This is a genomic window from Brevundimonas sp. (assembly GCF_030656255.1).
Classification (GTDB): Bacteria; Pseudomonadota; Alphaproteobacteria; order Caulobacterales; family Caulobacteraceae; genus Brevundimonas.
The window spans coordinates 1-40,732 of record NZ_JAUSOE010000048.1; the positions used below are offsets into that span (position 1 = coordinate 1).

Annotated in this window: 34 protein-coding genes; 19 read left to right on the top strand and 15 right to left on the bottom strand. The window is 66.5% G+C overall.

Going from position 1 to position 40,732, the window contains the following annotated elements:
- The 5 genes from Q7J26_RS05160 to lepB all read left to right on the top strand — a co-directional run.
- Nucleotides 1-309: biotin/lipoyl-containing protein (locus Q7J26_RS05160; RefSeq protein ID WP_304935429.1), on the top strand; the 309-nt coding region annotated here is incomplete at its 5' end.
- Nucleotides 310-312: 3 nt separating this feature from the next.
- A complete protein-coding gene (accC, locus tag Q7J26_RS05165) occupies nt 313-1,665 on the top strand; it encodes an acetyl-CoA carboxylase biotin carboxylase subunit (RefSeq protein ID WP_304935430.1) in 1,353 nt (450 codons plus the stop codon).
- 27 nt (nt 1,666-1,692) lie between these two features.
- Complete coding sequence (locus Q7J26_RS05170) at nt 1,693-2,709, top strand: 2-hydroxyacid dehydrogenase (protein ID WP_304935431.1); 1,017 nt, start codon at nt 1,693-1,695, stop codon at nt 2,707-2,709.
- Nucleotides 2,706-3,392, top strand: a complete 687-nt coding sequence (gene aat / locus Q7J26_RS05175; protein ID WP_304935432.1) for a leucyl/phenylalanyl-tRNA--protein transferase — start codon at nt 2,706-2,708, stop codon at nt 3,390-3,392. Before Q7J26_RS05170 ends, aat begins: the two co-directional genes overlap by 4 nt.
- Before the next feature lie 80 nt (nt 3,393-3,472).
- The gene (gene lepB / locus Q7J26_RS05180) at nt 3,473-4,240 is read left to right on the top strand and encodes a signal peptidase I (protein ID WP_304935433.1); all 768 of its coding nucleotides are present in this window, start codon (nt 3,473-3,475) and stop codon (nt 4,238-4,240) included.
- On the opposite strand, the gene Q7J26_RS05185 is transcribed toward lepB, so the two are convergent.
- The 7 genes from Q7J26_RS05185 to Q7J26_RS05215 form a co-directional block, all read right to left on the bottom strand.
- Nucleotides 4,237-4,578, bottom strand: coding sequence for an EF-hand domain-containing protein (locus tag Q7J26_RS05185; RefSeq protein ID WP_304935434.1), 342 nt, complete (start codon nt 4,576-4,578; stop codon nt 4,237-4,239). The two genes, lepB and Q7J26_RS05185, sit on opposite strands and share 4 nt — an antisense overlap.
- Nucleotides 4,579-4,594: 16 nt before the next feature.
- A complete protein-coding gene (locus tag Q7J26_RS05190) occupies nt 4,595-5,260 on the bottom strand; it encodes a DUF2155 domain-containing protein (RefSeq protein ID WP_304935435.1) in 666 nt (221 codons plus the stop codon).
- Complete coding sequence (locus Q7J26_RS05195; RefSeq protein ID WP_304935462.1) at nt 5,257-5,649, bottom strand: NADH:ubiquinone oxidoreductase subunit NDUFA12; 393 nt, start codon at nt 5,647-5,649, stop codon at nt 5,257-5,259. Before Q7J26_RS05195 ends, Q7J26_RS05190 begins: the two co-directional genes overlap by 4 nt.
- Before the next feature lie 153 nt (nt 5,650-5,802).
- On the bottom strand, nt 5,803-7,329 hold the full coding sequence (locus Q7J26_RS05200; RefSeq protein WP_304935436.1) for a peptidase S10: 1,527 nt from the start codon (nt 7,327-7,329) through the stop codon (nt 5,803-5,805).
- Between the two features lie 20 nt (nt 7,330-7,349).
- Nucleotides 7,350-8,885 carry a S10 family peptidase gene (locus tag Q7J26_RS05205; RefSeq protein WP_304935437.1) on the bottom strand — a complete coding sequence of 512 codons (1,536 nt, stop codon included), beginning with the start codon at nt 8,883-8,885 and terminating at the stop codon, nt 7,350-7,352.
- Nucleotides 8,875-10,983, bottom strand: a complete 2,109-nt coding sequence (locus tag Q7J26_RS05210) for an amidohydrolase family protein (protein ID WP_304935438.1) — start codon at nt 10,981-10,983, stop codon at nt 8,875-8,877. Before Q7J26_RS05210 ends, Q7J26_RS05205 begins: the two co-directional genes overlap by 11 nt.
- Before the next feature lie 8 nt (nt 10,984-10,991).
- Nucleotides 10,992-12,185 (bottom strand): aminotransferase class I/II-fold pyridoxal phosphate-dependent enzyme, encoded by a 1,194-nt coding sequence (locus tag Q7J26_RS05215; RefSeq protein ID WP_304935439.1) that lies wholly within the window; start codon nt 12,183-12,185, stop codon nt 10,992-10,994.
- 202 nt (nt 12,186-12,387) lie between these two features.
- Between Q7J26_RS05215 and Q7J26_RS05220 the strand changes: the two genes are divergently transcribed.
- Complete coding sequence (locus Q7J26_RS05220) at nt 12,388-12,864, top strand: Lrp/AsnC family transcriptional regulator (RefSeq protein ID WP_304935440.1); 477 nt, start codon at nt 12,388-12,390, stop codon at nt 12,862-12,864.
- Nucleotides 12,865-12,868: 4 nt separating this feature from the next.
- Here Q7J26_RS05220 and Q7J26_RS05225 read toward each other — a convergent pair whose 3' ends face one another.
- Nucleotides 12,869-14,188 (bottom strand): APC family permease, encoded by a 1,320-nt coding sequence (locus tag Q7J26_RS05225; RefSeq protein ID WP_304935441.1) that lies wholly within the window; start codon nt 14,186-14,188, stop codon nt 12,869-12,871.
- A 354-nt stretch (nt 14,189-14,542) separates the two neighbouring features.
- Here Q7J26_RS05225 and Q7J26_RS05230 point away from each other — a divergent pair, with 354 nt between their 5' ends.
- The gene (locus Q7J26_RS05230) at nt 14,543-16,036 is read left to right on the top strand and encodes a S10 family peptidase (RefSeq protein ID WP_304935442.1); all 1,494 of its coding nucleotides are present in this window, start codon (nt 14,543-14,545) and stop codon (nt 16,034-16,036) included.
- A gap of 24 nt (nt 16,037-16,060) precedes the next feature.
- The gene (locus Q7J26_RS05235) at nt 16,061-17,035 is read left to right on the top strand and encodes an ornithine cyclodeaminase family protein (RefSeq protein WP_304935443.1); all 975 of its coding nucleotides are present in this window, start codon (nt 16,061-16,063) and stop codon (nt 17,033-17,035) included.
- Nucleotides 17,036-17,044: 9 nt separating this feature from the next.
- Here Q7J26_RS05235 and Q7J26_RS05240 read toward each other — a convergent pair whose 3' ends face one another.
- On the bottom strand, nt 17,045-18,304 hold the full coding sequence (locus Q7J26_RS05240) for an aminotransferase class V-fold PLP-dependent enzyme (RefSeq protein ID WP_304935444.1): 1,260 nt from the start codon (nt 18,302-18,304) through the stop codon (nt 17,045-17,047).
- Nucleotides 18,305-18,533: 229 nt separating this feature from the next.
- Here Q7J26_RS05240 and Q7J26_RS05245 point away from each other — a divergent pair, with 229 nt between their 5' ends.
- Nucleotides 18,534-19,499 (top strand): ornithine cyclodeaminase family protein, encoded by a 966-nt coding sequence (locus Q7J26_RS05245; protein WP_304935445.1) that lies wholly within the window; start codon nt 18,534-18,536, stop codon nt 19,497-19,499.
- Nucleotide 19,500: 1 nt separating this feature from the next.
- Here the strand turns inward: Q7J26_RS05245 and Q7J26_RS05250 are convergent, their stop codons facing one another.
- Entirely contained in the window at nt 19,501-21,213 is a 1,713-nt protein-coding gene (locus Q7J26_RS05250; protein WP_304935446.1) for a hypothetical protein, read from the bottom strand.
- Between the two features lie 63 nt (nt 21,214-21,276).
- A complete protein-coding gene (locus Q7J26_RS05255) occupies nt 21,277-24,261 on the bottom strand; it encodes a TonB-dependent receptor domain-containing protein (protein ID WP_304935447.1) in 2,985 nt (994 codons plus the stop codon).
- 640 nt (nt 24,262-24,901) lie between these two features.
- Here Q7J26_RS05255 and Q7J26_RS05260 point away from each other — a divergent pair.
- From Q7J26_RS05260 to pcaC, 10 genes are all read left to right on the top strand, one after another.
- A complete protein-coding gene (locus Q7J26_RS05260) occupies nt 24,902-26,317 on the top strand; it encodes a peptidase S10 (RefSeq protein WP_304935448.1) in 1,416 nt (471 codons plus the stop codon).
- Nucleotides 26,318-26,827: 510 nt separating this feature from the next.
- Complete coding sequence (gene pobA / locus Q7J26_RS05265) at nt 26,828-28,006, top strand: 4-hydroxybenzoate 3-monooxygenase (RefSeq protein WP_304935449.1); 1,179 nt, start codon at nt 26,828-26,830, stop codon at nt 28,004-28,006.
- A complete protein-coding gene (locus tag Q7J26_RS05270; RefSeq protein WP_304935450.1) occupies nt 28,006-28,722 on the top strand; it encodes a CoA transferase subunit A in 717 nt (238 codons plus the stop codon). Before pobA ends, Q7J26_RS05270 begins: the two co-directional genes overlap by 1 nt.
- Complete coding sequence (locus tag Q7J26_RS05275; protein WP_304935451.1) at nt 28,722-29,369, top strand: CoA transferase subunit B; 648 nt, start codon at nt 28,722-28,724, stop codon at nt 29,367-29,369. Before Q7J26_RS05270 ends, Q7J26_RS05275 begins: the two co-directional genes overlap by 1 nt.
- The gene (gene pcaF / locus Q7J26_RS05280) at nt 29,366-30,559 is read left to right on the top strand and encodes a 3-oxoadipyl-CoA thiolase (RefSeq protein WP_304935452.1); all 1,194 of its coding nucleotides are present in this window, start codon (nt 29,366-29,368) and stop codon (nt 30,557-30,559) included. Before Q7J26_RS05275 ends, pcaF begins: the two co-directional genes overlap by 4 nt.
- Before the next feature lie 2 nt (nt 30,560-30,561).
- Complete coding sequence (gene pcaH / locus Q7J26_RS05285) at nt 30,562-31,266, top strand: protocatechuate 3,4-dioxygenase subunit beta (RefSeq protein WP_304935453.1); 705 nt, start codon at nt 30,562-30,564, stop codon at nt 31,264-31,266.
- Nucleotides 31,267-31,268: 2 nt separating this feature from the next.
- On the top strand, nt 31,269-31,907 hold the full coding sequence (gene pcaG, locus Q7J26_RS05290) for a protocatechuate 3,4-dioxygenase subunit alpha (RefSeq protein ID WP_304935454.1): 639 nt from the start codon (nt 31,269-31,271) through the stop codon (nt 31,905-31,907).
- 16 nt (nt 31,908-31,923) lie between these two features.
- Nucleotides 31,924-33,258, top strand: a complete 1,335-nt coding sequence (gene pcaB / locus Q7J26_RS05295) for a 3-carboxy-cis,cis-muconate cycloisomerase (protein WP_304935455.1) — start codon at nt 31,924-31,926, stop codon at nt 33,256-33,258.
- A gap of 1 nt (nt 33,259) precedes the next feature.
- Complete coding sequence (gene pcaD / locus Q7J26_RS05300) at nt 33,260-34,042, top strand: 3-oxoadipate enol-lactonase (RefSeq protein ID WP_304935456.1); 783 nt, start codon at nt 33,260-33,262, stop codon at nt 34,040-34,042.
- A 2-nt stretch (nt 34,043-34,044) separates the two neighbouring features.
- Entirely contained in the window at nt 34,045-34,431 is a 387-nt protein-coding gene (pcaC, locus tag Q7J26_RS05305) for a 4-carboxymuconolactone decarboxylase (protein ID WP_304935457.1), read from the top strand.
- 138 nt (nt 34,432-34,569) lie between these two features.
- On the opposite strand, the gene Q7J26_RS05310 is transcribed toward pcaC, so the two are convergent.
- The 4 genes from Q7J26_RS05310 to Q7J26_RS05325 all read right to left on the bottom strand — a co-directional run.
- Nucleotides 34,570-36,465, bottom strand: a complete 1,896-nt coding sequence (locus Q7J26_RS05310) for an ABC transporter ATP-binding protein (RefSeq protein ID WP_304935458.1) — start codon at nt 36,463-36,465, stop codon at nt 34,570-34,572.
- Nucleotides 36,462-38,207 carry an ABC transporter ATP-binding protein gene (locus Q7J26_RS05315; protein WP_304935459.1) on the bottom strand — a complete coding sequence of 582 codons (1,746 nt, stop codon included), beginning with the start codon at nt 38,205-38,207 and terminating at the stop codon, nt 36,462-36,464. Before Q7J26_RS05315 ends, Q7J26_RS05310 begins: the two co-directional genes overlap by 4 nt.
- Nucleotides 38,208-38,423: 216 nt before the next feature.
- Nucleotides 38,424-38,747 (bottom strand): hypothetical protein, encoded by a 324-nt coding sequence (locus Q7J26_RS05320; RefSeq protein ID WP_304935460.1) that lies wholly within the window; start codon nt 38,745-38,747, stop codon nt 38,424-38,426.
- A partial coding sequence (locus tag Q7J26_RS05325) for a cbb3-type cytochrome c oxidase subunit I (RefSeq protein WP_304935461.1) occupies nt 38,744-40,732 on the bottom strand: 1,989 nt, incomplete at its 5' end. The genes Q7J26_RS05325 and Q7J26_RS05320, both read right to left, overlap by 4 nt.

Sequence of the window (40,732 nt, forward strand, 5' to 3'; positions counted from 1 at the left end):
CACGCGCCGGCTGCGGCCGCGCCGGCCCCCGCCTCCATGCCGTCCGACCCGGCCACCATCGTCGCCAGGTCCGGCGAAGAGGTGAAGTCGCCGATGGTCGGCACCGCCTATCTGCAGGCCTCCCCGGAGGCGCCGCCGTTCGTCCAGCCGGGCGACAATGTCAAGAAGGGCCAGACCCTGCTGATCGTCGAGGCCATGAAGACGATGAACCCGATCCAGTCCCCCCGCGACGGCGTCGTGGTCGAGGTTCTGGTCGGCGACGCCCAGCCGGTCGAGTTCGGCGAGCCCCTCGTCCTGCTCGAGGGCTAAGCCATGTTCACCAAGGTCCTGATCGCCAACCGCGGCGAGATCGCGCTGCGCATTCATCGGGCGTGCAAGGAGATGGGCATCTCCACCGTCGCCGTTCACTCGGAAGCCGACCGCGGCGCCATGTGGGTGCGACTGGCTGACGAAAGCGTCTGCATCGGCCCGGCCTCGGCGGCAAAGTCGTATTTGAACATCCCCTCGATCATTTCGGCGGCCGAAATCACCGGCGCCCAGGCGATCCACCCCGGCTATGGCTTCCTGTCCGAAAACGCCCGCTTCGCCGAGATCGTCGAAGCCCACGGCATGACCTTCATCGGCCCCAAGCCCGAACATATCAGGGTCATGGGCGACAAGATCAGCGCCAAGAAGACGGTGATGGAAGCGGGCATCCCCTGCGTTCCCGGCTCCGATGGCGAGGTCGAGACCGTCGAGGCCGCCATCGAGGCCTCCAAGTCCATCGGCTTCCCCCTGATCGTCAAGGCGGCGGCGGGCGGCGGCGGACGCGGCATGAAGGTCGCCCTGACGGCTGACGACCTCGTCGAAGCCGTGCAGACCGCCCAGTCCGAGGCCAAGGCCGCCTTCGGCAACGGCGCCGTCTATATGGAGCGCTATCTCCAGAAGCCGCGCCATATCGAGATCCAGGTCATCGCCGACAGCCACGGCAATGTCGTGCACCTGGGCGAACGCGACTGCTCGCTGCAGCGCCGTCACCAGAAGGTGCTGGAAGAGGCCCCCTCGCCCGCCCTGTCGGCCGAGGGTCGCAAGCAGATCGGCGAGACCGTCAACAAGGCCATCGCCGCCATCGGCTATCTGGGCGTCGGCACCATCGAGTTCCTGTGGGAGGACGGCGAGTTCTTCTTCATCGAGATGAACACCCGCCTGCAGGTCGAACACCCGGTCACCGAAATGATCACCGGCGTCGACCTGGTCCGCGAACAGGTCCGGATCGCCGCCGGCCTGCCGCTGTCCTTCACCCAGGAGGACATCGAGTTCAAAGGCCACGCCATCGAAGTGCGGATCAACGCCGAAAACCCGGAGACCTTCACCCCGTCGCCGGGCAAGATCACCGACTTCCACGCCCCCGGCGGCCTGGGCGTGCGACTGGATAGCGCCATCTACGCCGGCTATTCGATCCCGCCCTATTACGACAGCCTGATCGGCAAGCTGATCGTCCACGGCCGCGACCGCGAAGAGGCCATCGCCCGCCTGAAGCGCTCGCTGAACGAGATCGTCATCGGCGGCGTCGACACCACCATCCCCCTGTTCCAGAAGCTGTTGCAGGAGCCGGACATCCTGTCCGGAGATTACGACATCCACTGGCTGGAGAAGTGGGCCGCCCGTCAGAAGGGCGACGCCTGACGTCCGCTTGATCAGAGGAACCGGCCCATGCGTATCGCGGTCTTTGCGACCAAGGCCTACGACCGCCGGTTCCTCGATCTGGCCAATGCTGACTTCGGCCACGACCTGACCTGGTTCGAGGCGCGGCTGGACGAGACCACCGCGCCGCTGGCCGACGGCTTCGACGCCGTGTGCGTCTTCGTCAACGACCGACTGGACGCCCCCGCCCTGACCCGACTGGCCCACGGCGGGGTGCGCGCCGTGGCCCTGCGCTGCGCCGGCTACAACAACGTCGATCTGCGCGCCGCCGAGGCCCTGGGCCTGACCGTCATCCGCGTGCCGGCCTATTCGCCCGAGGCGGTCGCCGAGTTCACCCTGGGCCTGCTGCTGGCGATGAACCGCAACATCCCCCGCGCCTCGGCCCGCGTGCGCGAGAACAACTTCGCCCTGGACGGCCTGATTGGCCGCAACCTGTCCGGGCGGACGGCCGGGGTCGTGGGCACGGGTCGGATCGGCGCCCTGGTCGCGCGGGCGCTGAAACTGGGCTTTGGCTGCGAGGTGCTGGCTCATGATGTGGTCGAGGACGCGGCCCTGACCCAGATCGGCGTCCGCTACGTGGATCGCGAAACCCTGCTGCGCCAGTCCGACATCATCAGCCTGCACTGCCCGCTGACGCCGGACACGCGCCACCTGATCGACGGCCCCACCCTGGCTGCGGCGCGGCCGCGCGTGATGATCGTCAACACCAGCCGGGGCGCCCTGATCGACACCCAGGCCCTGATCGACGCGCTGAAGAGCCACCGCGTCGGCGGGGTCGCCCTGGACGTCTATGAGCAGGAAGGCGATCTGTTCTTCGAGGATCTGTCGAACGAGATTATTCAGGACGACGTGTTCCAGCGGCTGCTGACCTTCCCCAATGTTCTGGTCACGGGCCACCAGGCCTTCCTGACCGAAGAGGCGCTGACGGCCATCGCCGTGACCACCCTGTCGGGCCTGGCCGAGATCGAGGCCGGCCGCGTCCCCGCCAATCGCGTCACCGCCGATCAGGTCCGCCCCGCCCCATGAACGAGCCTGACTTCAGCGCCGCCGGGCCTTCCGACGGCTTCGGCCCCGAGGCGCTGCTGGCCTGTTACGCCCGAGGCGTATTTCCCATGGCCGAGGCGCGCGACGATCCGCGCGTCTTCATCATCGAGCCGGAACAGCGAGGCGTCATACCGCTGGACGCCTTCCACATCCCCACCCGACTGCGCCGCACCGTGCGCGGCGAACCGTTCGAGGTGCGGATCGACACCGCCTTCGAGGCCGTGCTCGACGGCTGCGCGGCGGCTCAAGGCCCAGAGCGCGAGGACACCTGGATCAACGCCCCGATCCGCCGCCTCTACGCCGCCCTGTTCGCCAAGGGCTTCGTCCATTCCGTCGAGTGCTGGAAGGACGAGCGATTGGTCGGCGGCCTGTACGGCGTTTCCCTGGGCGGGGCCTTCTTCGGCGAGAGCATGTTCAGCCGTGAACGCGACGCCTCGAAGGTAGCCCTGGTCCATCTGGTCGCGCGCCTGCGCAAGGGCGGCTGGACCCTGCTGGACGCCCAGTTCCTGACCGACCACCTCAGCCAGTTCGGTGCGGTGGAGACGCCCCAGGCCGCCTATCTGCGGCGGCTGAAGCCCGCTCTGAAGGTGGCGGTAAACGAGACGGCCCTGATCGCGCCGATGACCGGAGCCGAAGCGGTGGACTGGGCGCTTCATCCCGCCTGATCCCTGTCCGGACACGATTGCTGTCCTGTCCGGACAAGCCTGAGCTGGCGTCGCCCCGCAGGCTCGCGGCCTAACAGGGCATGACCCAAGCCACCACCGCACCCGCCCCGTCCTCTGCCCCCGTCTGGCGCGAAGTCAGAGAGATCGGCGTCACCCTCGCCGCCGCCCTGATCCTGGCGATGGTGATCCGAATCCTGCTGTTCCAGCCCTTCACCATTCCATCCTCGTCGATGGAGCCGGGGCTCGTGACCGGCGACTATATCGTCGTGTCCAAATACGCCTACGGCTGGAGCCGGGCGTCCTTGCCGTTCAATCCGCCGCTGCCCGACGGCCGGGTGCTGGGACGCCAGCCGAAGCGGGGCGACGTCGTGGTCTTCCGGCGTCCCCACGACCCGAAAGAGGTCTGGATCAAGCGCGTCATCGGCCTGCCCGGCGACACCGTTCAGGTCCGCAAGGGTCAGGTCTTCGTCAACGGGCGCCTGATCGGCCAGACGCCGCTCCAGATGGTCAGCGACCACGACGCCCCCCAGCGGCGTGTACTCGAGGTGCGCGAGGCGCTGGCGAGCGGCAAGACCTATGTCACCTACGACGGCGGGCCGGATCAGCCCGGCGACGACACGCCGATCTATCGCGTGCCGGCCGGTCAGTATTTCATGATGGGCGACAATCGCGACAACTCGCTGGACAGCCGCTGGTCTGCCGATCTGGGCGTCGGCCTGCTGCCGGCCGAGAACATCGTCGGACGGGCCGAGATCGTTGCGGCCTCATGGAAACCCGGCGCCGGACTGTTCAAGCCGTGGACCTGGCTGAACCTCCAATGGGGCCGCTTCCTGAAGCCTATCCGCTAGCGGGCGCGGAATTCCTCAAAGCTGACCATCCCGTCATGGTCCCGGTCCAGACGCTCGAACGCCGCCCGATCCGGGGTCACGGACTGGGCCAGGGACGGCGCGGCGACGGCGCCCAGGGCCAATCCGGCGAAAGCGGCCGCCAGCAACTGACGCCAGCCCATGCGGATCGAAGACCGGGCGGTCGTCGACCGGTCCAGTTCGCTGTCGATGAAGCGGCGAATGGCCTCGCTGGCCGTGCGGCCCTCAGTGCGGCACTTGTCCATAAAGGCGGTCTTCGTCGCGTGCGGCAGCCGGATCTCGACCGTCTCGCTCTTCTTGAGGGGTCTTGGGCGGTTCATTCCGGCCTCCTCGCGCTCAGTTCTTACAGCCCACCACCCAGGCGTCGTAGTTGGGGCTTTGCAAGCCGCTGACGGCCGGGGACGAGGCGAACATCCAGCCGCGGTAGATCTGGCGAGGCTCGGCCGGTTGGTTGGCGCCGCGCGACTGCAGCGAGACGTCGACATAGGCGATGGCGTCTTCGGTCAGTTCGTCCGGCGTCGAGACCTCGCAGGCGCGGACGCTGAAGATCAGGTTGCGGTTGAAACGGACCGGACGGCCGCCGACCTCGACCTCGAACTTCATGGTCTCGGCGGTGGTCTTGTCGATGGCCTGGATCACGGCGAACTTGCGCCGCTGGCGGCGAGCGGGCGTGGCCGGCTGTTCGATGGCCTTTTCGACGACCGGCTTTTCGGAGGCGGCTTCTTCCTCGGCCTTTTCGGCGACGGCCTCATCCTCGGCGAGAACGACGGAGGGCGGCGGCGTCACCGCCACCGGCGTCCGGGGCGCGGGTGCGGCGGCGGGCGCGGTCTCGGTCGGCGCATTGGCGGGTTGGGCCGGCGTCGTGCGCAGGATGTCGCCGATGGGATCCTGAACCGGACGGGCGTCGCGCGGCGAATCCTGAAGGACGCTGGCGGTCACCGCCCCGGCGCTGAGCGCCGCGACGACGGCGGCCCCGCCCAGCAGGAGCCGATTCGGTCTCACTCGGGCGTCCAGGCCTGATAGTCGCCGGTCGCGGCGGGGCGTTTGGCCTCGGCGGCCAGCGAGCCTTGCGGGCGCCAGGCCATCGGTGTGCCGGTGAAGTTCGGCAGATGGTCCTTCTCCCACGCACGGCGCGGCAGGGGCGCCTCGGTGGGCGGAAGGTCGAAGGTGTAGCGCAGCCAGCCGTGCCAGTCGGCCGGCACCTTGGACGCGTCGGCATAGCCTTCGTACACGACCCAGCGGCGCTTGCGGCCGTCGTAGCTCGAATTGTCCTTGGCCTCGTAATATTTGTTGCCGATCTCGTCGGTCCCGACGTAGCGGCCGCGCTTGGCGATCGTGAAGAGGGTGCCGATCGTGGCCCCGTTCCACCAGGCGAAAATCTTGTTCAGCACGTCGTCAAAACCCACGCGAAAATTCCCGCAGAAAAAGAACCTGCGGCGGGGGTGATCATAGGAACACTCGCCCCCTTCGTCCAGCGCGCATGCCGAGCGCCTGCATCAAAGCGGCGCACGCGTGGGCCTTCATCCGTAGCTCGGGGCCGACGCCTAGCGGGACGTCGTCGGAACAACGGCGAAGGCCCGTACGGCATCGCCGAACCGGGCCAGATTGTCGTCGCCGTCATAGACCCCGTGGGGTCCTGCAAAATACGCTGCGGTCAACTGGTCCGCGGGCACGCCGACCTGATCCAGCACATACCGACCGGCATAGGCCGGCGTGGTCAGGTCATAGTAGCCGGCCGCCCAGAACAGCCGCATGTCCGGGCGCGCCTGAAGGGCCTGGGCCAACCCCTCCATGGCTTGCGGCGAATCCCCGTGGCTCCAGGCGGCGTTCACGAGGAAGTTCAGGGTGTAATAGGGTTCGTCGGTGGCGAAGCCGAGCGTGTGGACGACATAGTCGCCCAGGGTCTGATTGACGATTGGACCGATACTGGCCGGCGTCGGCGGCGGACCGCCCGCCCGGCCCTTGGGGACGACGCCCAGGGACGGATCATCCAGCGCGCCCAGCGCGCCGGCCTCCATCGGCGAGGTCACCCGGACGTCCAGCAGGCCGGTGCGCTGGCCCTGATCCTTCAGCAGGTTGAACATCCAGGTGTTGCTGGAGATGCGCAGGTTCTCCGCCAGGATCAGATCCGTCGGCAGACCGATCAGGGCCGACATCCGCTCCGCAACCTGTCGCCGGTCGGCGACAGGAAGGCTGGAGCCCTGGATCAGGGCCTCGACATAGTCGGTGCGCGCGAACTGCAGCGCCTCTTCAAAGACCTGATCGACCGTGCGGCCGTTCCGTTCGATTCGTCGATGATGCCAGGCCCCGGCGGCCATGGTCGGCAGGCTCGTTACAAAGGGCATCTCACGCCCGGTAACCGGGGCGGCGAGCGCGATCAGCATGACGCCGTCGAACGTCAGCGTCTCGGTGTCGGCGGCGATCAAGGCCGCCCGAGTGGTGCCGTAACTCTCGCCCGCGAGATAGCGCGGCGAGGTTTCGCGGCCATTCAGTTTCAGCCAATTGAGAATGGCCGTCTGCACCGCCGCCGCATCGGTGGCGCCGGTGTACCAGTATTTGTCATCGACGCCGGGCAAGGCGCGGCTGAAGCCGGTGCCGACCGGATCGATGAAGACGACATCCGCCGCATCCAGGGGACTGAACGGATTGTCGATCAGGCCGGCCTGTCCATCCGGGGCCTTGCGCATCGGCCCCAGCGCCGAGATGTGCAGCGGCGACGACGAAGCGCCCGGCCCGCCGTTGAAGGCGAAGATCACCGGCCGGGTTGCGGGATCGGCCACGTCGTCGCGCGTGTAGGCTATGGTGATGACCGACGCGCCGGGACGTCCATCGGGGCCGGGAACGATATTGTCGGCTACGGTCGCGGTATAGGCGACAGTCTCGTCGTTGAATCGACCAGAGTGATGCGTGACCGAGCGCCGGGGCTCGATCATTGCGGACGACGCCGACGCCGGAGCCGGATCGGCGGGGACCTGGGCCATGGTCGGCGCCACGCCCGCGCCGGCCGCGACCATCAGGGCCAGGATGGAGCCGACGACGCCCCGCGCACGCCGGGCCGGTTTCGACGACACCGGTCCCCTCCCCGTCTGCATCACCGGCGTCCGTCCCGGATCAACGCCCGGACGTCGTCGGAAAAGGCCGCCGCCGTATCGCCGAGATAGAGCATGTGGCCGGACTCATAGTTGCGGATCGTCAGCCGGTCGGCGGGAACCCCCGCCTTCACGAGGGCGTCCTGGGCCGCCGCAGGCGTCGTGACCATGTCGAAATAGCCGCTGGCCACCAGCACCTTCAGGTCGCCATTGCGTCGCATGGCCGTGGCCAGATCCCCCGCGAACGACTGACCCTCCGGCACGCCTGTTCGTTTCCAGTTCCAGGCGGAGAGAAGGTTTCGCCAGACGATGGCGCCATAGGGCCGATCCTCCTGGACCTTCAGATCCTCGGTCAGCATCGCGTGAAAGGCGGCGACGAAGCCGGGCACATAGCGGCCCATAGCGGGGTCGTCGGCCACCGGTTCGCCGCCATCGTGCGCCGACGGCAGGGTGTAGCGGCTGTCGTAGAGGCCGACCGTCAGGCCCTCATCCGCCAAAACCTGCTGAGAATAGGCCTTTGGCGACATCGTCAGACTGGGCAGCCAGGCCGAGGCCGGCAGGCCCGTGTAGGCGGACAGGCGTGCGGCGATGGCGGTCCGTTGGGCGTCGTCCAGCGTACCGGCCGCCGCCTGATCCAGCGCCGCCAGATAGTCGGTCGTGGCGAAACCATGCACCTCGGCGTCAAAGGCCTCGATCGTCCGTCCGCGGCGATCGATCTTCTGGTGGACCCAGGCCGTGGCGGCCATGGCGGGCAGGTTCAGCGCCGCGCCCAAGGACGGCGACAGTCCGGCTGTTCCCGCGCCATTGAGGCTGGAGCCCAACAGGACGATGCCGTTGACGGTGATGCCCCGCATCACGCCGCTATAGGTTGGACCGCCCATCAGGGCGCGCGGCAGAAGCGCCGCCCGCGCGCTGCCATAGCTCTCGCCCATCAGATATTTGGGCGCATTCCAGCGGCCATTGCGGGTCAGCCACAGCTCGATGAACTGGGCCACGCTCTCGGCGTCCTCGTCGATGCCGTAAAAGTCTTCGGGCTTGCCGACCCCGACGATCCGGCTGAATCCGGTCCCGACCGGATCGATAAAGACCAGGTCCGCCACGTCCAGCAGACTGTCCGGATTGTCGGTCGGTCCGAACGGCGGAACATTGCTGGGGTTCACCTCGTGGTCGAGTTGCACCCGGCGCGGACCAACCACCCCCATGTGCAGCCAGATCGAGGACGAACCCGGCCCGCCGTTGAAGACGAACATGACCGGACGTCCCGGCTCAGCGCCTGCCTTGACGTAGGCAAAGCTGTAGATCGTGGCGATCGGCTCATCACGGTCGTTGCGCAGCAGGGTCTCGCCCGCCGTGGCCGTATATGCGATGCGCTGCCCCCGGATGGTGGTCTCGTGGCGGGTCACCACCGGGGCGGCGACCTGGACCGTTTCGCCGGCCAGAGCCTGCCCGGCGCAGAGGACGGAGCCCAGCAATGCGAGGGCCGCAAAGACCCCGCCGAACCAAACCGTCGGCGTCCGAAGAGCCCTGTCAGTGACCATGATCATCGTCCATCCCCTCGCCAAACAGGAAACTATCTCCCGCCGTGCCCGTCGAGACGTCTTCCGGCGCCGTCGGCGGCCGGATGACGACGGGATCGGCAAAGGGCCGAATGCCAAGCGCCTGGTGAATCTCGCTGGGGAAGTAGATCACCCCGCCCTTCATCACCATGCGGATCTCGCGGATGGCGCCGATGTCCTGCGTCGGGTCGCCCGGCACGAGGAAGAAGTCCGCCAGCTTGCCACGCTCTATGCTGCCCAGCGACTGGTCACGTCCCAGATACTGCTCAGCCCTCAGCGTACCCAGGCTCAGCGCCTCGGCGGGCGTCAGCCCCGCCTTGACGTAGAGCTCCAGCTCGCGATGCACGGTGAAGCCTGTGCCGGCGTCGGTGCCCGGCAGCAGTTGCACGCCGCTGTCGTGAAGCAGTTTCAGGGTGTCGAGCAGCTTCTGGAAGGCCGCCTTGTAGGTCTGATCGACCGCCGGGCTCTCGATATCGACGAAGGACCGGCGCCGATAGCGCTGATATCCGATCGGCATATGATCGACATAGCCGACGGCGGAGGGCGGAACTTCGCCCGCGCGGCTGAGCATCAGCACCTCCAGCGCCACGGCCGTCGTATCCAGGGCGACGCCCTTTTCCTGCATCAGGGCGATGGTTCGCCGAACCGGCAGGCTGGACAGATCCAGGTCCGCCGCCCGGGCCATGCCCGTCAGGCGCAGGGTGGTGCGGGAATCCTCGCCGGGCTGCAGCAGCCAGCCCAGCATCAACTGGTTGATATGGGCGATCTCGCCATAGCCCGCCTCGATGGCCTGGTCCGGCGTGACGAAGGCGGGGACGTGGCCCGTCACCCCCATGCCGAGGCGGTGGGCCTCCTGAGCGACAGGCGCGACCCAGTCCGGATGAAGCGAGTTGTAGATCTTGATCTGGCGATAGCCGCGCTGGCCGTACCAACGCACGTCCTCCAGGGCTTCGTCCAGCGTGTCGGCCAGCAGACCGGTTCGCACCGAATAGGGGCTGCGTCCCTCCAGCATGCCGTCGCGCACGATGCGCGGTCCCGGCGCGACGCCCTGGTCGATGTCGCGCGTGAGGTTCAGCAGGAAGCTGTTGCCGTTCCCCATGTCCCGGATCGAGGTCACGCCTGCGCCCAGATAGAACAGGCCCGTCTGAAGGGTGCTGTGCGAATGCATGTCGTGCAGGCCGGGCGACAACGTCCCGCCCTGGCCGTCGATTTCATAGTCGCCGCCCGCCGTCGGCGTGTCGGGCTCGGGCACGATGGCGGTGATCCTGTCGCCGAAGACGGTCACCGACGACAGAGGCGACAGTCGTCCCGTCTGGGGCTGGAATATCCGGACATTGCGGATGCGCACCGGGGCGTCGAACGTGTGCGCGAGTTGCGCCTGCAGCGCATGGATCCGCTCGCCTTCCAGCGCCGCCGTCATCTGCAACAGTTCGGGAGCCGCGGCCTCCAGTCCTTCACGGACCGTCACCTGTCCGCCCGAGAATTCCGCAACCAACTGACCGGCCTGATCCAGCATGACGTACCCTGGCTGCAGTTCCAGACCGGTGAGCCGATAGATGGTCACCGGCAGGGCGTCCGGCCCGAAGGTCTGGCTGCGCACCGTGGTCAGGGTCAGGCGCCCGCCGGGCGTCACCTCCAGGCTCTGCTCCGGCGCCGCCTTCAGGACGTTGGCGTAGAGCGCCAGACTCCAGGGGCTGTCGTCATTGGCGACATAGAGCGACGGCGTCGCCGCCGGCCGCTCGCCGCTGTCCGCCTGACTACGCCAGCGCAGCACGCCGTCGCCCTGTTCGAACCGTTCGTCCACGCGCGCGCCGAACAGCGACACGCCCTCGATGGTCCAAAGCTTTGGAACGCCGCCGAGGCCGAGAACGACATGTTCCTTGTGCTTGGGTCCGCGCCCGTTGTTATCGACGTGATAGTCGATATCGACTGTGGACCCGACCTGATCGACCACCAGATGGCCGACGCGCTCGCCGTTGGCGATGACGGCGTAACGTATCGAGTCCGCCCGGACGGGCGATACGCCGAGGCAGGAGATCATAAGTGCGGCGAGGACGAAGGGCGTCAGCCAAGGGCGCATAGGCATCCTCATTGAACCGAAGCGGTTTGGGAGACGGACGGCGAACCCGCGCGACGCAGGGCGAACAGGGCCTCGTGAAGCCTGGCCAGTCCCCTGTCGATCAGGGCCGCCGGTACGCCGAAGCCCAGTCGCATATGCCCCGCCTGGCCAAAGAACTCGCCCGGCGCCGTGACGATCTCGTAGTCCCGCCACAGGGTCTCCGCCAACCGGCGCGTATCGGCATGGCCGATCACCTGCGGGAAGGCGATACAGCCAAAGGGCGGCAGTTCGCCCGCAAGCAGGTCATCGGCGCGCATGGCGGCCATATGGCGCTCGACCACGGGCCGGCTGGCGTCCAGGATTTGGCGCCAGTGCGCCTCGAACGGCTGCGGATTTTCCAGCACCAGCGCCCCGATGGCGTGGGTCAGCTTCGACACGCCGAACTCCCGTCCGGCGCTGGCGTTGGCGATCCGGCGCGCCGTCGCCCGCGTCGTGACGATCCAACCGCAGCGCAGGGAGAACAGGCCGAACACCTTGGTCAGGCTGTTGACGCTGATGACATTGGGCGCGAGCCGCACGGCCGGCAGGTCGCCGCTTTCCATCGCGAAATCAGCGTACACCTCGTCCACCAGCAGATGGGCGCCGACGGTCGCCGCAGCGGCGGCCAGGTCCCCCAGAGCCTTTTCTCCCAGATGATGACCGGAAGGATTATGCAGGTTGGTGACGATCACCAGCCGCGTATTGGCTCTCAGCTTCGCGCTGAGTTCTTCCAGGTCGAAGGCGAAGGATTCGCCCCGCCTCGACAGCAGCTCGACCTCTGCGCCCGACAATCGCGCTAGGTCCGAGAGGACGTCGAAACCGGGCGTTTCGATCAGCACATGATCCCCCGGCGCCACCAGGCCGGCCAGCACCTGGGCGACGCCGTTGCACACCCCTGTCGTGGGCAGGATGCACTGCTCATCGACGCCATAGCGTGACGCCAGGGCCGCCAGCAGGTGGGGATTGCCCCGACCGAACACGCTTTCGAACCGGTCCGTCACCTCCCCTGTGAAGGCGTCGCTAATGAGCCGAGCCAGCAGGGGTTCCGGCTCCGCGACCGTGCTTTCGAACAAGATCGACGCCCCCGGCGGCAGGGGCATGTGACGATAGAGGGATCGTCCGAAGGCGGCGAAATCCCGGATGTCATAGATCGCCGCCCTCGCCGGGCCTTCGCCTTGGCTCACGGGCGACGCTCCATGGGCGACCGAGATACGGATCGGGTGTTCATGTGTCGCAAAGCCTGTGCCCGTCGCGAGCCTGGTCGCGCCGCTCTTCCAAGCCTGCATTGTTACCGTCGCGGTGGCGGAGGTTCTTTGCGTTTCACCGCTTGCGGTTTCGAATGATTGAATAGCTAATGCGAGATATCAGCAAATCGGAGACTAGACGATGTCCACCGGCCTGGACGCCATCGACGTCCGAATCCTGCAGCAGCTGCAGATCGACTGCTCCATCTCCACCTCGGAGCTGGCGGACCGTGTCGGCCTGTCCCAATCGCCCTGCTGGCGGCGGATCCAGCGCCTGCGCGAGGAGGGCTATATCAAGGCCCAGGTGGCCATTCTCGATCCCGAACGCATGGGCTTCCAGATGCACATCTTCGCCCAGCTGAAGATGAACAATCTCGCCGACAGCGACCGCGAGAAATTCATCCGCGAGATCGCCGCCATCCCCGAGATCGTCGAATGCTATTCGGTGCTGGGCGAGCGCGACGCCATGATCAAGGTCATCGCGCCCGACATCAAATGGTACCAGGACTTCATCTTCCGCAAGATCCTGAAACTGCCCGGCGTCATCGACATCAGCTCGACCGTCGCCCTGTCGGAAATGAAGCGGACCACCGCCCTGCCCGTCCGCCAGGGCGTCTGACCTCTCAGCCAGCCGACATGTTCCGACGGCGGGACCAGCCGTAGTAGGCCAGACCGATCGCCAGCCAGACGCCCAGCAACACATAGGGCCGCCAGTCGGTGCTGAAGCCCAAGGCGGCGATGACGGTGGCGGCGATAACGCCCAGAACCGCCAGGATCTTGACTGTCGTCCGACTGAACTTGATGCGAGCCTGATCATGCACCTCCGGGTGGGCGCGGGCGACGTTATAGGCCGCCAGACAGGTCCCGAGATATTTCATCATCGTCGGCACGTTCACCGCCAGCAGCAGGAACAACAGGCTCGACGGCAGGAACAGCGCCGCCGAGGAAGCGGCGAAGGCCACCAGCGTGGCCACATGCGGGGTGCCGAAACGAGGATGAATTCGCGCCAGGGCGGAGGGCAGGACGCCGGACCGGCCCATGGCGAACAGGAAGCGGGAATACACCAGAAAGACGGCGTTCATCGACTTGGTCAGGGCGACCACGGCGGCGGTGACGATCAGCGGCGCCGCCCACGGGCCCAGCGCCGCCTCGGCGGCCGTCAGAAGCGGCGCATCGCTGGACGCCAGGGCCGCCGGCCCCACTAGGCTCAGCGCGGTGAAGGTGATCACCAGATAGACGACGACCGTCAGCGCCAGTCCAAGCGCGATGCCCAGCGGCACGACGACCTTGGCGTTGCGGACCTCGTCCCCGACCTCGGTCGCGGTCTCGATGCCCAGAAACAGCTGAATCATCAGAGGCAGGGCGGCGAGAATCGGCAGCCATCCGCCCGCCGTAGCCTCAACCAGCAGTCCCGGCTTGAGGTCAGGCGCGCCAGCGACGACGAAGACGGTGAAGATCGCCAGCAACAGCAGCATCAGCACGGTCTGGGCCCGCGCAGCCACGGCGACGCCGACATAGTTCAGGGCGAAGATCAATGCGAACAGGCCGAACATGACCGGCTTGGCCGGCAGAGGGATCACCATGGACAGATAGTTCACCAGCACCCGCGCCAGCACGATCATGACCACCGCATTGCTCAGCACCCGCAGCCAGACGATGGCGAAGGCGACCGTCGGATGGGTGAAGCGGCGCTGCCATTCGTAGGAGGCCGCCGTACTGGGCGCCGCCGAGGCCATATAGGCATAAACCAGGGCGAACAGGACCATGGGGAGCGCCGCCAGGGCGACGGTGATCAGTATGCCGGTCCCGCCCACGGCGGCCGCCGGACCGAGCACCGTGAAGATCGCCGCTCCGATCGCCGTCCCCGCGCCCAGCATCACCAGATCCAGAAGGCCCACGCCATGTCTGAGTTCGGCTGACGGGGTGGGAGAGGACGAGATCACAGGCATATTCCAACGAACGACCCGCACCATCAGGCGCGCGCTTCGATCCTAGCGCGCAGACCTGAGCAGGACTATTCAAACCCGTTCGCCTCGCCGCGGAAAGGCGACTGCTTTAGTCGCACTCCGACATGATCGTGGATCGTCCATGTTCGGGCCAGAGAGTCTCATAACGACTGGTATCGTTACAAAAACGCCCGACATCGGCGTAGTGAAGCCTGGCCTACCTACGCAAGATTTATTCGCGCGCCCTCGCCCCTGCGCCCCACTCGCCTCGCCAATTTCCGCCTCGTCGATAACAACGCAAAGATCGTCGGTCCGACACCCACTAGACTGGCGGCGCAGGCGGAGATGAACATGAGCGACCTCACCAAACGACACCTGATCGGCGCGGCGACGGCCGCCGTGGCGATGGCCGCATCCGGCGTTTCGCCCGCCTTCGCCCATTCGACCGCACATCCGAGACAAAGACGCAGCGGCGTCTTTAATGGCCAGACCGTCAACTATACGGCCGGTCTGGAAGAAACCGTGGTGACCGACGCCCAGGGAGCGCCCTTCGTCCGTTTCGTCTGCACGAGCTATGTCCGCGAAGGCGAAAACCGCGACCGGCCGGTGATCTTCGCCTTCAACGGCGGCCCCAGCGCGGCCTCGGCCACCCTGCACATGCTGGCGCTGGGCCCGAAGCGGATCGAGCTGGAGCAGGATCCGGCCGCCCCGGCCTTCTCGCCGCCACGGCTCGTCGATAATCCCGAGACGGTTCTGGACGTGGCCGACATCGTGCTGATCGATCCTCCCGAGACCGGCTTCACCCGCCTGTTCTCGGAAGCCGCCCGCACCGAGGTCTATTCAGTCGAGGGCGACGCTCGCGTCGTCACCGACTTCATTCAGGCCTGGATCAAAAAGAACGGCCGCGAAGCCTCGCCGAAATATGTGCTCGGCGAAAGCTACGGCACGATCCGCGCGGCGATCATGGCCGGTCAGTTGGCCGAGGCCATGCCGCTGGACGGCGTCTTCCTGTTCGGCCAGGCGATCAACATGATCGAGACGTCCCAGCGCGTCGACAACATGACCGCCTATGCGACCAACCTGCCCGCGCTCGCCGCCATCGCCGTCTATCACGGCAAGGCCGACAAGGGCCGGCGATCGATGAACCGCTTCATCGACGACGTCTATGCGTGGGGGATGACCGACTATCTGGCCGCCCTGGTCCAGGGCCAAGCCCTGCCCCAGGCGCGCCGCCGCGTCATCGCCGAAAAGCTGGAGCGCCTGACGGGTATCCGCGCCGACTATTACCTTGCCGGCGACCTGACCATTTCGAAAGTCGCCTTCGCGACGGAGCTTCTGGCGGACCGGGGCCAACGGCTGGGCATCTACGACGCACGCTATGTCGGCCCTGCTGCCGGGCCAGGAGAACGCCCCCAGGACCCCTTCGGCGCCAAGGTTTCCGACAGCATCCTGCCGATGATGCAGACTTATTTGCGCCAGGACCTGCCCTCCGCCCAAGATCCCGCAGACTATCGGCCGATGGCGCCGGGCGTCTCGACCTGGGACTGGAACACCACCGGCGGCATCGGCGGGCCTTTCAACGAATACGACTATCCGGCACGGATCGTCGCCGCCTTCAAAGTCAATCCGCAGTTCCGCCTGATGATCGGCACCGGCATCTACGACCTGACCACGACGGTCGGCCCGGCCCAGTATCTGGTGGCGCAGAGCGACTATCCGGCCGAACGCGTCATCCAGCGTCGCTACGAAGGCGGGCATATGGCCTACACCAACCGGCCGGCGCTGACGGCCTTCACCCGCGACATCCGCAGTTTCGTCACCGGAACCGCCTTCGTCGATCTCTGAGACAAGACCGCCTGGAGCGCCGCCATGCTCGTGCTGGATCGCGAATTCGTCCGCACTCATCTGACCTACGCCGCCTGTATCCCGCTGATGCGTGACGCCATGTGCGCGCTTTCACGCGGCGACACACGCCAGCCGCTGCGGTCGATCATCCCCCTGGCCCAAGGTCGAGCCTTCGGCGTCATGCCTGGAGCCCTATCGGCGGACGGCGTGTTCGGCGCCAAGCTGGTCAGCGTCTATCCGGAGAACCACGCGGCGGGTCTGCAATCCCACCAGGGCGGCGTCGCCCTGTTCGATCCGGAGACCGGCGCCCTGTCCGCCCTGGTCCACGCAGGCGAGGTCACGGGCATACGCACCGCGGCCGCCAGCGCGGCGGCGACCCAGGCCCTGGCCCGCGCGGACGCTTCGCGGCTGGCGATCCTCGGCACAGGCGAACAGGCCGCCGCCCATGTCCGCGCGCTTCATGCCGCCGTGCCGCTTTCGTCGGTGACGATCTGGGGACGCTCCATGGAGCGGGCCGTCGCCCTGGCCGCCCGTCTGAGCGACGAAACGGGCCTGACCGTCGCGGCCGTCGCTACAGTCGCCGAGGCGGCCGCCGACGCCGACATCATCTGCACCACCACCGCCTCCGCCCAACCGATCCTCCACGCGGCGGACGTACCATCCGGATGCCACATCAACGTGGTGGGCTCGAGCTACGACGGCCCTGTGGAGATCGACGACGATCTGGTCGTCCGCGCCCGCTTTATCGCGGATTCCAGAGCCGGCGTGCTGGCCCAGGGCGCGGAGTTCCTGTCGGCCAAGCGCGCCGGTCGCGTGGACGATGATCATGTGGTCGCCGAGATCGGCGAGGTCTTCCTGGGCCTGAAACCCGGCCGCACCTCCGACCGGGAGATCACCGTCTACAAATCCCTGGGCCACGTCGCCCAGGACCTGGCCAGCGCCCGCTATCTGCTCGACCTGGCGCTTAGCCTGAACCAGGGCGTCCACATTCCCTTTTGATGCGCCCCATCAAGCCGGCGGCGACGCCGGCAAGGCCTCAAGCAAGCGGTCGATGTCATTCATGTCGTTGAACACCGCCAGCGACACCCGGAACCGGTGCTGCGACACCGTGATCCGCACCTTGGCCGCCGCCAACCGCTCCGACAGTTTCGCCCGCGCATCCTTCAGCGCGAAAGCGACCAGGGCCGTGCGGCTGTCCAGCGGCGTCAGAGGCTCATAGCCGCGCCGCCGCAGTTCCGACTGCACCGCATCCGCCAGCGGCTGACGCGCCTGCTGGATGGCGTCGACGCCCAGCCGGTTGATCCAGGTCAGGGAATGGTCGAGCTGCACCGCGCCGGTCCAAGAGGTCGTGCCCATGGCGAAACGACCCGTGGCGTCCTCTCGCGCCCCATAGTCGGCGGGCATGGGACCCGGCGCATCATAGGGATAGGCGTGGCTCTGGAAGGCGCGCAGCTGATGATAGCCCCACCAGGGCCGGCGGATCTTGTCCTGCATGGACTTGCGCACATAGAGGAAGCCCAGGCCGAAGTCCCCCATCAGCCACTTGTAGGAGGCGCAGGCCGCGAAATCGACGCCGGCGGCCTTCAGGTCCAGCGGCGTCGAGCCCGCCCCGTGGATGATATCGACATAGACATAGGCGCCGTGCGCGTGGGCCAGGTCGCAGACCCGTTTCAGGTCATGCTCGAAGCCGTTGATCGTCGAGACATGGCTGATCGACACCAGCCGCGTCTGGTCGTTCACCGCCGCCTCCATCGCCGCCATGTCGATCCGTCCCTCGGCGGTCATGGGCAGGGTGACGACGTCCATTCCAGCCTTGGCCAGTTCCCCATAGGTGTAGAAGGAGCCGAAGAAATGCAGGGCGTCGGTGACGATCCGTCCGCCTGTCGCCGGCATATCCAAGGCCTGCAACACCAGGTTCTCGCCCATGGTCGTGGACTGGACGAAGCACAGCTCATCAGGATCGGCCCCGACCAGCAGGCCGAACTGACGGACCGCATTCTCCTCCATCGCCCCCATGTCGAACTCAGGCGCCCCGGTCGCGCGGGTCTTGTAACGCAGATAGTCCTCCAACGCCGCCTGCGCGCCCAGCGGCATCGGGTGGGTCGATCCGCTGTCCAGATAGGTGACCGGCATGGCCGCGAACGCCCCACGCGCGGGCAGGGTCAGCGACGCCTCCGATCGCGTCTCTTGCGCCCTGACCTTCGGGGCCAGACCGACCGTGGGCGACGCGGCGGCCGCGGCGATCAAGGATCTTCGGGTGAAACGCATGACAGGGCTCGCACGAGGCTCGGAACGGTCATTCTAGGACGGCGCGCGGGAATAATCCTTTCGTCTTGTCGAACGGCGGGGCGAAGTCCCGGCTGACGGCGCCCGGCGCCTCGACCGCCGCGCATCAGATTTGCGAACCGGCGGCGGACAGGCGCAACGAAAGACAGGAATAGCCCCGGACGATAAGATAGGCTGCACGGGTCCTGTCCTTCGTCGCGTGCGTCCGCTCATGTCGTCATCGCCTTCCCTCATCGTCCTTGACGCCGCAGCCGTGCGCGCGGGCCTCGACGCCGACAGGCTGATCCCCGTCATCCGCGACGCCATGATCGCCCTGTCGGACGGGCGGGTGCGTCAGAATCTGCGCAGCTTCATCGGCCTGGGCGAGGGCCGGACCTTCGCCCTGATGCCGGCCGCCTTCACAGACCAGGGCCTGTTCGGCGCCAAACTGGTCAGCGTCTTCGCCGACGGCGCGGGCCGCAAGGCGCACGAAGGCGTGGTTGTCCTGTTCGACGGTCATACGGGAGTTCCGGTCTGCATCGCCGATGCGGGCGAGATCACGGCGCTGCGCACGGCGGCCGCCAGCGCCGTCGCCACCCAGGTTCTGGCCCGCGCCGATGCGCGAACCCTGTCGATCTTGGGACTGGGCCGTCAGGCGGCCGAGCATATCACCGCCATCGCCCAGGTTCGTACCCTCGAGTCCGTGCGCGTCTGGGGCCGCGACTTCCGGCGGGCGGAAGCCTTCGCGGCCGAGATGAGCGCGCGGACCGGCCTTCCCGTCTCGGCGGTCCCGAGCCCACGCGCCGCCGCCGAGAACGCCGACATCCTCTGCACCGTCACCGCCGCCGTCGAACCCATCCTGGACGGCGCCTGGGTCGTGCCCGGCGCCCACGTCAATGTCGTGGGGTCGAGCGGCCCGTCCGCCGCCGAGATCAATTCCGACCTGGTGGCCCGCAGCCGTTTCATCGTCGATCACGCCGAACATGTCCGGGTCCACGGCGGCGAATTCCTGCGTGCGCGGGCGACGGACTGCATCGGCGAGGGCCATATCGCGGCCGAGATCGGCGCGGTCCTGTCCGGCGCGGCCGCTGGCCGAACCCGCAGCGACGAGATCACGATCTACAAATCTCTGGGCCACGCCGTTCAGGACATCGCCGCCGCCGGCCTGCTCTATTCGGCTTCGGCCCACGCCGACTGACTCACATCTTGCAGGCGGCGTCCGTGGCGTCCTGGTCACGACGCCACTGATAGACATCGACCTCCTCGCCTCTCGGCAGATAGGTGACCGGGAACCGGGCCTCGCCGCGCGTCACCTGCAGGGTCAGCGTCGCATCCTGGTCCCCCTGGACCGCGTCCATGGCCACGGCATAGGTGACCACGTCCCCGTCTCGAATCCCGGCCCGCTCGGCCGCTGAATTGGGGACCAGCCCCCGGATGGTCTTCACGTCGCCGACCAGGGATTTCGGGTCGAAGCCCAGGTCGAACCGCCGCGCCCGGCCGACGAAACGCGTGAAGCACGGGCCGTAATCGCCGGACTCAGGAACCATCAGTTCGCCCGCCTTCATCGCGGCATGCAGCGTCCCTCCATCCTCGCCCAGTTCGGCGGTCAGAAGCGCGATCCAGACGGTTTCATCAGTCGGCTGGCCGGCGCGATGGCGGCGGTTCATCTCCAGGATCAGATCGTCCAGAGACCTCGCGCCCTTGCTCGCGCGACGGATCCGGCCGTCGACCACGGCGAAATAGATCCCGCCGCGATCATAGGGCAGCACCCGGATGCGGCTGTCCTCCCAGAAACGCGGCGCAATCTGGTCATCCGGCGTGTCGTTCAGCAGGTTCGAATAATAGCGGCGCGCGGTGTCGTTGATGTCGGCTAGATAGTCGTCCGCCGTGATCAGTCCCGCCCGATAGGGCAGCAGCCCCTGATAATGGACGGCGATCCCCTCGCCATACCATTGGCCGCGTCCGTCCCACTGGGTCCAGGTGTGGATCATCTCGTGCGACAGGGTCGATTTGAGATCGGCCGGATCGGTCGCCTGGCCGTAAGTCACCAGGAAGGACCGGGTCAGGGCCACGCCCCCGCCGGCGTTGATCGGATTATAGCGCATGAAGACCCGGTACGGCGGCTCGCCCGGCTCGTCGAAGAACCGGCTCATCCAGCCGTGCAGTCGATGGGTCCAGGCCATCAGCGGTCTCGCCTCGAACGGCGGTGTTCCCATCCAGGCGGCCGAAAAGCCGGCGTTGGACACGGGTTGCGGCTCGCGCTCCATCGGCCCCGCCATGAAGACGGTCGACCACAGCCTGGACGCCTTGCCCGGTTCCAGATCGACACCCCCCTCGCCATAGCTGGAGGTGGCGGCGGCCTCGGCCCCGAGATCGGTCACGTCCCAGCGCAGGGCGATGCGGTAGTCCCGATCGTCTTCCGGCAGCAGGATGAAGGTGTTGCCTACGCCCGAGACGCCGCCGCCTTCGGTGCGCAGACTATAGGGCGGTCCCGACCCGCGCCGGGGCGGCGTATTGTCGATCGGCGCGCGATAACGAACGGTCACGTCGCCGCTGACGGCCCGTCCGGCAATCCAATGCCGCGCATAGACCAGAGCCACGGGATCGTCGCGAACCGTCAGGGGCACCACACCCTGAGCGTCGCGCACCACCAGGTCCGTCAGGGTCGAGGCGATTGTGTCGGTATTGGCGATGACGACAGGCAGGGTCAGAACGGCCTGGCCCGCATCCGCCGCCATCGCCGGGATACGCAGTTCGACATCCATCCGGGCGACGCCCCGGGCGACGTCGATCTCTCCGGGCCGAAGCGTCACCTGCATAGTCTGCCCCGCCGCCCACGCCGGAGACACGCCCAACACAAGCAGGGCGACGACCATGGCCGGCGGGAGACGCAGAAGGCGGGGAATGGCCATGTCGGAGTCTTTCCGAAGGTACCCGTCCCCGAGCGCCGAGACGCTCGGGGACGCTGACTAGGCTTAGAAGCGCGCGTTGAGGCCGAGGAAGTACTGACGGCCCAGGATGTCGCCGTAGTTCCGGGTCGGATACGATGGTTCTTCGTCGGTCAGGTTCGTCACACCGGCCCGGATCGCATAGTCGCCGAAACGATATTCGCCCGAAAGATTGTGGCGGATGTTCTCGTCGATCACCGGCGTCGGCGTGGTCTCGATCGTGTCGAACCGGTTCACCTGCGACTTCGGCAGATAGTTCACCGAATAGCTGAGACGCACGGGTCCGAGGGCGTAGCGAGCGTCGAACCGGCTGACCCAGTCGGGCGTCAGGGTGGTGTCGTCGGTGCGCGTGTAATCGAAGCCGGTGACGGAGGTTTCCAGCAGGGCGTTGTGCGTGACTTCCAGCCCGAGTTCGAGACGGCCCCAGTCCGCATCCCGTCCCGCCAGATCCGCAACGTCGAAGGCGTAGTTGACGGTGTAGATTTCGCCTTCGTACCGCACTGTGCCGGCGTTGAACGTGGTCGAGTTTGCGGTCGCGACCTGACCCTGGGCGTTGAAGGTGAACTGGCTGCAGACGTCGGCCGGTTGCGGCGATGAATCGAAACAGGTCGCCAGGAAGTTCTGCGGCGTGAAGGACGAAAGACCGTCACGCAACTCCACCTGGATACGATCGGCGACGATCGTCAGGCCGGGCGCAAAGCCGGGCTGAAGCACGACGCCGAAGGTCGTGGTATCGGAAATCTCGTTCTTCAGGTCCGGGTTGCCGCCCGTCGTGACGAGGACAGAGCTGAAATTCTCACCCGGATCCTGGAAGCCGGTCAGGGAGCCGTAACCCGGATTGGCGGCGAACAGGGCCTGGCAGTTAGCCAGACGGACCGCAGGGTTTGGCCCGCTAATGATCCGGTCGGCGTCACAAGGATTTTGAGCGATCGCATCCAAGGTCGTGCTGGAAGGCGCGAACAACTGGTCAAGGGTCGGCGCCCGGAAGTTGCGGCTGCGCGACGCCCGCACCGTCACGCCGGAAACCACTTCCCAGCGCAGACCCGCGCCCCAGACGTCGGCCTTGCCCGCGATGGAGTTGTCGACGGTCCGATAAGCGCCGTCCACTTCCAGCGACTTGACCAACGGCAGGGTGAAGTCGCCGCCGAACACCGGAACCAGCACCTCTGCAGAGAACTCGTTGGTGTTATAGGCGCCGCTGGTGGCGAGGGTCGGCGTACCCGAACCGGTCAGCCCCAGCTGATTGGCCTCGTAGGGATTATATTCCGCCTTCTCGCGCCGGTACTCATAGGCGAGGCTGAAACTCGCCGGACCGGCCGGCAGGGTGAACAGTTCGCCGCCGATGGTCGCCAGGATATCGTCCTGGGTGTTCTCGAACCGCTCGCCCACCGGGACGGCGACATAGGCGCGCATCTCATCCGTGATGACCCCCGTGCCGAAGATGTTGATGGGCACGCAGGCCGCGTCGTCGTTGGTGGTCGAGGCGTCGGCGTTGATGGCGCAGACGGCCTGGCCGCCGCTGCTGACGGCGTTGACCGCATTGGTCAGACGCGAGGTCCAGGTGTCCCAGCCGGACTCCTCGCCCTTGGTGACGCCGCGGCTGGCCGAAAGGCTCCAATAGAAGTTGCGGTCGGCCCAGTCGAAATCACCTTCCAGCGCGATCAGGCCGCGCCAGACGTCGGTCTCGGTCACGAACTCCCGGGTCGGTAGGATGTCCGAGAAGCTCTTGGACAACCACAGAGGCCCGCCGGCGGCGAAGGTGGCGTTGGCGGCGCTGAGTTGCGCCAGCGCTGTGGACGTCAGGAAGGGGTTGGTTCTGTAGAAGGCGATCGGACCCGCGCCCGAAGCGGCCGAATTCAGCACCGTGCGCGTCGCCCCCTGGGTGCCGTAGGGATCGGTCCCTTCCGTGTTGGAATAGAGAAGTTCGCCCTTCAGCTTGATCCGATCTGTCAGGTCGTAGCGGCCCAGCAGATTGACGTTGAACCGTTCTACGCCCGTATAGAGAGCCGCCAGGTCGCGATAATCATATCCGTCGCCGCCCGAAGCAAAGGGCACGCCTGCAACCGTCCCGGTGTCGTAGGATACGAGGCTCGTCCCGTCGGCCGAGAACTGCTGGGGCACGCCGCCGGAACGGACCAGAAATGCCGAGACGGGCGCCGGGGTCGAGAAGATTACGCCATTGGTGTTGAACGGCCAGAAATGAGAGTCCAACAGTTCGCGCACGGCAGGAATTCCGTCGGTGGCGCTGGTGTTGGCCGAGTTAGAGACCGTCAGCCGCGCCAGGTCTGAACGCGGACGATCCTGTCCATAAAGCGGATCGGTCTTGGACCATTCGACATTGCCCGCCAGATTCGCCCGGCCGTCCAGGAAATTGTCGCCCAGGGTCATGCGCAGGCTGCTCTGCGGATAGTCGTCGCGTGAGGAGACGCCGTACTGGGCGTCCACCACTAGTCCTTCGAAATCATCCTTCAGCACATAGTTGATCACGCCGGCGATGGCGTCCGAACCATAGACGGCCGCGCCCCCGGCCTGAACGACATCGACCCGCTCCAGCAAACCGACGGGGATCAGGTTCGTATCCACAACCCGGTCGCCCATGCCGGACGACGAGGTCACGAACCGCCGGCCGTTCACGAGCGACAGCGTGCGCCCCGCGCCCAGGCCGAACAGATTGGGAAACTGCTGACCGGAACCCGCCGCTGTCCCCGAACCGTTGGCGACCGGGGCGGAAGGCGTCGCCGAAGTGATCTGGTTTAGGGCCTGGCCGACCTGGACAAAGCCGCGCTCGGTCAGAACCTGAGCGTCGATGACCGTGACCGGCGCGGCGGTAGAGGTCTGGACCCGGCGGATACGCGACCCGGTCACGACGATGTCGTCGACCGATCCCGCCTCTTCCTGGACCAGGGCGTCGGCCTGCAGGGCTGTCTGGGCCAAGGCCGAGGTGGAGACCAGGGACAGCAGGAGGGCGGACCCCGCCACCGTCGAACCCAGCAGGCGCCTCTTCATCGACATCCGGTTCATCGTTATCCCCTCATTCGTGTTGTTTGATCACGTCCGACATCCCCCGTCGTTCCGCGTCTGCCCAAGGCTAACCCCGCATGATCGGCACAATCTTTCCTATTTCCGGGCAGCAACATTACGACACACAAGTTTCATGCAGCTGTCGCGTTTTAAGCGAAAGAAATATACCCACATCAATTGTCCGCATTGGAGCAGCGCCATCTCCGCGGCGGCGCCCTCACCCCCGAAGAGGACCAGCCACACGGCCTGGATTCACTCAGGTCCGCAAATCGGCATCACGGCAGGCCATGAGGCTCCAAACCGGGTTGCAGGAATTTCGCGCATAGATATGCCGCAAAGGACCTGAGCGGCATGCCTTGAAGGCGACTCAAAATCTATTCGCCTTCAAACGCTCCCGAGCGATTTTCGTCATGAGACGCGGGGGCAGCCGTCAAGTTTGCATAATGATTGCGACCTTGACGTCGTAGTTTGCCCCCACACGCACAGACACAGCTTGAGACTGCAGATGATAGTTCGACGACGGATCGCCGGTCTTGCCCTGATCATCTGTGCTGGTCTGCAAACAGTGTTGGGGCCCGCCCTCGCCGAAACACCGTCTGCATCATCACCGCGGTTCTCGGAACGCTCGGCCGTGCCCCCCTCGCCCGTCGAAACCAGACACAGCATCCGCACCGGCGGGGGCAGGCTCGACTATGTCGCGGAGATCGGCCGGATCGCAATCCGCGACGTGGAAACGACCGAACCGCGCGGTTTCATGGGCTATATCAGCTACCGCACGCCCAGCCGCGCGCCGCGCCCCTTGATCTTCATCTGGAACGGCGGCCCCGGCGCCAACTCCGCCACACTCCATTTCGAAGTCGCCGGCCCTCGCCGTGGCGAAGGCGATCACCTGGTCGACAATGCAGAGACATGGCTTGCCGACGCGGACCTGGTCTTTGTCGATCCCATCGGAACCGGCTTCAGCCGCCCGGTCACCCCCGAGGCCGGAGACGAATTCTACGGCACGGTGGGCGATGTCGCCTCGGTCGCCGAGTTCGTCCGTTCCTGGATCCTTCTGCACGAGGCGCAGGATCGTCCCGTGCTCCTCGCGGGCGAAAGCTGGGGCGCCGGACGCGCCGCCAGCGTCGCCTACCGGCTTCTCAACCAAGGCGTCCCCGTCCACGGCCTGATCCTGATTTCGGGAGGGGACGGCCTCAACACCGCCTATCTCCCCAAGGAGGCCGCGACGGCGCTGAGCGTCGCCGACCTGGCGCCCGTCGCCCTCTTCCACGGCAAGCTGGACCCCACCCTCGGCGACGGCCCTGACGCCGTCCGACGCGCCGCCGAGACCTGGGCGCGCGATGTCTATCAGCCCGCGCTGATCAAAGCCGCAGACCTGTCCGAAGCAGAGCGCACCGCCATCGCCGCCGACCTCTCCCGTTTCACGGGGATCCCCGTCGATCTCGTTGATCGGACCAGCCTGACCTTCACCCCGCGACAATACCTGCGCGGCGTCCTCCAGGCCGAAGGCCGCACGTTGAACATTTTCGACATGCGCTTGACCGAAAACCCGCCCACGAACTTTAACGACTCCATCGACCGCTATCTGCGCCGTGACCTGGGCTATGTGACCGACCTCCCCTATGTGGGTCTCCGGGAAGGCGACGTCGGCTACGCGCCCCACGACCGTTACCCGGCCGGCGTAGGCGAGCGCTGGAACTACGCCACTATCGACGCCTCTCCGGAACAGGTGGAAGCCGCGATCCGCGAAGCCATCCAGCGCGGCGGCGGCCCACCCCGGATCGGCCCACCCCTGCCCGGAACCGAAGAGGCCATCGCCTTGGCGCCGGGACTGAAGGTTCTGGTCGCCGCCGGACAGTACGACTCCCTGTCCAGTTGCACCGCCAATGACGAACTACATCGCCGCCTGCCGGACACGCTGCGATCAGTCATGACCTATCACTGCTATACGGGCGGCCACATGTTCTACCGCGACGCGACTTCGCGATTGCAGTTCAGCCAGGACATCGCCGAAATGGCACGGTCGATTCAACCCGCGCCGTTCTAAGCCCGTCTGCGGATCTCAACACGTCGCGTGGGCCTGGCGTCAATTGAGGGGCGCTATCTAGGCGCCCGATCCATATCAAGCGCGGGTGACTGGGCAGTGATCACGGCTAAGCGTCGCCCTGGTCAGCGGCGCCGCGTGCGATGTGCGGTTGCGCGGTGCACCCCATCGGCTCGAGCCGGGCACCGAGGAGCAAGGCCCTGACCTTGCCGCATCGCCCTTTGCGCGACGGTGATGAGGTCATCGGGACGTCCTTGATGTTCCGTGCTGAGGGTTCCCCAGACATGGGGGACGAGTTACAGCAACAAAATTCCGGTATATATGGAATTCCTCACATATGCGCTGGTCAACTCCCCTCTAATAACGTACTGCTCGGTACCGATATGTCACACAGGCTGCTGCCTTGATGGCCGCCGCCGACGGTCAATGAAAGCGTCGAGGGCAGCCCTTCTCGATGAAGTTCGTCCGACCGAGCGCGCTCGAGGCGCCGCTCTGGAAACGAAAGGAATTCCTTTGCGCACACAAGTCGCCATTATCGGAGCGGGTCCCGCAGGCCTGCTGCTCGCCCACAAGCTTCGTCGTGCGGGCGTCGATTGTTTGGTCCTCGAACGTCGGGACCGCGCCTATGTCGAGGCGCGGGTCAGGGCGGGGGTGCTCGAACAGGTCACCGTCGATCTGCTGGCGGAGCTGGGCCTCGACCAGCGCCTGCGACGCGAAGGCCTGGTGCATGGCGGCACGCGGCTGTCGCGCGACGGTCAGTCGTTCCGGATCGACTTCGCCGAATGCACCGGCGGTCGGACGGTGACGGTCTATGGCCAGCAGGAGGTGATGAAGGATCTCTTCGACGCCGCCGAGGAACGCGACGTTCAGATCCTCTTTGACCTGGAAGACGTCACCCTGAGCGATCTCGACACGGATCATCCCATCGTTCGCTGGCGATCAGACGGGCAAGATCATGAGCTGCGATGCGACTATGTCGCGGGCTGCGACGGGTACCACGGCGTCAGCCGCGCCTCCATTCCGCCCTCCGTATTGCGGACCTTTGAAAAGGTCTACCCGTTCGGCTGGCTCGGCATCATCGCGGATGCGCCCCCTGTCGATCACGAACTCATTTACGCCAACCACGCCCGCGGTTTCGCCCTCGCCAGCATGCGCTCGCCGACCCGCAGCCGCTACTATGTCCAATGCCCTCTGACCGACCGGGTCGAGGACTGGAGCGATGACCGGTTCTACGACGAGCTGGCGATCCGGCTCGGCGAAGACGCCGAGAAGCTGACGCGGGCGCCCTCGACGGAAAAATCGATCGCGCCTCTGCGCAGCTTCGTCGCCGAACCGATGCGGTGGGGCCGCCTCTTCCTCGCTGGCGACGCCGCACACATCGTCCCCCCGACCGGCGCCAAGGGGTTGAACCTGGCCGCCTCGGATGTGGCCATCCTGTCCGACGCGCTGGTTCAGGCTTGTCTGCGGGACGATATCCGCCGCCTGAACAACTATTCGGACCTGGCGCTGCGAAGGGTGTGGAAGGCCGAACGGTTTTCTTGGTGGTTTACAAGCCTGACCCATCGCTTTCCGGAAACGTCGGATATCGACCGCCGTCTCCAAACCGCAGAGATCGATTATCTGGCCCAATCTCATGCGGCCCAGATGGTGCTGGCTGAGAACTATGTCGGCCTGCCGCTGGAGCGGCTGTGATGACCGGCAAGATCTATCCTTCGCCTAAGGCCGCGCTGGAAGGCGTGCTGTTCGACGGGATGACGATCATGTCCGGCGGGTTCGGTCTGTCCGGCAATCCGGAATCCCTGATCCCTGCCGTGCGTGACGCGGGCGTCAGGAAGTTGACGGTCATTTCCAACAACTGCGGCGCCGATGGGTTCGGCCTGTGGATGCTGCTCGACAATGGTCAAATCCAGAAGATGATTTCGTCCTACGTGGGCGAAAACAAGCTGTTCGAGAGCCTGTATCTGTCTGGCGAGCTTGAGCTGGAGCTCAATCCGCAAGGCACGCTGGCCGAGCGCATCCGGGCCGGCGGGGCCGGTATTCCCGCCTTCTACACGCCGACCGGCGTGGGCACGGTCGTCGCCGACAACAAGCCTGTCGAACGTTTCGAAGGCCGCGACTATGTGCGCGAGACCTGGCTGAAGGCCGACCTGTCGATCGTGAAGGCGTGGAAGGCGGACCCGGAAGGCAATCTCGTCTTCCGCAAGACCGCGCGCAACTTCAATCCGGTTATGGCGACGGCAGGGGCGATCACGGTGGTCGAGGTGGAGGAGCTGGTGGAGGCCGGTGCGCTCGACGCCGACGCCATACACACGCCGGGCATCTACGTGGACCGGATCATCGTCTCGACCGTCAATGAAAAGAAAATCGAGAAACTGACCACCCGGCCGCGTTCCGAGGAGACCGCCTGATGCCCTGGTCCCGCGAACAAATGGCCCAGCGTGCGGCGCTCGAGCTCAAGGACGGCTTCTACGTCAATCTGGGCATCGGCATCCCGACCCTGGTCGCCAACCATATCCCCGAGGGGATGCACGTCACTCTTCAATCCGAGAACGGCATGCTGGGCATGGGGCCCTTCCCTTACGAGGGCGAAGCCGACCCCGACCTGATCAACGCCGGCAAACAGACGATCACTCAGCTGCCGACCTCGAGCTTCTTCGACAGCGCCGCCAGCTTCGCCATGATCCGCGGCGGCCATGTCGATCTGACCATTCTGGGCTCGATGGAGTGCGCCGAGAACGGGGACATCGCCAACTGGACCATCCCCGGCAAGATGCTGAAGGGGATGGGCGGGGCCATGGATCTGGTCGCCGGCGTCAAGCGCGTAGTGGTGATCATGGATCACGCCAACAAGCATGGGCAGTCGAAGCTGCTTAAACGATGCAAGCTCCCCCTGACCGGCGCGGGCGTGGTCGATCGGATCATCACGGATCTGGGCGTGTTCGATGTGAAGCCCGACGGTTCGGGCCTGACCCTGGTGGAACTGGCCCCGGACGTCGAAGTGTCGGAGGTCCTCGCCAAGACCGAGGCGACGCTGGATACGGGGAATTTCCGATGACCGAGGCCTTCATCTGCGATGCAGCGCGGACCCCGATCGGCAAATACACCGGCTCGCTGGCCCACGTCCGCGCCGACGATCTGGCCGCCGTTCCGCTGAAGGCGCTGATGGACCGCAACAGCGTCGATCCCGCCGCCATCGACGAGGTCTTCTACGGCTGCGCCAATCAGGCCGGCGAGGACAATCGCGATATCGCCCGCATGGCCGCCCTGCTGGCGGGCCTTCCGGTCAGCGTTCCCGGCGTCACCCTGAACCGTCTATGCGCATCCGGCGCCGACGCGGTCGGAGCCGCGGCTCGAGCCATCAAGACCGGAGAGGCCGAACTGACCATCGCCGGCGGGGTCGAATCCATGACCCGCGCCCCGCTCGTCATGGCCAAGGCGACGTCCGCCTTTCAGCGGGGCGCACAGATCGAGGACACGGTCGTCGGCTGGCGTTTCGTCAACCCGGTCATGAAATCCCTCTATGGCGCGGCGTCCATGCCTGAGACCGGCGAGATGGTCGCTGACCGCTACAAGGTCAGCCGCGAGGACCAGGATCGCTTCGGCCTCTGGAGCCAGGAAAAGGCCGCGGCGGCGCGCGCCTTCCACGCCGAAGAGATAATCCCGGTCGAGGCGAAGGACGCCAAGGGCAAGCCCTTCGTCTTCGACGCCGACGAATATCCGCGCGAAACCTCGCTGGAGATGATGGCCAAGCTGAAGCCGGTCGTCCGCCCCGACGGCACGGTGACCGCCGGCAACGCCTCGGGCATCAATGACGGTGCCGCCGCCATGTTCGTCGCCTCCAAGGGCGGCGCGGCCGCACAGGGGTTGACGCCGCGCGCCCGCATCCTGGGCTTCGCCTCGGCCGGGGTCGAACCGGACATCATGGGCGTCGGCCCCATCTATTCGACGCGCAAGTTGCTGGACCGGTTGAAACTGACCATGGCCGATTTCGACCTGATCGAGTTCAACGAGGCCTTCGCCAGTCAGGTGATCGCCTCCATGCGCGAGCTGGGCGTCGATCCGTTCGACAGCCGGATAAACCCGCACGGCGGCGGCATAGCTTTGGGTCACCCTTTGGGGATGACCGGCGCCCGCCTGTCCCTGACCGCCGCCCACGCCCTGGAAAAAACTGACGGCTGTCTGGCGCTGATCACCATGTGCGTCGGCGTCGGACAGGGCGTATCCATCGTCATCGAGAGGGTCTGATCATGGCCGATGTCATCGAATACTACCGCGAAGAGAAGGGCGGCCATCCCGCCTCCCTTTCACCCGACTATCGTTCGACGATCGCCCGCTCGCCGCGCCAGCCTCTGGTGAGCGTCCCCCACACCCTGACCGAGGTGACCGGCCCCACGGGCGTCTGGGACCAACTGATGGGTCCAGCCGTGATGGACCTGACCAAACAGCACAAGGCTGAGCCGCTGGGTCAGCGGATCATCGTCTCCGGCCGTGTGCTGGACGAGAACGGCCGCCCAGTACCCAACACCGTCGTCGAGGTGTGGCAGGCCAACGCCGCCGGCCGCTACATCCACAAGAACGATCAGTGGAACGCGCCATTGGACCCGAACTTCACCGGGGCCGGCCATGTCGTCACCGACGACCAGGGCCGCTATCGCTTCATCACCATCAAGCCCGGCGCCTATCCATGGAAGAACCACTTCAACGCCTGGCGGCCGGAACATATTCACTTCTCCCTGCTGGGGCCGGCCTTCGCGACGCGCCTGGTGACCCAGATGTATTTTCCCGGCGACCCGCTGATCGCCATCGACCCCATCTGCCAGGCCATCCCCGAGGCGGCGGTTCAGCGTCTAGTGTCGCGCTTCGACATCGAGACGACGGAAGATCACTACGCCCTCGGCTACATCTTCGACATTGTCCTGCGCGGACGTCACGCCACCCCGATGGAGGCCTAAGCATGGCTGGACAAACCCCCTGGCAGACCGTGGGCCCCTATTTCCACTACGGCCTGGCGTGGAAGGGCGGCGCGGACCTGATCGAGGTCGGCGCCGACCTGGGCGCTCGCATGGATCTGATCCCCGAAGGTCATTATGTCCTCAATCCAAACACCACCCCCCGCGGCAAGGTGACGGGCGAGTCGATCGAGATCTCGGGTGTCGTGTATGACGCCGACGGCGCGCCAGTCACGGACGCCATGATCGAAATCTGGCAGGCCAATTCGGCGGGGCGATATGCTGACCCGCAGGACGATCGCGCCGATCTGCCGTTGGACCAGGGTTTCATCGGCTTCGGCCGTTCGTCGACCGACCAGAACGGCGTCTACCGCTTCCGCACCGTGAAGCCCGGCCGCGCGCCCGGTCCCGGCAACGGCCTGCAGGCGCCCCATATCGCTGTGGGGGTTCAGGCGCGCGGCGTCATCAAACGCCTTTGCACCCGCCTGTACTTCGCGGACGAAGCCTCGAACGCCGAAGATCCAATCCTGGCCCTGGTTCCCGAGGATCGGCGCGCCACCCTGATCGCTACGCCCGTCCCTGGCGGCTACCGGCTGGACATCCGCCTGCAGGGGGCCGACGAAACGGTCTTCTTCGACGTCTGATCCGGGAGACCTGGGCTTGAGCATACTGACGGGACGGCTGTTCGGGGACGCGGCGGTGGAGGCGATCTTCGCCGACCGTTACCGCCTGGAGGCCATGCTGCGGTTCGAAGCCGCCCTGGCCCAGGTCCAGGCCGAAGCCGGACTGATCCCCTCCCAGGCCGCGCCCGCCATCGCCGCCGCCTGCGATCCCGACCCGTATGACATCGGCCAGTTGGCCGAGGCGACGCGTCTGGCTGGCAATCCGGCCATTCCCCTGGTCAAGGCCCTGACGGCGCAGGTGCAGGCCGCCGCGCCCGAGGCCGCCCGGTTCGTTCATTGGGGCGCGACCAGCCAGGACGTCATCGATACCGGCCTGGCGCTGCAGATCGTCGCGGCGGACGCCGCCATGGCGCCGGTCCGCGCCCGGATCACGGCGGCGCTGACGACCTTGACCGAAACCCACCGCGACACCCTTATGGCGGGTCGCACCCTGTTGCAGCACGCCCTTCCTACCACCTTCGGGCTGAAGTGTGCGGGTTGGCTCGACAGCGTCCGCTACGTCGATCAACGACTGACGGAGGCCGTGAACGCCGCCGCCCGACTGCAGTTTGGCGGCGCAGCCGGCACCTTGAGCGCCCTCGATGATGCGGGCCTGCGGATCAGCGCCGCCCTCGCCCAGGCTCTCGGCCTGCCCGAAGCCGCCCTGCCCTGGCATACGCGCCGCGAACGGATCGCCGATCTGGGGGCCGCCCTGGCCCTGCAGATCGGCGTGCTGGGCAAGATCGGTCGCGATATCGCTCTGATGATGCAGACCGAGGTCGGCGAAACCTTGGAACCCGCCGCCGCCGGCAAGGGCGGCTCGTCCGCCATGCCGCACAAACGCAACCCCGTCGGCGCGGTCGTCCTCGTGGCCGCCGCCGCCCGCGCGCCAGGCTTGGCCTCGACTCTGCTGTCCGTGCTGCCGCAAGAACACGAGCGCGCCGTCGGCGGTTGGCACGCCGAATGGGAAGTCTTGCCGGAGTTGTTTCGCCTCGCCGCCGGCGCCGCCGACCATGCGGCCGAGATCCTGGAGGGGCTGGGAATCGACACCGCCCGGATGCGCGCCAACCTGGACCTGACCCAGGGGCTGCCCTTGGCCGAGGGCGTGGCTCTGGCCCTGGCGCCCAGGCTCGGCAGGGCCGAAGCCCACGCCCTGGTCGAGGCCGCCTCCAAGACCGCCGTGGCTGAGCGGCGCCCCTTGATCGCGGTGCTGAAGACCCTGCCGGAGGTCGCGGCGAACTTGAGCGACGACGACCTGACCGCCCTGTTCGATCCCTCCCGCCGTCTCGGCGTCACGCACGGCTTCATCGACCGCGTTCTGAAGGACGACTGACGTGCCGACTGCCCTGACCGATGACGGCGTCTCCCTGTGGTGGACCGAAGACGGCCCGGCTGACGCCCCCGTCCTGCTGCTCGCCAACTCCATCGGCTCCACTGTCGAGATGTGGGCGCCGCAAGTCGAACCCCTGGCCCAGCGCCTGCGCCTGATCCGGTTCGACACGCGCGGCCACGGCCGTTCGGAAGCGCCGGAGGGGGACTATACGCTGGATCGGCTGGCCAGGGACTTGGCCGCCGTACTCGACACCGCGGGCGCCGCGCGGGCTCACGTCTGCGGTCTGTCGCTGGGCGGCGCCGTCGCCCAGACCTTCGCCCTGAAGTTTCCGGATAGGCTCGACCGACTGATCCTGGCCAACACAGCCGCTCGCATCGGTTCCGCCGACGGTTGGAACCAGCGGATCGCCGCCGTGCGCGGCGGCGGCATGGCCTGCATCGCCGACATGGCGGTGGGTCGCTTCTTCGACGCCGCCTTCATAGGCGCCCATCCCGAGGTCATTGCTCCGGTGCGGGCGGCTTTGATCGCCACCCCTGCCCACGGCTATATCGGTTGCTGCGCCGCCCTCCGCGACGCCGATCTGAGCGAGGCCGTCGCCGCCATCAACTCGCCCACTCTGGTGATCGGCGGTGCATCGGACGTCTCCACCCCGCCGGTCCAGACCCAGGCCCTGGCCGACGCCATCCCCGGCGCGCGCCACATCGTCCTAGACGCCGCCCACCTGTCCAACCTCGAACAGCCGGACGCCTTCACCGGCGCTGTCATCGCCCATCTGGAGTCCTGACCATGGATGAAGCCGAACGCCTCGAACTGGGCTTCAAGACCCGCCGCAGCGTGCTGGGCGACATCCACGTCGATCGCTCCATCAAGAACACGACAGAGTACACCGCCGAGTTCCAGGACCTGATCACCCGCTACGCCTGGGGCACGATCTGGACCCGCGAAGCCATCGATCATCCGACACGCCGGATGATGACCATATCGATGATGATTGCCCTGAACCGGTCGGACGAACTGAAACTCCACCTGCGCGCCGCCCTCAAGCATGACATGCCGGCGGACCTGCTCAAGGAAGTCATTCTTCAATCGGCGATCTATTGCGGCGTTCCCGCCGCCAACGCCGCCTTCCACGACCTGACCGACGTGCTCGCGGAGTTGGCCGGGACGGCTTAGATCATGGTCCGGGGATCAGGATTCCGCCGACCTGCTGGGCCGCCGCGAGGCCCGCCGGAACATAGTCCCCCTCAGGTGATCCGTGCAGCCGAAGAGCCTGGCGTCGTCTTCTTGCGCGTCGCTCTACCCGGGACGCGGTTACGACGCCGAAGCCTGTAGTTTCGGGTCGCCCCCCGCAGTCTCGATGTCTCGCGACGGCTGCGCCGCTGCGCCCTGCTGCAGTGTCCAGTAGCCGCCCTTCAGCGCCATCAACGCGTCGTGGGAACCCGTCTCGCGGACGTTGCCGGCCTCCATATAGACGATCAGGTCGGCGTCGCGGATGGTCGACAGCCTGTGGGCGATGACGAAGCTGGTCCGGCCCTGACGCAGCTCGGACATGGCCTTCTGGATCAGCATCTCCGTGCGGGTGTCGACCGAACTCGTGGCCTCGTCGAGCACCAGGATAGGCGCGTCCAGAAGGAAGGCGCGGGCGATGGTCATGAGCTGGCGCTGGCCCTGTGACAGCGCGGCGCCGCCATTCTCCAGCACTGTATCGTACCCGCCAGGCAGGGTCCGGACGAAATCATCGACGTGGCAACGTTGGGCGGCGGCGACCACCGCCTCGCGGCTGCTGTCCGGGCGGCCAAAGGCGATGTTGTCATGGATCGTGCCCGTGAACAGCCAGGTGTCCTGCAGCACCATGGCGATCCGGCCGCGCAGTTCCGAGCGCGACAGCTCACGGATGTCGACGCCGTCGAGCCGGATGGCGCCATCGTCGATCTCGTAAAACCGCATCAGCAGGTTGACCAGGGTGGTCTTCCCCGCCCCGGTCGGGCCGACGATGGCGATCATCTGGCCGGGCTTTGCCTCGAAGCTCACGTCCTCAAACAGGGGCTGATCGGGCTGATAGCGGAACCGGACGTGATCGAAGGATACATGGCCGGAGACTCGGCGTTCCAACCGGCCTTCTCCGGCTTCATCCGGCGACATTTCCGGCGCGTCGAGCAGTTCGAAGACCCGCTCGGCCGACGCTAGAGCGGACTGCACCTGCGCTGCCATGCTTCCCAGCTGGGAGACCGGTTGCCCGATCTGCCGAATATACTGGATGAAGGCCTGCAATTCGCCCAGCGACAGCCCGCCGGCGAGCACGCGAAAGGCGCCAAAGACGACCACCGCCACATAGGCCAGGTTGGTCACGACCGAGGTCACGGGCTGGATCAGGCTGGCCAGGATCTGGGCGGTCCGGCTGGCCTTGGTCAGGGCCGCGTTCTGATCGGCGAAGCGCGCCTCAATCCGGTCGCGCGCCCCGAACACCCGGATCAGGGTCTGGCCGGTGAAGCTCTCCTCCACAGTGGCGTTCAAATTTCCCGTCTCGCGCCACTGGGCGGCGAACTGGGGCCCCGAGACCCGCGTGAGAAGCCAGGTCAGCACCAGGGAGACGCCGATCGCCGCCACAGCGACGCCTGCCAGCGGCAGGGAGAGCACGACCATCATCGCCAGAACGCCGACGATCGTCAGCAGCATCAGGAACACCTGGCTGGCGACCTGCTGCAGGTTCTGAACCACATTGTCGATATCGTTGGTGAACCGCGACAGCACCTCGCCGCGGGGTTGGGCGTCGAACCAGCTCAGCGGCACCGCTGAAAGCTTCGCCTGCGCCTGGGACCGTAGTTCGCGGCCCAGCGTCTGCACCAGTTCGTTGATGATCCAGGTCTGGGCCAGGTTAAGCAGGGAGGCGATGAGATAGATGGCCGCGACGATCATGAGCTGGCGCACCAGCGCGGCGTTGTTGAAGCCGTCGCTGACCAGAAGATCCGTCGCCTCGCCTAGTTGCCATGGCCCGATCGTGCTGGCCGCCACGCTGCCGACGGTCAGGATCAGGATGGCGATGAGGACCAGTGGGCTGGCGCCAAGCGCCCGCCAGATCGCCAGCGCCGTATTGCCGGCGTCCTTCGGCTTCTCCCCGCCAATCGCGGCGCCGGGCGTGCGTTGCCCCCGCGCGCCCGAGGCCGGGCTTGAGAGGGCGACCGGGCGCGACTCCTCCACCTTGCTCATGCGGCGTCCTCCGTCACGCCCTGCTGCGAGCGGACGATGTCGGCATAGATGGGGCAGTCCCGCACCAGGGCCTCATGCGTCGCGTACCCGGCGATCTTTCCGCGATCGAGCACCAGGATGCGGTCCGCGTCCTTGATCGAGGCGACACGCTGGCTGACGGTCACCGTGACCGCATGGGCGGTCGCGCGGCGAAGCTCCGCCCGCAGCCGCGCGTCGGTGGCCTGATCGAGCGCCGAGAAACTGTCGTCGAACAGATAGAGATCGGCGTCGCAAACCAGCGCCCTGGCGATGGCCAGCCGCTGTCGCTGACCGCCGGAAAAATTCGTCCCGCCCTGGGCCACGGGCGCCGCCAACTGCTCCGGCAGGGCGCGGATGAAATCGGCGGCCTGGGCGATCTCGAGGGCGCGCCAGAGGGCGGCGTCATCGGCCTGCGGATTGCCGAACCGCAGACTGTCCGCCACCGAGCCCGAGAAGAGATAGGTCTTTTGCGGCACATAGCCGATCCGTCCGTTCAGCGCCTCGGGCGCGATCGTCTTCCGATCGACGCCGCCGAGCAGAATTCGTCCCGTGGTCGGATCGTCCAGCCGCGCGATCAGATTGACGATGGTGGACTTGCCCGAGCCGGTGGCTCCGATAATGCCCAGGACCTCGCCCGGATCGACCGCGAAGTCGATGGCCTCCAGCACCATGGCCTCGGCGCCGGGATAGCCGAAGCTGACCGCCTCGAAGCGCAGGGGCAGGCCGGTCCCCTTCGCCGGCAGGGCCTGCGGCCGGGCGGGCGGGCCCACCATGACCTCGCTCCGCAGCAGTTCGCCGATCCGTCGGGCGCTGACCAGGGCGCGCGGCAACAGCACCACCAGCATGCCCATCATCATCACCGAGATCAGGATCAGCGAGACGTAGGACAGAAACGAGATCAGCGCCCCGATCTGCAGATCGCCGCTGATGATCCGGCCCGCGCCGGCCCAGACCAGGGCCACTGAGGCCAACTGCATCACCGCAGTCACCGCCGGGCTGATGGTCGCCATCAGCCGCCCGGCATGGAGGGCGGTCGCCGTCAGTTCGTTGTTGGCCGCCCCGAACCGCCGGCTCTCGCGATCCTCCTGCAGGAAGGCGCGAATGACGCGGATGCCGTCTATCTGTTCGCGCAAGATCGTGTTGACCCCGTCGAGTTGGGCTTGCATCCGCTGGAACAGCGGCGTCGCGCGAAGCGTCAGATAACCGATGATCAGGGCCAGGACCGGCACCACGATCAGCAACAGCCTCGACAACTGCACGTCCTGACGCAGGGCCATGACGCCGCCGCCGATGCCCATGATCGGGGCGATCACGATCATGACCAGGATCATGGTCAGCATGGTCTGCACCTGCAGCACGTCATTGGTGCAGCGGGTAATGAGGGAACCGATGCTGAAGCTCTGGACCTGCGCCAGGGCCAGGCTGTGAACCTTGGCGAAGACGTCGGCCCGCAGAGCCTGCCCGATCTGGAAGGCGATCCGTGCGCCGAGCACCACCGCGGCGACGCTGAGCACCAGTTGCGCCAGCGAGGCGGCCGCCATCCATCCGCCATAGCCCAGGATCGTGCCCGCGGCCCCCGCAGCGATGCCCTTGTCGATGATATCGGCGCTGAGCCCGGGAAGCAGCAGGGACGCCGTCACCTGTCCCAGTTGGCACAGCATCAAGACCGACAGGGCCCAGCCATGCGGGCGAAGCCGGGCAAGCCAACCAGAAGTGGGAGCCATTGCCGCCTCTGCGGTGGAAGACTCGGTGCTCGTCATAGCCAGGCTCTTTCGCGCCGCATCGTCTGGTTCAGAACACGCACGATGTCGTCCGGCTGGTGGTGCGCAGCCCGTTAGTCATAGACGAGTCCGTCAAATCCATGGCTGTATTTTAACAGGACCGACTTCTTCCGCCTGAGGCAGGCCGAAGGGCCTTGACGCGGATCAACACGCCGCGTCTCAAAGGCAATAGGTCGTAGTCACCGTCGGAAGCAGGCTCCAGATGGCGGCGACAAGTCCGACCCAACCCGTTGCGCGACTGACGAAACGCACGAACGGCGTGGGCGAACTGAAACGCTCGGAATGGAGCCCCCAGATCAAGCCCAACTGAACGAGCACCGCGGCCCCGTAGGCGGCGCCCATCAGCATGCGCGGGAGGGAAAGGAAACCGAACACCGTGCCGTCGATCCCGTGCCCGCAGATCAATCCGTGCAAAGCATAAACGGCGCTGAAGCTGGCCAGCCAGACCAGGGGCGCGATCAGGATCCGGATGATGTCCTTCACGCCGCCAGCCCCGGAAGATGGGCCACCGCGAGGATCAGCGCCGAGGTCGCGGCAAGGTAATCGACCCACAGGATCACCACGGGGAACTCGGCATGACGGCGTGGCGAGGTGTAGCCCCGGACCACGCGCGCGCACAGAAATGCGATCATCAGGGCCACGAGTGCAGCGTGAAACAGCGCATATCCTCCCAGCACCAGAAGCGTCGCGCCATAGGCGTGGTCCGAGGGCGTCGGCGCGCGCAGCATAATGCCGAAGGCCGCCGCCGCCAGGAACAACGCGCCGAGGAGGGCGAGACCGAGCCAGACCCGAACCTCCCCGCCCTGCGCATTGGCCCGCGCGGCCCGGCGGATCGACACCACACCGAGGCCTGCGCCGATGAACCCAACCGCCAGCTCAACCGCAGAGGCGTCGAACCACGCGGGCGGGGGCCAGGCGGGGGCGACCGTCCATAGGAAGGCGAACCCGAACAGAAGCGAGCCGAAGAAGGTGGCGTTGGCCGGCAGGAGGAAGGCCGACCCCCACCGGGGGGGTGAGCGCCCGACCTGGGTGGCGGTGAGCAGATCCAGCCCCTGGCCGATAGCGCGGGGCGGCAGATCCTTCGTGCGTCCCAGCGACCAGGCCCAGCGCCAGGCCAGGATCGTCACCCCGACCACCGCCAGCGGAACCGTCCAATAGAACTTCAGCAACAGGGAGACGAAGAACACGCCGGTCACCGCCGCCATCAGGATCGGCAGGCGGGTATTGGTCGGATAGATGATGTGAAAGTCCGGCTTGCCGGTCGCGATATCGACCGTCAGGCTTTCGCGCCATCCCTGTTCGGGCTCGGACAAATAGCCCTCCCCGCGCGCGAGGCGAAGCGTCAGCTCGGGATCGTCGGCGAGCGGCTGGCGGCTGTTCACGTGCGGCAAGCTGGCGAAATTATACGTCGGCGGCGGCGTCATCATCGCCCACTCCAGCGTCCCCGCCTTCCACGGATCACGACGGCTGCGTCGCGCGGTGAAGGCGTGCAGCACCAGGTCGACGATCACCATGGCGATGCCGATGGCCAGTACGAAACTGCCGATCGACGAGATCAGGTTGACGGTGGTCCAGCCGTCCTCCGGCAGATAGGTCGAGATCCGTCGCCGCTGGCCAAGCAGACCGACCCAGTGCATGGCCAGGAAGGTGACGTGGAAGCCGATGAAGACCAGGGCGAAGGCCAGCTCGCCCAGCCGGAAGAAACGCGCACGGCCGCTGACGTGGGGCATCCAGTAATAGAGCCCGGCCAGGATCGGAAAGACGAAACCGCCGAATAGGACATAGTGGAGGTGGGCCGTGATGAAGGCCGTGTCGTGCGCCTGCCAGTCGAACGGCACCACTGCGACCATGACTCCCGTCAGGCCGCCGATGACGAAGGTGAAAAAGAAGCCGAGCAGGTGAAGCATAGGCATGCGCAGACTGGGTTTGCCCTTCCACATGGTGCCGATCCAGGCGAACAGCTGAACCCCGGTCGGCACGGCCACCAGGGTCGAGGCCGCCGAGAAGAAGGCCAGCCCCATGTGCGGGATTCCGGTCGTGAACATGTGGTGGACCCAGATCCCGAACGACAGGAAGGCCAGGCCGACGGCCGAGGCCACGATCCAGCCGTAGCCGAGCAGGGTCGTGCGACACATGACCGGCAGGATGGTCGAGATCACCCCCGCCGCCGGCAGGAAGATGATGTAGACCTCAGGATGGCCGAACAGCCAGAACAGGTGCTGCCACAACAGGCTGTCGCCGCCGAACTCGGCCTGGAAGAAGGGCAGTCCAAACGCCCGTTCCAGCTCCAGCAGGATCGAGCCCAGGATCAGCGGCGGGAAGCCGGTCAGGATCATCAGGGCCGTGACCAGGGCGTACCAGGCGAAGATCGGCATCTTGTCCAACGACATGCCGGGCGCACGGTATTTCAGGATCGAGACGGTGATCTCGACCGCCGCCGCGATGGCCGAGATCTCGACGAAGGTGAT

Excerpts from the sequence above, each read along its gene's own strand:
- accC (WP_304935430.1), top strand. The coding sequence starts at position 313 with ATGTTCACCAAGGTCCTGATCGCCAACCGCGGCGAGATCGCGCTGCGC.
- Q7J26_RS05170 (WP_304935431.1), top strand. The coding sequence starts at position 1,693 with ATGCGTATCGCGGTCTTTGCGACCAAGGCCTACGACCGCCGGTTCCTC.
- aat (WP_304935432.1), top strand. The coding sequence starts at position 2,706 with ATGAACGAGCCTGACTTCAGCGCCGCCGGGCCTTCCGACGGCTTCGGC.
- lepB (WP_304935433.1), top strand. The coding sequence starts at position 3,473 with ATGACCCAAGCCACCACCGCACCCGCCCCGTCCTCTGCCCCCGTCTGG.
- Q7J26_RS05185 (WP_304935434.1), bottom strand. The coding sequence starts at position 4,578 with ATGAACCGCCCAAGACCCCTCAAGAAGAGCGAGACGGTCGAGATCCGG.
- Q7J26_RS05205 (WP_304935437.1), bottom strand. The coding sequence starts at position 8,885 with ATGGTCACTGACAGGGCTCTTCGGACGCCGACGGTTTGGTTCGGCGGG.
- Q7J26_RS05210 (WP_304935438.1), bottom strand. The coding sequence starts at position 10,983 with ATGCGCCCTTGGCTGACGCCCTTCGTCCTCGCCGCACTTATGATCTCC.
- Q7J26_RS05220 (WP_304935440.1), top strand. The coding sequence starts at position 12,388 with ATGTCCACCGGCCTGGACGCCATCGACGTCCGAATCCTGCAGCAGCTG.
- Q7J26_RS05230 (WP_304935442.1), top strand. The coding sequence starts at position 14,543 with ATGAGCGACCTCACCAAACGACACCTGATCGGCGCGGCGACGGCCGCC.
- Q7J26_RS05235 (WP_304935443.1), top strand. The coding sequence starts at position 16,061 with ATGCTCGTGCTGGATCGCGAATTCGTCCGCACTCATCTGACCTACGCC.
- Q7J26_RS05240 (WP_304935444.1), bottom strand. The coding sequence starts at position 18,304 with ATGCGTTTCACCCGAAGATCCTTGATCGCCGCGGCCGCCGCGTCGCCC.
- Q7J26_RS05245 (WP_304935445.1), top strand. The coding sequence starts at position 18,534 with ATGTCGTCATCGCCTTCCCTCATCGTCCTTGACGCCGCAGCCGTGCGC.
- Q7J26_RS05250 (WP_304935446.1), bottom strand. The coding sequence starts at position 21,213 with ATGGCCATTCCCCGCCTTCTGCGTCTCCCGCCGGCCATGGTCGTCGCC.
- Q7J26_RS05255 (WP_304935447.1), bottom strand. The coding sequence starts at position 24,261 with ATGTCGATGAAGAGGCGCCTGCTGGGTTCGACGGTGGCGGGGTCCGCC.
- Q7J26_RS05270 (WP_304935450.1), top strand. The coding sequence starts at position 28,006 with ATGACCGGCAAGATCTATCCTTCGCCTAAGGCCGCGCTGGAAGGCGTG.
- Q7J26_RS05275 (WP_304935451.1), top strand. The coding sequence starts at position 28,722 with ATGCCCTGGTCCCGCGAACAAATGGCCCAGCGTGCGGCGCTCGAGCTC.
- pcaF (WP_304935452.1), top strand. The coding sequence starts at position 29,366 with ATGACCGAGGCCTTCATCTGCGATGCAGCGCGGACCCCGATCGGCAAA.
- pcaH (WP_304935453.1), top strand. The coding sequence starts at position 30,562 with ATGGCCGATGTCATCGAATACTACCGCGAAGAGAAGGGCGGCCATCCC.
- pcaG (WP_304935454.1), top strand. The coding sequence starts at position 31,269 with ATGGCTGGACAAACCCCCTGGCAGACCGTGGGCCCCTATTTCCACTAC.
- pcaC (WP_304935457.1), top strand. The coding sequence starts at position 34,045 with ATGGATGAAGCCGAACGCCTCGAACTGGGCTTCAAGACCCGCCGCAGC.
- Q7J26_RS05310 (WP_304935458.1), bottom strand. The coding sequence starts at position 36,465 with ATGAGCAAGGTGGAGGAGTCGCGCCCGGTCGCCCTCTCAAGCCCGGCC.
- Q7J26_RS05315 (WP_304935459.1), bottom strand. The coding sequence starts at position 38,207 with ATGGCTCCCACTTCTGGTTGGCTTGCCCGGCTTCGCCCGCATGGCTGG.